This window comes from Enterobacter sp. JBIWA003 (genome assembly GCF_019968825.1).
Taxonomy (GTDB): Bacteria; Pseudomonadota; Gammaproteobacteria; order Enterobacterales; family Enterobacteriaceae; genus Enterobacter; species Enterobacter quasiroggenkampii.
Genome location: NZ_CP074170.1, coordinates 2,511,357 through 2,569,027, shown reverse-complemented (window position 1 = coordinate 2,569,027; position 57,671 = coordinate 2,511,357). Strand labels below are relative to the sequence as shown.

At 58.8% G+C, this 57,671-nt stretch carries 52 protein-coding genes (2 of these 52 cut by a window edge); 24 read left to right on the top strand and 28 right to left on the bottom strand.

The window, feature by feature from the left end:
* The 10 genes from KGP25_RS12355 to KGP25_RS12310 all read right to left on the bottom strand — a co-directional run.
* On the bottom strand, window positions 1–1,084 hold the 5' portion of the coding sequence (locus KGP25_RS12355; protein ID WP_223539025.1) for an ABC transporter ATP-binding protein. The gene continues 524 nt to the left of window position 1, outside the view; the window shows 1,084 of its 1,608 coding nt (coding positions 1–1,084); the start codon lies at window positions 1,082–1,084; the stop codon falls past the left edge of the window.
* The gene (locus KGP25_RS12350; protein ID WP_025910991.1) at window positions 1,081–1,932 is read right to left on the bottom strand and encodes an ABC transporter permease; all 852 of its coding nucleotides are present in this window, start codon (window positions 1,930–1,932) and stop codon (window positions 1,081–1,083) included. Before KGP25_RS12350 ends, KGP25_RS12355 begins: the two co-directional genes overlap by 4 nt.
* Window positions 1,929–2,873, bottom strand: a complete 945-nt coding sequence (locus tag KGP25_RS12345; protein WP_223539024.1) for an ABC transporter permease — start codon at window positions 2,871–2,873, stop codon at window positions 1,929–1,931. Before KGP25_RS12345 ends, KGP25_RS12350 begins: the two co-directional genes overlap by 4 nt.
* Window positions 2,874–2,883: 10 nt before the next feature.
* Window positions 2,884–4,503 carry a TIGR04028 family ABC transporter substrate-binding protein gene (locus tag KGP25_RS12340; protein WP_223539023.1) on the bottom strand — a complete coding sequence of 540 codons (1,620 nt, stop codon included), beginning with the start codon at window positions 4,501–4,503 and terminating at the stop codon, window positions 2,884–2,886.
* 150 nt (window positions 4,504–4,653) lie between these two features.
* Window positions 4,654–5,664: an alcohol dehydrogenase AdhP gene (gene adhP, locus KGP25_RS12335; RefSeq protein WP_008501719.1), complete on the bottom strand. Its 1,011-nt coding sequence runs from the start codon at window positions 5,662–5,664 to the stop codon at window positions 4,654–4,656.
* Window positions 5,665–5,860: 196 nt separating this feature from the next.
* Entirely contained in the window at window positions 5,861–7,573 is a 1,713-nt protein-coding gene (locus tag KGP25_RS12330; protein ID WP_223539022.1) for an ABC-F family ATP-binding cassette domain-containing protein, read from the bottom strand.
* 382 nt (window positions 7,574–7,955) lie between these two features.
* A complete protein-coding gene (locus KGP25_RS12325; protein WP_008501715.1) occupies window positions 7,956–9,653 on the bottom strand; it encodes an NAD-dependent malic enzyme in 1,698 nt (565 codons plus the stop codon).
* Window positions 9,654–9,829: 176 nt separating this feature from the next.
* Complete coding sequence (gene sra, locus KGP25_RS12320) at window positions 9,830–9,967, bottom strand: stationary-phase-induced ribosome-associated protein (protein ID WP_008501714.1); 138 nt, start codon at window positions 9,965–9,967, stop codon at window positions 9,830–9,832.
* A 95-nt stretch (window positions 9,968–10,062) separates the two neighbouring features.
* Window positions 10,063–10,278 carry a biofilm-dependent modulation protein gene (gene bdm / locus KGP25_RS12315; RefSeq protein WP_013096534.1) on the bottom strand — a complete coding sequence of 72 codons (216 nt, stop codon included), beginning with the start codon at window positions 10,276–10,278 and terminating at the stop codon, window positions 10,063–10,065.
* A gap of 232 nt (window positions 10,279–10,510) precedes the next feature.
* Entirely contained in the window at window positions 10,511–11,362 is an 852-nt protein-coding gene (locus tag KGP25_RS12310; RefSeq protein WP_048223329.1) for a Vmh family MBL fold metallo-hydrolase, read from the bottom strand.
* A 110-nt stretch (window positions 11,363–11,472) separates the two neighbouring features.
* On the opposite strand from KGP25_RS12310, the gene KGP25_RS12305 reads away from it, so the two are divergent.
* Entirely contained in the window at window positions 11,473–12,354 is an 882-nt protein-coding gene (locus KGP25_RS12305) for a LysR family transcriptional regulator (protein WP_223539021.1), read from the top strand.
* 75 nt (window positions 12,355–12,429) lie between these two features.
* Window positions 12,430–12,858 (top strand): OsmC family protein, encoded by a 429-nt coding sequence (locus KGP25_RS12300; RefSeq protein ID WP_008501708.1) that lies wholly within the window; start codon window positions 12,430–12,432, stop codon window positions 12,856–12,858.
* Between the two features lie 23 nt (window positions 12,859–12,881).
* On the opposite strand, the gene KGP25_RS12295 is transcribed toward KGP25_RS12300, so the two are convergent.
* Complete coding sequence (locus KGP25_RS12295) at window positions 12,882–13,787, bottom strand: LysR family transcriptional regulator (protein ID WP_045908779.1); 906 nt, start codon at window positions 13,785–13,787, stop codon at window positions 12,882–12,884.
* A 115-nt stretch (window positions 13,788–13,902) separates the two neighbouring features.
* Here KGP25_RS12295 and KGP25_RS12290 point away from each other — a divergent pair, with 115 nt between their 5' ends.
* Entirely contained in the window at window positions 13,903–14,652 is a 750-nt protein-coding gene (locus KGP25_RS12290; protein WP_223539020.1) for an SDR family oxidoreductase, read from the top strand.
* On the opposite strand, the gene KGP25_RS12285 is transcribed toward KGP25_RS12290, so the two are convergent.
* From KGP25_RS12285 to KGP25_RS12255, 7 genes are read right to left on the bottom strand one after another with little or no spacing between them, the layout of a single operon-like run.
* Entirely contained in the window at window positions 14,649–15,578 is a 930-nt protein-coding gene (locus KGP25_RS12285; RefSeq protein WP_223539019.1) for an ABC transporter ATP-binding protein, read from the bottom strand. The two genes, KGP25_RS12290 and KGP25_RS12285, sit on opposite strands and share 4 nt — an antisense overlap.
* Window positions 15,571–16,557 carry an ABC transporter ATP-binding protein gene (locus tag KGP25_RS12280; protein ID WP_196364529.1) on the bottom strand — a complete coding sequence of 329 codons (987 nt, stop codon included), beginning with the start codon at window positions 16,555–16,557 and terminating at the stop codon, window positions 15,571–15,573. The genes KGP25_RS12285 and KGP25_RS12280 overlap by 8 nt, the downstream gene beginning before the upstream one ends.
* Window positions 16,557–17,450, bottom strand: a complete 894-nt coding sequence (ddpC, locus tag KGP25_RS12275; protein WP_045908776.1) for a D,D-dipeptide ABC transporter permease — start codon at window positions 17,448–17,450, stop codon at window positions 16,557–16,559. The genes KGP25_RS12280 and ddpC overlap by 1 nt, the downstream gene beginning before the upstream one ends.
* Entirely contained in the window at window positions 17,447–18,469 is a 1,023-nt protein-coding gene (locus KGP25_RS12270; RefSeq protein WP_023327529.1) for an ABC transporter permease, read from the bottom strand. Before KGP25_RS12270 ends, ddpC begins: the two co-directional genes overlap by 4 nt.
* Window positions 18,470–18,492: 23 nt before the next feature.
* Window positions 18,493–20,025, bottom strand: coding sequence for an ABC transporter substrate-binding protein (locus KGP25_RS12265; protein ID WP_223539018.1), 1,533 nt, complete (start codon window positions 20,023–20,025; stop codon window positions 18,493–18,495).
* Window positions 20,026–20,040: 15 nt separating this feature from the next.
* Window positions 20,041–20,616, bottom strand: coding sequence for a D-alanyl-D-alanine dipeptidase (gene ddpX, locus KGP25_RS12260; protein WP_025911023.1), 576 nt, complete (start codon window positions 20,614–20,616; stop codon window positions 20,041–20,043).
* 12 nt (window positions 20,617–20,628) lie between these two features.
* Window positions 20,629–21,483: a MurR/RpiR family transcriptional regulator gene (locus tag KGP25_RS12255; RefSeq protein WP_045410261.1), complete on the bottom strand. Its 855-nt coding sequence runs from the start codon at window positions 21,481–21,483 to the stop codon at window positions 20,629–20,631.
* A 265-nt stretch (window positions 21,484–21,748) separates the two neighbouring features.
* On the opposite strand from KGP25_RS12255, the gene KGP25_RS12250 reads away from it, so the two are divergent.
* The 15 genes from KGP25_RS12250 to dsbG all read left to right on the top strand — a co-directional run bounded on the left by KGP25_RS12250 (window position 21,749) and on the right by dsbG (window position 38,457).
* Window positions 21,749–23,230 carry an alpha/beta hydrolase gene (locus KGP25_RS12250; protein ID WP_223539017.1) on the top strand — a complete coding sequence of 494 codons (1,482 nt, stop codon included), beginning with the start codon at window positions 21,749–21,751 and terminating at the stop codon, window positions 23,228–23,230.
* Window positions 23,231–23,325: 95 nt separating this feature from the next.
* Window positions 23,326–24,537, top strand: a complete 1,212-nt coding sequence (locus KGP25_RS12245) for a diguanylate phosphodiesterase (RefSeq protein WP_223539016.1) — start codon at window positions 23,326–23,328, stop codon at window positions 24,535–24,537.
* 88 nt (window positions 24,538–24,625) lie between these two features.
* Complete coding sequence (locus tag KGP25_RS12240; protein ID WP_111966627.1) at window positions 24,626–25,516, top strand: aminoimidazole riboside kinase; 891 nt, start codon at window positions 24,626–24,628, stop codon at window positions 25,514–25,516.
* A 172-nt stretch (window positions 25,517–25,688) separates the two neighbouring features.
* Window positions 25,689–27,206 (top strand): carbohydrate porin, encoded by a 1,518-nt coding sequence (locus tag KGP25_RS12235; protein WP_045908770.1) that lies wholly within the window; start codon window positions 25,689–25,691, stop codon window positions 27,204–27,206.
* 66 nt (window positions 27,207–27,272) lie between these two features.
* Window positions 27,273–28,643, top strand: a complete 1,371-nt coding sequence (locus KGP25_RS12230; protein ID WP_023619263.1) for a sucrose-specific PTS transporter subunit IIBC — start codon at window positions 27,273–27,275, stop codon at window positions 28,641–28,643.
* Complete coding sequence (locus KGP25_RS12225; protein ID WP_223539015.1) at window positions 28,643–30,049, top strand: sucrose-6-phosphate hydrolase; 1,407 nt, start codon at window positions 28,643–28,645, stop codon at window positions 30,047–30,049. The genes KGP25_RS12230 and KGP25_RS12225 overlap by 1 nt, the downstream gene beginning before the upstream one ends.
* Before the next feature lie 28 nt (window positions 30,050–30,077).
* A complete protein-coding gene (locus KGP25_RS12220; RefSeq protein WP_023344186.1) occupies window positions 30,078–31,094 on the top strand; it encodes a LacI family DNA-binding transcriptional regulator in 1,017 nt (338 codons plus the stop codon).
* 89 nt (window positions 31,095–31,183) lie between these two features.
* On the top strand, window positions 31,184–32,734 hold the full coding sequence (locus KGP25_RS12215; RefSeq protein ID WP_223539014.1) for a methyl-accepting chemotaxis protein: 1,551 nt from the start codon (window positions 31,184–31,186) through the stop codon (window positions 32,732–32,734).
* A 118-nt stretch (window positions 32,735–32,852) separates the two neighbouring features.
* A complete protein-coding gene (locus KGP25_RS12210) occupies window positions 32,853–33,371 on the top strand; it encodes an AAA family ATPase (RefSeq protein WP_069719191.1) in 519 nt (172 codons plus the stop codon).
* Between the two features lie 149 nt (window positions 33,372–33,520).
* Complete coding sequence (locus KGP25_RS12205) at window positions 33,521–33,940, top strand: hypothetical protein (protein ID WP_069719192.1); 420 nt, start codon at window positions 33,521–33,523, stop codon at window positions 33,938–33,940.
* Window positions 33,941–33,945: 5 nt separating this feature from the next.
* The gene (locus KGP25_RS12200) at window positions 33,946–34,506 is read left to right on the top strand and encodes an RNA polymerase sigma factor (protein WP_223540558.1); all 561 of its coding nucleotides are present in this window, start codon (window positions 33,946–33,948) and stop codon (window positions 34,504–34,506) included.
* An 87-nt stretch (window positions 34,507–34,593) separates the two neighbouring features.
* Window positions 34,594–34,965, top strand: a complete 372-nt coding sequence (locus tag KGP25_RS12195; protein ID WP_223539013.1) for a hypothetical protein — start codon at window positions 34,594–34,596, stop codon at window positions 34,963–34,965.
* A 48-nt stretch (window positions 34,966–35,013) separates the two neighbouring features.
* Window positions 35,014–37,038, top strand: coding sequence for a protein-disulfide reductase DsbD domain-containing protein (locus KGP25_RS12190; protein ID WP_223539012.1), 2,025 nt, complete (start codon window positions 35,014–35,016; stop codon window positions 37,036–37,038).
* Between the two features lie 7 nt (window positions 37,039–37,045).
* Window positions 37,046–37,657 carry a DsbA family protein gene (locus KGP25_RS12185; protein ID WP_045910632.1) on the top strand — a complete coding sequence of 204 codons (612 nt, stop codon included), beginning with the start codon at window positions 37,046–37,048 and terminating at the stop codon, window positions 37,655–37,657.
* A gap of 41 nt (window positions 37,658–37,698) precedes the next feature.
* Window positions 37,699–38,457, top strand: coding sequence for a thiol:disulfide interchange protein DsbG (gene dsbG, locus KGP25_RS12180; RefSeq protein WP_223539011.1), 759 nt, complete (start codon window positions 37,699–37,701; stop codon window positions 38,455–38,457).
* Between the two features lie 39 nt (window positions 38,458–38,496).
* On the opposite strand, the gene KGP25_RS12175 is transcribed toward dsbG, so the two are convergent.
* The 9 genes from KGP25_RS12175 to KGP25_RS12135 form a co-directional block, all read right to left on the bottom strand.
* On the bottom strand, window positions 38,497–39,789 hold the full coding sequence (locus KGP25_RS12175) for a glycoside hydrolase family 10 protein (RefSeq protein WP_223539010.1): 1,293 nt from the start codon (window positions 39,787–39,789) through the stop codon (window positions 38,497–38,499).
* Window positions 39,790–39,796: 7 nt separating this feature from the next.
* On the bottom strand, window positions 39,797–40,084 hold the full coding sequence (locus KGP25_RS12170; RefSeq protein WP_223539009.1) for a VF530 family protein: 288 nt from the start codon (window positions 40,082–40,084) through the stop codon (window positions 39,797–39,799).
* Between the two features lie 94 nt (window positions 40,085–40,178).
* Window positions 40,179–42,353, bottom strand: coding sequence for a glycoside hydrolase family 2 TIM barrel-domain containing protein (locus KGP25_RS12165; RefSeq protein WP_223539008.1), 2,175 nt, complete (start codon window positions 42,351–42,353; stop codon window positions 40,179–40,181).
* The gene (locus tag KGP25_RS12160) at window positions 42,350–45,016 is read right to left on the bottom strand and encodes a PAS domain-containing hybrid sensor histidine kinase/response regulator (protein WP_223539007.1); all 2,667 of its coding nucleotides are present in this window, start codon (window positions 45,014–45,016) and stop codon (window positions 42,350–42,352) included. The genes KGP25_RS12165 and KGP25_RS12160 overlap by 4 nt, the downstream gene beginning before the upstream one ends.
* 11 nt (window positions 45,017–45,027) lie before the next feature.
* Window positions 45,028–45,453, bottom strand: a complete 426-nt coding sequence (locus tag KGP25_RS12155; RefSeq protein WP_024909518.1) for a globin — start codon at window positions 45,451–45,453, stop codon at window positions 45,028–45,030.
* Window positions 45,450–46,844, bottom strand: coding sequence for a DUF3131 domain-containing protein (locus KGP25_RS12150; protein ID WP_223539006.1), 1,395 nt, complete (start codon window positions 46,842–46,844; stop codon window positions 45,450–45,452). Before KGP25_RS12150 ends, KGP25_RS12155 begins: the two co-directional genes overlap by 4 nt.
* Window positions 46,829–48,376 carry a DUF3131 domain-containing protein gene (locus KGP25_RS12145; protein WP_024909516.1) on the bottom strand — a complete coding sequence of 516 codons (1,548 nt, stop codon included), beginning with the start codon at window positions 48,374–48,376 and terminating at the stop codon, window positions 46,829–46,831. Before KGP25_RS12145 ends, KGP25_RS12150 begins: the two co-directional genes overlap by 16 nt.
* Window positions 48,373–49,692, bottom strand: coding sequence for a DUF3131 domain-containing protein (locus KGP25_RS12140; protein WP_223540531.1), 1,320 nt, complete (start codon window positions 49,690–49,692; stop codon window positions 48,373–48,375). Before KGP25_RS12140 ends, KGP25_RS12145 begins: the two co-directional genes overlap by 4 nt.
* Window positions 49,689–51,506 carry a cellulose synthase catalytic subunit gene (locus KGP25_RS12135; protein ID WP_045910593.1) on the bottom strand — a complete coding sequence of 606 codons (1,818 nt, stop codon included), beginning with the start codon at window positions 51,504–51,506 and terminating at the stop codon, window positions 49,689–49,691. The genes KGP25_RS12140 and KGP25_RS12135 overlap by 4 nt, the downstream gene beginning before the upstream one ends.
* Before the next feature lie 280 nt (window positions 51,507–51,786).
* Between KGP25_RS12135 and opgC the strand changes: the two genes are divergently transcribed.
* From opgC to KGP25_RS12110, 5 genes are read left to right on the top strand one after another with little or no spacing between them, the layout of a single operon-like run.
* The gene (gene opgC, locus KGP25_RS12130; protein WP_223540530.1) at window positions 51,787–53,004 is read left to right on the top strand and encodes an OpgC domain-containing protein; all 1,218 of its coding nucleotides are present in this window, start codon (window positions 51,787–51,789) and stop codon (window positions 53,002–53,004) included.
* An 11-nt stretch (window positions 53,005–53,015) separates the two neighbouring features.
* A complete protein-coding gene (locus tag KGP25_RS12125; RefSeq protein WP_045910591.1) occupies window positions 53,016–53,915 on the top strand; it encodes a hypothetical protein in 900 nt (299 codons plus the stop codon).
* 9 nt (window positions 53,916–53,924) lie between these two features.
* Window positions 53,925–55,139 (top strand): SpoIIE family protein phosphatase, encoded by a 1,215-nt coding sequence (locus KGP25_RS12120; protein WP_069719205.1) that lies wholly within the window; start codon window positions 53,925–53,927, stop codon window positions 55,137–55,139.
* Window positions 55,129–55,467, top strand: coding sequence for an STAS domain-containing protein (locus KGP25_RS12115; RefSeq protein ID WP_024908544.1), 339 nt, complete (start codon window positions 55,129–55,131; stop codon window positions 55,465–55,467). Before KGP25_RS12120 ends, KGP25_RS12115 begins: the two co-directional genes overlap by 11 nt.
* On the top strand, window positions 55,468–55,893 hold the full coding sequence (locus KGP25_RS12110) for an ATP-binding protein (protein ID WP_196364545.1): 426 nt from the start codon (window positions 55,468–55,470) through the stop codon (window positions 55,891–55,893).
* Between the two features lie 24 nt (window positions 55,894–55,917).
* Here KGP25_RS12110 and KGP25_RS12105 read toward each other — a convergent pair whose 3' ends face one another.
* Window positions 55,918–57,408: a UbiD family decarboxylase gene (locus tag KGP25_RS12105; RefSeq protein ID WP_196364546.1), complete on the bottom strand. Its 1,491-nt coding sequence runs from the start codon at window positions 57,406–57,408 to the stop codon at window positions 55,918–55,920.
* Window positions 57,409–57,521: 113 nt separating this feature from the next.
* Between KGP25_RS12105 and KGP25_RS12100 the strand changes: the two genes are divergently transcribed.
* Window positions 57,522–57,671: the beginning of a LysR substrate-binding domain-containing protein gene (locus KGP25_RS12100; RefSeq protein ID WP_048029920.1), read on the top strand. It continues 735 nt past the right edge of the window; the window shows 150 of its 885 coding nt (coding positions 1–150); the start codon lies at window positions 57,522–57,524; the stop codon falls past the right edge of the window.

The window sequence follows — 57,671 nt, the reverse complement described above, 5'->3', positions numbered from 1 at the left end:
ACTGGATCTTCTGGCGCAGCTGACGACGGGCCTCGCGGCTGAGCGCGGTGGCATCAATGTCATCAATAATGACCTGTCCGTTATCCGCCTGTTCAAAACCCAGCAAAATACGGGCGAGGGTGGTCTTCCCGGAGCCGGACTCACCGACCAGCGCATGGGTGCTGCCGCGTCTGACGTCAAACGTCACCCGATCCAACGCTTGAAGCTGATGACCTTTACCCAGCGAGAACCGTTTGCTGATGGCCCGGGCGCGAATGGCCGGTGACGAGAGCGGAAGACCTGATACCGGGGCGATGGTCAGGCGCTGGCCCTGGAGATCGCTCAGTAGCTGACGGGTATAGGCGTGCTGCGGCGTGCGGACAATGTCGGCGGTGTCGCCGTGCTCCTGAACCTCACCGTTGCGAAACACCAGCAGCCTGTCCGCGCGCTGGGCAGCCAGGGCCAGATCGTGGGTCACAAACAGAACCGCAGTACCCGATTCCCGACGCAGGATATCCAGCAGATCGAGAATGCGTTTTTGCACCGTCACGTCCAGCGCGCTGGTGGGCTCATCGGCAATGATCACGTCCGGGCGCAGGGCAATGGCGATGGCAATCAGCACGCGCTGTTTCATCCCGCCAGAGAGCTGATGCGGATACTGCGTCATGCGCTGTTCGGGGTGGCTCAGGCCGACCTTTCTCAGCAGGGCGAGCACCTGCTCGTCACGCTGGAGAGCCGTTACCTTTTGGTGCAACTGAATAATTTCCCCGACCTGCACGCCGATCGTCTTGACCGGGTTGAGGGAATTACCCGGATCCTGCGGAACCAGGCTGATTCGCGCCCCGCGAAGGGTATCGAGACGCTTCGCTGACCACCGGCTAATCTCCTCGCCGTTGAGCACGATTTTTCCCGCATCGCGCCGGGCGTTATCCGCCAGCAGGCCAATGATTGCCTGTGCCGTGGTCGTTTTGCCGGATCCGGATTCGCCGACAAAGGCCAGCATTTCCCCTCGCCTGAGGGTAAAGCTGACGTTATGTACCACCTCGCGCCACTGGCGCGCGGTACGGTAGCTGATGGTCAGGTTTTCTACCGAGAGTACGGTCATTTCAGGCCTCCGCTGAACTGCTGGCTGATACGGTTGGTGGCAAGCACCACGGCGATGACGACCACGCCGGGGAAGGTGGTTAGCCACCATGCGGTAGAGAGATAGTTACGGCCTTCGGCGATCAATAAACCCCATTCCGGTACGGGCGGCGGGGTGCCGTAGCCGAGAAAGCTCAGCGTGGAGAGGGCCAGAATGGCCTGACCAAACTGCAGCGTAGCAAAGGCGAGGACGGCGGTTAAGGCATTGGGCAGTATGTGTCGCCACAGCACCGCCAGGAACGTCCCGCCGCTGCCGAACGCTGCCTCGACATAATCCGTATGGCGGATGCGCACCACTTCACCGCGCGCGAGGCGGGCGAAGCTGGCAATGGAGGCCACGCCGACGGCAATCGCGGCGTTAACGGTGCCAAACCCGAGCAGAATAATGACCGTCAGCGAGAGCAGCAGAGACGGAATGGACAACAGCACGTCGACAAAACGCATCAGGAAAGACTCGACGCGTCCGGCGAACGCCCCGGCGATGACCCCCAGGCCGGTGCCTGCCACCAGCCCCATCGTGACGGCAGCGAGCGCCGCGCTCAGGGAGTGGGACGCACCATACACAATACGGGTGTAAACATCGCGGCCAAGCTGATCGGTGCCGAGCCAGTGGCCCGCCTGCGGCGCCAGACGTTGCGCTCCGGCGATGCCCTCAATCGGGCTGTAGTGGGTTAACAGGCCGGGCGCCACGGCGGCAAAAAGCGCAATAATAATGACCGCCCATGCCAGCCACAGTCCGGGCTGCCACGCGACGCCCTGCCAGCCCGGAACGCGTTTTCGCGCAGCGGCAGCGTAATCAACCAGGCTCATGATGCACCTCCGGTAACGGTTTGCAGACGGGGATCCAGCAGCGGCATCAGCAGATCCACCAGCAGATTGATCAGGACAAAACCGAGGGCGGATATCATGACCACCGCCTGAAGCACGGCGATGTCCTGGTTGTTCACCGCCTGCTGGGTCAGCTGCCCGAGCCCGCTGCGGCCAAAAACGGTTTCGGTGATCAGCGCCCCGGCAATCAGCTCGCCCAGCAGCAGCCCGGCAATGTTCAGGACCGGCAGCAGGGCGTTGCCGGTGACGTGACGCCACAGCACAGCGGTTTCACTCAGCCCTTTAGCCCTGGCCACGGCGACAAACGGCTGCGTCGCCACCTGGTCGAGGCTGCGCATCAGGATTTGTGCCAGCGGGGCGGAGATCGGGATCGCGACGGTCACGATCGGCAGGATCAGCCCCTGCAGCGGCGTCGGGTTAATCACCGGGATCAGCCGCAGCTGGAAAGAAAAGAGCTGGATGAGGGCAATCCCCAGCCAGAACGTCGGTAAGGAGATAAACAGGACCGGCAGAGACTGGAGGGTATTACTTAGCCAGCGCAGACCCGGCAGGCGCGACGCAAAGGCCAGCGCAAACGCCAGCAGGACCGCGAGTAAAAAAGCGGGCAGGGCGAGGCTCAGGGTATCCGGCAGATTGCTGGCAATCAGCTCGCTGACCGGCACCCCGGCCTGTAACGAGTAGCCGAAATCCCCGCGCAGCATCGCCAGCAGCGTGTGGCCGTATTGCTGCCAAAGCGGGCTGTCCGCGCCGTAGGCCACGCGCATCTCCTCGATTTGCGCCGGGCTTAAGCCCAGGTCCGGGTTCTGAAATTTAATCAGCACCGCGTCGCCCGGCAGCACCTGGAGCAACACGAACGAGAGGGTAAAGGCGGTCCACAAGACCAGCAGCCCGTGCCCAAAACGTTGAAGAAGTGCGTGGCGCATCGTCAGCTCCTCAGTGTTTCTCTATCCACGCGCCGTAGAACGACGGGCGGCCGACTGCTTCAAAATTGACGCCTTTCAGCCACGGCGCACCGGCAAAGACCTGCGGCTCTTCGAAAATCGGAATGACGTAGGCGTTATCCAGCAGGTAACGCTGGGCATCGCCGGTCAGCTGCAGGCGTTTTTGTGGATCAACCTCTGAGGAGATATTCACCAGCAGCGCATTCAGCTTGTCGTCACGGAAGCTTTTGACCTTGTCGCTGGAGCCGCCTTTTTGCAGCAGGGCGTCGCGGTTAGCGGGGTAGAACATGCTTTTCACCACGTCCGGATCGGCGCGGCCCACTTCGGAGACGGTTAACGGGGTTTTCAGCGGATCAAGGTTATCCAGCGTGCGGCTGCCTGCGTCGCCGGCTTTCACGTTCAGCGCCACGCCCACCTGACGCCACTGCTGGGCAACCAGCTGCAGCACCTCTTTATTTTGTGGCTGCGGCAGGGATTCATACACCGTCAGCGCCAGCCGCTGTCCATCCTTGGTGCGGATCCCGTCGCTGCCTGCTTTCCAGCCTGCCTCGTCCAGCAGCTGGTTGGCTTTTGCCGGGTCAAAGGACAATTTGTCGCTGAGATCGACAAAGCCAGCGGCGGAATCGGCAATTACCGACTTCGCCTGCGGATAGTTAGCCGAGAAGAGGGTCTCAACCACCTGTTTTGCATTGGTGGCATGCAGCAGCGCCTGGCGCACGCGAATATCGGAGACCAGCGGGTTATCCGGACGGAAGCTAATGCTGTCGTTCACCCCGCGGGTCGGGGCGGCGTAGATTTTATAGCCCTGATCGGTCGCCTGCTTTTCGTCATACGCCTGCACCTGGCGAATAAAGTCGGCCTGACCAGCCAGCAGGGCGCCGACGCGCACGCTGTCTTCCTGAGTCACGATAAACTTGATGCCATCAAGATTGGCTGGCCCCTGTTGCGCCAGATTTTTGGGCCCCCACTGGTAGTCCTTACGTGCTTCCAGCGTCACTTCGCGACCCAGCTTCTCGTCCTTCACCACAAACGGGCCTGAGCCAATGATATGCCGGGCGTCACCCAGCTCTTCAAAATTGCGCTCGAGCGTGCTGAGCGAGACCAGGCCCGACCCGATGGTGGCGGTGCCCTGCAGGAATCCCGGTGACGGTTTTTTGAAGTAGAACTTCACGGTCAGCGGGTCGACCACTTCGCTGCGATCGTAGTTATTGATCACTTCTGACACCGGCAGGCGCTGCGCCTTGTTGCCCAAACCGTAGGTATCAAAGTTTTTCGCCACGGCGTTAGCATCCAGCGGCGTGCCGTCGGAGAAGGTGATCCCCGGGCGAATTTTGAAGGTGTATTCGGTTTTATCGGCGTTGGTGGTCCAGCTTTCGGCCACCCACGGTTCGACCTGCAGCGTCTTTGGGTTCTGCCACGTCAGTTTGTCGGTAATCTGGTTCAGAATGCCCCCGTTCGGGTAGAAGCCGCCGGCAGGCGGATAGAGGTTGGTGTGCGCCTGTTGCTCCAGATAAATCAGCGTGCCGCCTTTAACAGGCGCATCCGCGGACCAGGCGGCGGTGGTCGTCAGAATCAGCGCCGTCAACAGCGGCAGACGAAATGGGGTTTGCATGGTGAATTCCTTTGTTATCTTCTTGTTAGCGTCGGATTCATCATCGGGCGCAGGGGAAAACAAGGGAACAAAGGAATTAAGATAAGGATTGCCGGAAAATGGCTATAAAAAAACCGCCCCTGTCAGGAGCGGTAATTGAACGGTGGGTGATTATGAACGCAGGTCAATCACCATACGGCCACGGATCTGGCCCTGTTCCATCTCTTTGAAGATGGCGTTGATGTCCTCGATCGGGCGCATCGTGACTTTCGGCACGACTTTACCTTCAGCGGCGAACTGGAACGCTTCCTGCAGATCCTGACGGGTACCGACCAGCGAACCCACCACCTGAATGCCGTCCAGCACCAGGCGAGGAATGTCGAGGCTCATCGCTTCCGGCGGCAGACCAACGGCGACCACGCGGCCACCGGCACGCACGGCATCCACCGCCGAGTTGAAGGCGGCTTTTGCGACGGCAGTGACGACTGCGGCATGCGCGCCGCCGGTTTTTTCCTGCACAATTTTAGCGGCATCTTCGCTGCGGGAGTTGATGGTGAGATCCGCACCCATGCTGGCCGCCAGCTTCAGCTGTTCGTCGTTAACGTCAAGGGCGATGACTTTGGCGTTAAAGACGTTTTTGGCGTACTGCAGCGCGAGGTTACCCAACCCGCCGAGACCGTAAATCGCAATCCACTGGCCCGGTTTAATACCCGATACCTTCACTGCTTTGTAGGTGGTGACACCCGCGCAGGTAATGCTGCTGGCCGCCGCCGAATCCAGACCGTCCGGCACTTTTACCGCGTAATCCGCGGTGACGATGCACTCTTCCGCCATGCCGCCGTCAACGGAGTAACCGGCGTTTTTCACGTCACGGCACAGGGTTTCGTTGCCGGAATTACAGTATTCGCAGTGCCCGCAGCCTTCAAAGAACCAGGCCACGCTTGCGCGGTCGCCGACTTTCAGCGACTTCACGCCAGGGCCGACTTCTTTAACGATACCAATCCCTTCATGGCCCAGGATGACCCCGGTTTTATCGCCGAAATCACCGTTCTTCACGTGGAGGTCGGTATGGCATACGCCACAGCACTCCATCTTCAGCAGGGCTTCCCCATGCTTTAGCGGGCGTAAGGTTTTTTCGGTAACGTTGACCTGGTGATCCTGAGTGACAACAGCAGCCTTCATGTGTATCTCCTTGTTCATGATAAGAATCTGCATAGCAGGTGTAGTACCTCTTAAGGATTAATACATTAGCCTGGTAATGCAAGGCTGCAGCAACATAATGTCATCATTTGATTCGATTTCAGATTAAGAATACGGCGTTCCTCTAATAATTAAGGGGGAAAATTCTGGCCCGGCGAGGCGCTCGCCGGGCGCAGACTTACAGCTGGGCTTCTATCTCCTCTATCTCTTTACGCCATTGCGCCTGCAGCTGCGGCTTTTGATGCTTCGGCTTACGCGCCAGATCGTTTTCCAGCAGCGTTTCCAGCGCGACCAGGCGTTCAAGCAGATCGTCATACGGCGAGGGGCGATCCGTCGGCGCCGCGATGTCAGGCGCAGTGGATGTGACCAGCCCCGCGCGTTCACGCAGCCGCTCAAACACCGCTTCTGCATCGTGCCACTCGCTCAGTTTTCCCTCTTCAATCAGCCAGAAACGGTTGCAGCTTTGGCTAATTAACTGACGGTCATGGCTGACCAGCAGGACGCCGCCTTCGAACTGCTGAAGGGTGTGCGCCAGCGCCTCTTTGCCTTCCATGTCCAGGTGGTTGGTAGGCTCATCCAGCATCAGCAGGCTATAGCGGGCAAGCGTCAGGCCAACGAACAGCAGGCGCGAGCGTTCGCCTCCGCTGAGCGTGCTGACCGTTTGTCCGTGACGCGCCCACGGGAAACCGGCGCTTATCAGGGCCATTTTGCGGTTCTGCGGATCCGGAGCGAAAGGCTCCAGCGCGTCGAGCAGCGTGGCGTTGTCGGGCAGCTGATTCAGCGTCTGGTCGTAATAGCCCGGCGACACGCGCGGGTGCAGCTTCAACCCGTCGTGGGTCAGTTCATCGGTAAACTGTCGCCAGATAAGCTTCATCAGCGACGATTTACCGCAGCCGTTACGACCGACAATCGCCACGCGATCGCCGCTTTTTAACCGCGCAACGTCGACGCTGAACAACGCAGGCAGGCCCGGAGCAGGGGGCACGTCAAGGTTTTCCATCTCCAGTAAACGGTCGGCCCGCAGCGCGTCGCCGCGAAGGGTTAGCGTCCACGGGCTACCTGCCGTGAGTTCCGTCTGGCTCTCCCTGAGCCGTTCGACCTGCTTTTCCATCTGTTTGGCTTTTCGGGCCAGGTCTTCGTTGTCGTAAACCTTGCCCCAGGTCGCCAGCCGCTTCGCGCTGGCGGTCACGCGGTCGATCTCCTTTTGCTCCGCCTTGTGGCGCTGCGCATCGCTCTCATCTTTTGCTTCAAGCGCCTTGCGTGCTGCCGTACAGGGAAGGGCAAAGTAGTGCAGCGTTTTATCGCGCAGGATCCAGCTGCCGTTGGTGACGGCATCCAGTAGCTGTCTGTCATGCGAGACCAGCACAAAGCTGCCCGACCAGTTCTGTAGGAAGTGTTCCAGCCAGAGCATGGTCGGCAGGTCCAGGTGGTTGCTGGGTTCATCCAGCAGGAGCAGGTCCGGCTCGTGAATCAGTGCCCGGGCCAGCAGCAGGCGGGTGTGCTGTCCGCCGCTCAGCGTGGCGGATTGCAGCATCGTATCCTGCGGCGTGAAGCCCATGCTTGCCAGCAGCGTTTCGGCTTTCCAGCGCAGGCTTTCCCGTTCAGTTGAGGGCAACTGGGCCAGGACGGCATCCAGCATGGTCAGCGGAAAAATAGCGCCCGGGAGATGTTGCTCCACGCGTGCCATCAGGCAGTGCCCGGCCAGCGAGACCGTTCCGGCGGCGGGGGAGTCAGTGCCGTCCAGCACCTTCAGCAGCGTACTTTTACCGCAGCCGTTGTCGCCCAGCAGGCCAATGCGATCGCCTTTTTTCAGCGTAAAGGAGAGTGAGTCGAAGAGCGTGCTAAACGCCGTATCAACGCGTAAAGATTGTGCAGTGAGTAAAGTGCTCATTGTTGCTTACCCAAGAGTTACAGGCATGTTTATGCCTCGTCAAACATCGCTGACGATAACTCAGTAAGCCCGAGAGAAGGGATTTCAGGGGTTGGTGTCTTCGCTCAAGCAGAAGTTATCGCAGCACGATACCGATAACGCTTGAGCTGGTGCGATCACCAAATGTATGTGAAACATTGAAAATTTCACGATACAGCATAATTGGCCTCCTTATATATTCAGTGGGTTAATGGATGAAAGGAGTGTAGCGGGGGAAAAGGGGTTTGGCTAGTGGGTATTCGATGGTGCGGTTTGTTGCCCTCACCCTGACCCTCTCCCACAGGGAGAGGGAAAACAGCCAGCCCGTAGGCCCGGTAAGCGAAGCGCCACCGGGCGGAGCGGATTAAATCGACGTACGGCGATAGCTGCGGTATTCAGGCTTCCAGAAGTTGTCGTCGATGGCCTGCTGCAGCGCGTCGGCAGAGGTTTTCACCGCCACGCCCTGCTGCTGCGCCATTTTACCCACCGCAAACGCGATAGCGCGCGACACCTTGTGAATATCCTTCAGCTCAGGCAGAACCAGACCTTCGCCGTCGTTGACCAGCGGCGAGTGGCCCGCCAGGGTTTCGCTCGCCGACATCAGCATTTCGTCGGTGATTCGGGACGCGCCGGAGGCAATCACCCCCAGACCAATGCCCGGGAAGATATAGGAGTTGTTGCACTGGGCAATCGGATAGGTTTTATCCTTCCACACCACCGGATCGAACGGGCTGCCGGTCGCAACCAGCGCGTTACCTTCGGTCCAGGCGATGATGTCCTGCGGCGTCGCCTCCACGCGGGAAGTCGGGTTAGACAGCGGCATCACGATAGGGCGCTCGCAGTGCTTGTGCATCTCGCGAATAATCTCTTCAGTGAAGAGACCGGTTTGCCCGGAAACGCCGATCAGAATATCCGGCTTCACGTTGCGCACGACGTCCAGCAGGGAAAGGACTTCGTTGTCGGTATCCCAGTTTTTCAGGTTTTCGCGTTTCTGCACCAGCTTCGTCTGGAATGGCAGAAGGTTCGGCATGCCGTCGGTCAGCAGGCCGAAACGGTCCACCATAAAGACGCGGGAGCGGGCCAGCTCTTCGCTTAAGCCTTCGCGCTGCGTCTGGGCGATAATCTGCTCGGCAATACCGCAGCCTGCGGAGCCTGCGCCAAGGAAGACGATTTTCTGGTAGCTCAGCTGGCTTCCCGCTGCACGGCTGGCGGCGATAAGCGTACCCACCGTGACGGCTGCGGTGCCCTGGATATCGTCGTTAAAGGAGCAGATCTCATCGCGATAGCGGTTCAGCAGCGGCATCGCGTTTTTCTGCGCAAAGTCTTCAAACTGCAGCAGCACGTCCGGCCAGCGGTGCTTCACGGCCTGGATGAAGTCGTCGACAAACTGATAGTACTCGTCGTCGGTAATACGCGGATGACGCCAGCCCATATAGAGCGGGTCGTTGAGCAGCTGCTGGTTGTTGGTGCCGACGTCCAGCACTACCGGCAGGGTATACGCCGGGCTGATGCCGCCGCAGGCGGTGTAGAGTGAGAGCTTACCGATTGGGATCCCCATCCCGCCAATGCCCTGGTCGCCGAGGCCGAGAATACGTTCGCCGTCAGTCACCACAATCACTTTGATATTGTGGTTAGGCACGTTCTGCAGAATATCGTCCATGTTGTGACGGTTCTGATAAGAGATGAATACCCCGCGGGAGCGACGGTAGATCTCTGAGAAACGCTCGCAGGCGGCACCCACCGTCGGGGTGTAGATCACCGGCATCATCTCTTCAAGATGGTTTTGTACCAGGCGATAGAAGAGGGTTTCGTTGGTGTCCTGAATGTTGCGCAGGTAGATGTGTTTGTCGATTTCAGTTTTGAAACCCTGGTACTGGATCCACGCGCGCTCTGCCTGTTCTTCAATGGTTTCAACCACTTCAGGCAGTAAACCCAGCAGGTTAAAGCTGCTGCGCTCTTCCATGCTGAAGGCGCTGCCTTTGTTGAGCAGGGGGAATTCGAGTAAAACCGGTCCGGCATATGGGATGTATAAGGAACGATGTTTTTTCAGTTTGTTGTCCATGTCACTCACTCTTTTTATGAAGATCCGTCCCTGACACTGCTGTTTGTCATCTTTCTGGCCTGTGCGATGGGGTGCGGTCCGGCGGTATTATAAAGGAGCTAAATATTAATTACCGCAACACATAAACAAAAACACCATCGGGATTGCCGATGGTGTTCTGGATCTCAGTCTGGAACTTACTTGCCCGCGTGGCGTTTTCTGCCGGTGGCGTGAGTGACTTGCGTTTCGTGGTCGCCTTCAATCACCACTTTGCGCTGATTAGAAAGCTTGTAATTCAGTCCCAGAATATGGCGTGCCTGACGGTTCGATTTCATATTAACTCCTCAATCCTGTTGATAGTTTTAAGGACCAGTTTGCTTACGCAAACGAAATGTAACCCCTTAGGTTGCAGATCCAGCTTAGCAGGTTTTTACAAGGGTGCGTTTTGCCCGCTGACGACGTAGTTAATGGTCTGCTGGTAGATGTCACTGAGGATGTCATTATCTGTGGATTCCACCCACTTGGTCAGTTCCATCAAAATGTCATCTTCAGTCACAGCACCGTGCTCGGCGTGAAGACCCTGTGCAATCGCGTTAACGAGTTCAGGTTGTGCTGCTGCGGTATTTGCCGGGTAATAAGTAAACATGCTGCCTCCGTGTCGTTGTCTGTTTAATGGTACGGCTCGCAAAAAAATTAATTCATAAACAGAATGGCAAATATTTTCCCGGTTGTGGCTCAGATTCATCTTAGAAATAAAAATGACATAAGTGTATGCTTTTGTGTGGTTTTGAAATGTGGGGGTAAATCGACGTGGCGTTGAGAGAATATTATGACGGTGCTCCTGCTATCACGAAAATATAGCAGGAGCAGAGTTTACATTACCACTTCATTTCGCCGGTATTCACCTTAGCGCTTAATTCCAGCGAGCTCTCTTCAGCCAGGTTCGGATACTGTTTTTTCAGGGTGCTGATGACGCCTGCAGAATCTTTATGAACGGATAAGGCCTTTTCAAAGCGCTGGAGATAGTCACGGGTAAAATCAATCGCCCCCGTCCCGGCTGGTGGGGTGCCCAGATAGTGACCCGGGATGACGCGCTCGGGTTTGTGCGCCGCCATATTCACCAGCGTTTCCTGCCACTGCTTACGGCTTTCCGCTGTCTGGGTGTCTGCCGTCCAGACGTGAATTCCCCAGGCTACCCCGGTGCCGCCGAGGATGGTTTTCGCTGACGGGATCCACACATAGGCCGCGTAGCTGTCAGGCTGTTCGATATCGATCTTTTCTCCGTCCACCATAAACGTGGTGGAGGCGAGCACCTGCGGGACGACCAGCTCGGTTGGCGCGCCGTCTTTCATCTGCGGACCCCAGAAGGCGAGCTTGGCGTCTTTGGTAGCCTTGATGTGGTCAACCACATGCTGCGTGGCCACCACTTTGGCGTTCGGGAAGGCTTTGACCAGCGGCTGCAGGCCAAAATAGAAATCCGGATCGCCGGAGGTGATCACAATCTTGTTCAGGGTTTTACCGCTTTGACGAATTTTCTCTACCAGCGCTTCGCCATCCTTCACGCTAAACTGCGCGTCAAACAGCACCGCTTCTTTCGGGCCGGAAACCAGCGTGGAGGAGACCGCGAAAATGCCTTTCTCCTGAGGGTTATAGGTATCAATGCTCAACGGTGCGGCAAAAACAGCCGGAGTGAAAAGCGTGGAAAGCAGGGCTATGTGGGTGAATTTCATGCTGTTGTCTCTGTTGTTCAGGAATGTCTCTATTGTACGGATATTCGCATTTGCCAGAATTCCTGAAACAGGACATGCTTAGTTTCATAAATCGAGCAGATGGAGTTGATATGGATCGCGTTATTGCCGCCCAGGTTTACAACCGGATATGCGAGCTGGGAAGTTTGAGCGCGGCGGCCCGCGCGCTGGGTATTTCCCGACCGATGGTGAGCCGCTACCTTGAACAGATGGAAAAGTGGGCGGGGACGCGTCTGGTAAACCGCTCCACGCGCAAGCTGACGCTGACTGCGGCAGGGGAAAAGGTGCTGCAAAAAACGCGGACGCTCTCGCAGATCTCTCAGGAAATTGAAGGCCAGTCTGAAAAAGATCTGCCGTCCGGCACCCTGCGGGTGGCCTGCGCGCACTTTACCGCGATGCACCTGATTGCGCCGGTGCTGCCCGGTCTGCTCTCGCGCTACCCGCAGCTGCGCATTGAGCTGGACGTGAACAACCACCCGGTCAGCCTGGTGGGAGAGCGCATTGATGTCGCCGTACGTATTACCGATAACCCTGAACCCGGCATGATTGCCCGCCGGCTGGGGGAGTGCCGCTCGGTGCTTTGCGCCTCGCCGGAGTATCTGGCACAGCACGGTATTCCCGTCTTTCCCGAAGAACTAGCCCGGCATAACTGCCTGCACTACAGCTTTTTTGCCGGGCAGTCCTGGCACTTCCTGACGCCGGAAGGTGAAAGCCTGAGCGTGGCCGTCAGCGGCAACCTGAGCGCCAGCATCTCTTCGCTGTTGATGGACGCGGCTATTAAGCACTGTGGTATTGCCATGCTGCCGGAGCGCGAGGCGCGTGCCGCGCTGGATCAGGGATTCCTGGTACCGATACTGGAGGCGCTGGAGCCGAAACCGCTTGCCATCCATGGCATTTATCAGTCACGGGAATACCAGCCTGCCGCGCTGCGCGTGTTCCTCGACGCGCTGGCGCACCATTTACTCAGTGACTAAGACTCGTCTGTCTTGCCCGCAAAATCCGGACAGCCTTCTATACTTAACCCTTTGTAAGCCAAAAGGAGAGCAAGAATGACTATTCATAAGCACGGTTCGGCACACTGGTCTGGCGACATTAAGCGCGGTAAAGGGACGGTTTCCACCGAGAGCGGCGTTCTCAATCAGCAGCCTTATGGTTTCAATACCCGCTTTGAGGGTGAAAAGGGGACCAACCCGGAAGAACTGATCGGCGCGGCACATGCGGCCTGTTTTTCGATGGCGCTGTCGCTGATGCTCGGGGAAGCGGGCTATACCGCTGACGCTATTGATACCACCGCGGACGTCTCTCTGGATAAAACCGACGGCGGCTTTGCGATTACGAAGGTTGCCCTGAAAAGCAAGGTGACCGTCCCGGGCATCGCCCCACAGCAGTTCGACGGTATCATTCAGAAAGCGAAAGCGGGATGCCCGGTTTCGCAGCTTCTGAAAGCCGAGATTACCCTGGACTACACGCTAAATTAACTCCCTGCCGGGTTTGCGCCCGGCTATCCCTTCAGTGCGGCGGGAAACACCTCCGCCAGCCACGCAATAAACACCTTAAGACGGTGCGTCAGATGCCGGTTCTGAGGGTAAACCACATGAAACGGATAGGCGGCAGGGCGCCAGTCGCTCAGGATCGCCGTCAGCGTACCCGCCTGTAAATACGCATTTGCCGAATACTCAAACGTCTGAACGATCCCCAATCCCGCTGCGGCAGCCGCCAGATGGGCATTACTTTCGTTTACGCCGAGAAAATGCGGAATATTGATTTCCAGCGTCTCGCCGTTCTCTCTGAAGCGAAACGGAAATGCCCGCCCGGTGACGGGCGAGAGGTAGCTAATGAGCTTGTGGCCGTTGCACAGCTCCTGCGGATAGGCCGGAACGCCATGGTGTTTCAGGTAACCCGGCGTCGCGCAGGTGACCATTTCGGCGTTGCCAATATGGCGGGCGATGAGGGTCGAGTCGTTCAGCGGGCCGCCGCGGATGACGCAGTCTACGTTACCGCTGATAAGATCCACCGGACGATCGGCTACCCCAAGGTCGATGCGGATTTCCGGATAACGCTGCATAAAATCCGGCAGCAGGGGAATAAGCACGTCCCGAGCGGTGGAGCCGCCCACGTCAACCCGCAAATGCCCTTTGGGCGTCGCGCGGGAAACGCGAAACGCGGTGTCGATATCTTCGATATCTATCAAGACCCTGAGCGCTTTTTCATAGTAATCCGCCCCTTCCGGCGTCGCGACCACCCGGCGAGTCGTCCGGTGCAGGAGACGTATCTCAAGATGCGACTCAAGCGCTTTCACCAGCTTGCTCAGGGTGGCAATGGGCATGTTCAGCGAGTCCGCCGCGCGGGTAAAGCTGCCGGTTTCCACCACCCGGGTAAAAGCGCGCATCGCCATTAGCTGGTCCATTCGGCTCCCCTGATTATTTCTGTGTGTGAATAGTCATTTTCATTTTTGCCGGTTTTTCACTAATCCGGCAAGGGCTAAAGTTTGTCCAACGCAAACCCAACAAAAGGTAAATGACATGAACACGACTCTCTCAGGAAAAATCGCACTGGTCACCGGCGGCAGCACCGGCATCGGTCTTGCCACGGCGCAGGAGCTTGCTGCACAGGGCGCGAAGGTGTACGTCACCGGACGACGTCAGGCCGAGCTGGACGCGGCGGTGGCTGAAATCGCTTCAACGGCAGTGGGCATTCGCGCTGACGTGTCAAAACTGGCGGACCTGGACGAGGTCTATGCCCGGATAGCCAAAGAAGAAGGCCGCCTCGATATTCTGTTCGCCAATGCGGGTGGCGGCGATATGCTGCCGCTGGGCGCGATAACCGAAGAGCAATTTGACCGGATTTTCGGCACCAACGTCCGCGGGGTGCTGTTTACGGTACAGAAGGCGCTGCCGCTGCTGTCCGCCGGATCCTCGATTATTCTGACCGGCTCGACGGTGTCCATTAAAGGGACGGCAAACTTTAGCGTCTACAGCGCCAGCAAGGCCGCCGTGCGCAACTTTGCCCGCTCCTGGGCGCTGGATTTGCAGGGCCGTGGGATCCGCGTCAACGTGGTAAGCCCGGGGCCGATCAAAACCCCTGGCCTCGGCGATCTGGTGCCGGAAGAACATCGTCAGGGGCTGTACGACGCGCTGGCCGCACAGGTGCCGCTCGGCCGTTTAGGCGCGCCGGGTGAGGTGGGTAAAGCGGTGGCGTTTCTGGCCTCCGACGCGGCCAGCTTTATTAACGCCACCGAGCTGTTCGTGGACGGTGGGATGGCGCAAATTTAACCCAGACTGCGCCAGCAGCGGACATCACGGCCCTCGCGAGAGGGCTGTAACGGCTGAGGACGTTCGCACCCCTGCGCGGCCATCGGGCATCGGTCACGGAAAAAACAGCCTTCGGGCAGATGACGGTTGCCGGGAAGCTCCGTTTTGCGTAAGGCCAGCGTCTCATCCAGCGGTTCACCGGTGCGGGGAACCGAATCGAGCAGCAGAGGAGTGTAAGGATGGCGCGGCTCCCCTAGCACCTGAGCGGCGCTGCCCAGCTCCACAATCTGCCCAAGGTACATCACCGCCACGCGGTCGCTCATGTGCCTGACCACCGAGACGTTATGTGAGATCAACACGTAGGTAAGATTTCGCTGCTGTTGCAGGGTCACCAGCAGGTTGAGGATCTGCGCCTGCACGGAGATATCCAGTGCGCTGGTGGGTTCATCGAGCACGATGATATCCGGATCGGACGAGAGCGCCCGGGCGATGGCAATGCGCTGGCGCTGCCCGCCGGAGAAGGCGTGCGGAAGCCGGTCGAGATACTCCGGGCGAATGCCCACCTGTAGCGCCAGGTTTTCAGCCAGCTGACGGCGTTCGCGCTCGCTGCTGCGCTTTTGTACCCACACCGGCTCGGTGATAATGCGCCAGACCGGCAGGCGCGGGTCGAGCGAAGAGAGCGGATCCTGAAACACCATCTGCATGCCGCCCGCATGGTGCGCCCGCTGGCAGGTGCCGATGCTGGGTTTAAGCATGCCCATCAGCAGTTGGGCCAGCGTGCTTTTCCCGCAGCCGGACTCCCCGACAATGCCAAGCGTCTCTCCCCGACGGATTTTAAGGTCGAGCCCGTTGAGCGCGTGGACCTGTTCCGTCACGCGGCCCAGCCAGTTTTTACGTGCCGCAAAATTCACGTGCACGCTATCCAGTTCCAGCAGTACATCAGACATGGGCTTTCTCCCGTTGTGGATACCAGCAGGCAGCCTGTTGGCCTTCTGCGCCATGGGGCTGTAAGCGCGGTGTTTCGCTGCATTTCGTCCCGGCGGCAAAGCAGCGCTCGCGGAACGCGCATCCCTGCGGAAGCTGGCTGAGGTTGGGGACCGTGCCGGGGATGGCGGGAAGCGGGGCGCGCGGCTGGCCGTTTTCCGGCGCGCACTGCAGCAGGCCAATGGAATAGGGATGTACAGGCTGGTGGATCAGCGTTTGCGTGGCACCGCTCTCGATCACGCTGCCCGCATACATCACGTACATTCTGTCGCAGAGCTGGGACACCACAGCCATATCGTGGCTGATAAACAGCACCGAAGTGCCGCTGGCCCGCGCCTTGTGCTTCAGCAGGCGCAGCACCTGCAGCTGGACGGTGACGTCCAGCGCGGTGGTCGGTTCGTCGGCGATAATCAGCTCCGGCTCGCAGGAGAAGGCAAGGGCGATCATCACCCGCTGGCGCATCCCGCCGGACAGCTCAAACGGATAGCGCGCCATGACCGCTTTCGCATCCGGGATTTGCATCTCTTCCAGCAGGGTAATCGCCTTCTGCTGCGCCTCATGCCGGGAAAGCGGCTGATGCTGGCGGATCACCTCGACCATCTGTTTGCCAATTCGCCGCGTCGGGTTGAGGGCGGTCATGGGCTCCTGAAAAATCATCGCGACCTTTGCGCCGCGCCACTGGCGAAGCTGTTTCTCGGACGCCGTCAGGACATTTTCCCCGAGTAATTTCACCTGACCATGATGAATACGGTAGCTGCCTTCCGGCAGCAGCCGCATGGCGAGCATGGCGGTCACCGATTTACCCGAACCGGATTCGCCCACCACGCCGACAATTTCACCCCTGCCGATCTCCAGCGAGACGTGGTTCAGCGCGTGGACCTCGCCGCGGAAAATCGGGAAGCTCAGATGCAGGTCTTCAATCTTGAGTACCGGATCGGTCATCACTGTTTACCTCCCGATTTCGGATCCAGCAGATCGCGGATACCGTCGCCAAACAGGTTAAAGCCCACGGCGGTTATCAAAATCGCCGCACCGGGAAACGCGCAGTACCACCACTGGTCCAGAACGTAGTTACGGCCGACGGCCACCATCGCGCCCCATTCGGCGGTCGGCTGCTGCGCCCCCAGGCCAATAAACCCCAGCGTGGCGGCCATCAGGATGGCGCTGCCGATGTCCAGCGACGCCTGCACGATCAGCGGCGGCAGGGCGTTGCGCAGGATGTGCCAGCGGATCAAATGCCAGCGGGAGGCGCCAAAGGTGCGGGCGGCCTGCACGTAGGTAAACTGGCGTACCACCAGGGTTTGGCCGCGTGCCAGGCGGACGTAAAACGGAATGCGGACAATCGCAATCGCCAGCATGGCGTTAAACAGGCTCGGCCCGAGCGCGGCGGCCAGCGCCATGGTCAGCACCAGGGAAGGTATCGAGAGCATAATGTCCATCACCCGCATGATGACGGCGTCGCCGCGCCCGCCCAGCACGCCGGACAGACAGCCCAGCAGCGAACCGATGCCGCCCGCGATCACCACCACCGCCAGTCCGGCGGTAATGGACTGCTGGCTGCCCGCCAGCACGCGGCTGAACAGATCGCGGCCCACCTCGTCGGTACCAAACCAGTGCTGCGCAGACGGCGCCTGCAGGCGCGCGGTCAGATCCAGCGCGTTCGGGTCGTGCGGCACGATCCACGGTGCGGCCACCATAATGAAAAGCATCACAAGCATAATGACGCCACCAACGATCGTGAGCGGGCTTTGACGCAGCATCCAGAACAGCTTTGCCCAGTTGATGCGTTGTCTGACGGGTTTAACCGGGACGGGCGTTTCCTGCGTTAACATCATTCGGCACCTCCGCGCCCAATTCGCGGGTCAATCCACAGGTAAAGCAGATCGACCACCAGATTAACCAGCACGTAGGCCAGCGAAACAACGACGGCAAAGCCCATCACGGCAGGGAAATCGAGCGCCTGAATGGATGTCACCACCCAGGCCCCCATGCCCGGCCAGGCAAAGACGGTTTCGGTCAGCACGGCGCCGTACAGCAGATCGCCCAGCGCCAGCCCGAGCACGGTAATCGATGGGATCATCGCATTCGGCAGGGCGTAGCGCAGGACGATATACCAGCCGGGCAGGCCGCTGGCGCGGGCGGTGCGAATGTAATCTTCGCTAAGCTGCTCCAGCATCGCGGACCTGACCTGACGCGCCACGATGCCCAGGTGAACAAACGCCAGCGTCAGCGAGGGCAAAATCAGGTGCTGCAGCGCATTGAAAAAGACCTCTCCGTTACCTTCCAGCAGGGCATCCAGCAGATAAAAGCCGGTGACGTGGGCAGGTGGGTCGAGCCAGTCGTCCAGCCTGCCGCCGCCCGGCAGGATCTGCAGGTGCCCATAGAACAGCACAATGACGCCCAGCCCAAGCCAGAAGGCCGGGGTTGAGATCCCGGTCATCGCCATTAAACGCACCAGGTGATCCAGCCAGCGGTTGCGGTACACCGCTGACAAAATTCCCAGCGGCACGCCGATGACCAGCGCCAGCAGCAAGGAACAAAAGGCCAGCTCCAGCGTGGCGGGGAAAAAAGCCTTCAGGTCTTCCGCAACAGGACGTCCGGTCCGGATGGAGGTGCCTAAATCACCGTGGGCCAGGGCGTCCACGTAGCGGCCAAACTGAACGTACAGCGGCTGATCCAGCCCCAGCTGCTGGCGGATGTTCTGCACGATGTCGTCGCTGGCGCGGTCCCCGGCCAGGAGACGGGCCGGATCGCCGGGGATCAGGTGCGAAATAATAAAAGTGATAATACAGACACCGGCCACCACCAGGAGTAACCCCCAGCAGCGCTGGCGCACGATGCTCCAGAACGTCATACCCTTTCCCCCGGCGAGAACCGTTATTTACTCATAGTGGCGATGTTGAACACCTGCTCGAGCATCGGATTAAAGGTGAAGCCTTTGACCTCTTTGTTCATCGCCAGTTGGTAGTTCTTCTGGAACAGATAAACGTAGGCCGCCTCGTCGATGACTACCTTTTGCGCCTGCTGGTAATCTTTGGTGCGTTCCGCCTGGTCGGTGGTTTTCAGCGCGGCCTGCAGCAGGGAATCGACCTCTTTGTTCTCATAGAACGAGCGGTTGCCCGGCAGCCCTTTCTTGTCCGATTCGAACCAGTAGTTCATGAACATGTACGGGTCGGCAAAATCCGGACTCCAGTTGCCGATGGCAATGTCGTAATCGCCTTTGCCGACGCGGTCACGCATGGTGGCGTTGGCCAGTTTTTCCAGCTTGACGTTAATGCCGATCTTGCCAAGGCTGGCCTGCGTTGAGAGCGCGATAGGCTCCCAGTTCGGATCGTTGTCAGAGTAGAGGAAGGTCAGGCTGGCGGGCTTGTCTTTAACCTTCTCCAGGGCCGCTTTGGCTTTGGCCTCGTCGAGGCTGTACTGCATTGCCGTGTCATCAAATCCCCACATGCCTTCCGGGATCGGGCCGCGCATCTGCTTGCCGTTGCCGCTCAGAATGCCTTTCACCATCCCCTGATAGTCCGTCGCCCAGGAGACCGCGCGGCGTAAATCGACCTGATTGAGCGGCGCTTTGCTGTTGTTGAGGTAGAGATAGGTCACGCGCAGGGACGGGTATTCGGCGACGGCGACTTTCCCTTCCTGCTTCAGGGCCGAGAGCTGATCGACCGGCAGGGAGTCGGCAATGTCCAGGTCACCGCGGGAAAGCTGCAGACGGCGCGACGCGCTCTCACCGATAATTTTCACCGAGACGCGCTTGAAGTGCGGCTTGTCGCCCGACCAGTGCGGGTTTGGCACCAGCACCAGCTGCTGGCCTTTCTGCCAGCTCTTCAGCATAAACGGCCCGGAGCCGGCAGTGTTTTGCGCCAAATAGCCGCGCGCGTCGTCCGCGGCATTGGCCTTCAGCACCGCCGGGTTAATGATGGAGGCGCCGTCGTTCGCCAGCGTGTAGAGGAAAGGCGCGAACGGCTGGCTGAGGGTGAATTTCACCGTATGGTCATCAACGGCATCAATTTTCAGATCTTTTGGGAAGGCTTCAGACGGCCCCTGGCTGAGCTTCAGCAGGCGTTCAAAGGAGAGTTTGACCGCCTCGGCGGTGACCGGCGTGCCGTCGGAGAATTTGGCGTTATCCGCCAGGGTGAAGGTCCACTCTTTCTGGTCGTCGGAGGCTTTCCAGCCCGTCGACAGATCGCCTTCCACCTCGGTTGAGCCTGGCTTGTACTTGACCAGACGCTGGTAGGACGGATAGGTGACGGTCCAGTCGTTGTTATCAATGGTGATGGCCGGATCGAGCGTTTGCGGATCGGCGGCTTTCCCGATGACCAGCATGTCTTTCGGGACGGCAGCCAGCGCCAGCGGTGCACTCAGGGCCAGCGTGGCGGCAATGACGGTCGAGAGAAGCGATGTTTTCATGGCAGTGCTCCAGGTTTAAAGAGGGGTGTGCGTCAGGGGAAAACAGGCAAAACGGTCATCAAGCAGCGGGTAGCTGGCGGCGTTCGGCAGTTCGAAGTGCCACCATTCGCTGCCGATCCCGACAAAACCGCCGCCGAACATGATGGCGTTCAACAGCAGACGGTTGCGCTGGGCGTGGGGCGGCACGGAAGGGTGATACGGATGCGAGCGGTCATGCATTTCGTCAAAACCGGCGCCCATATCCAGCACGGCGTTATGTTCGTCCATCAGGGTGACGTCGATGGCCGTGCCGCGACTGTGGTTGGAGCCAATCGCCACGTCGACAACATATTCCGGGTTCGGGCAGGCCTCCCACAGCTGGGCCTGCGCCTGCTGTGGCCGATAGGCGTCGTAAACCACCAGCTTCAGTCCGGCCAGCGTGGCAATGCTGATGGCTTTTGCCAGCGCGGTGGCCGCGTCGGTATGCAGCAGGCACAGCGCCTCCTGGTAAATCGGGCGGCCGGTAATATTGTCGGCGGTGGCGTACTTCAGATCGATATGCAGCGTGGGGAACGTCTTCGCCACATCAATCAGTTCACTCTCTACGGGCATAGCTCCGCTCCTTTAGCGTTCGAATTGACCAAACTCTTGTTGTAATTGTCGGTTTACTGCCAGGCGCGCCGGGAGCGCATCACCCAGCGCTTCCACCACACCCGACAGCAGCAGGTTGAACAGACAGCTCACGGGGGCAAGTGAATCCCAGAAATGACCGGTATCGGTTTTCACCTGCAGTAAATCAATCGGATAATCCCGCGCCCACGGGCACCAGATATCGGTGATTAAGGCCAGCGGAATGCCTTTCTCGCTCGCGACGCGGCAGTACTGTCGGGCCATCGTGGAGTAGGTACGCGTATCGGTCAGCACGACATAAGGGTGCGCAAACCCGGAGTTCAGGGATTCCACCCAGCTGCCGGATGCCCCTTCGGAGTAGCTCACCCGCGGGCGGAGGTATTCAAGGTGGCTGAAGAAGGCGTTGGCGATCCCGCGCGTGGACTGGATCCCCAGCACAAAGACCGCGTCCGCGTGGGCCAGATGGTGCACCACCTGACGAAAAGCGTCCGTTTGCGCCAGCTGATACACCTGCGTAATGGCGTCCACTTCCAGCGACAGGGCGTGCTGAAGGCGGTTGGGCAGGGGGCGCTGCTGCTGCCAGGAGTCGAGGCGCTCGTTCATGCCCCAGGGCTGATACGGATCGCGCAGGCTCTTTTTGGCATCCTCCAGGTTGCGATACCCCAGCTTGCGCAGAAAGCGTCCGACGGTGATCCCGCTGGTCCCGCTCGCCAGCCCGACGCTCTCCGCCGTTTCAAACGGGATTTGCGCGGCGTGCGCCAGCAGCCAGCTCCCGACCCGCTTCTCGCTGGGGGTCAGCTGGCTGAACGTCGCTTCGATACGGCTCAACATCTCAGGTTTCGTCGTCATACCGCCTCGCTGTTAACAGGCTGTCAATGGCCGAAATTGTGTTACCTGATTAACAATGCATGACGCGTGCCATGTTCACAGGCGGGCGAAAACCCGCTGCGCAGTAAACTTCATGCAATATTTGGTTAACCAATGATCAACATTTGTGCAGCGTAGTTCACTTTTGGTGCACTGGCTGACCTGACAGGTATGAATTTGGTGAATACGTCAGCCTGTTCACATTTTTGATAAGATAGAAGCACTGAGAACATAAAAGGGATCCCTTATGGCGAATTTGCCCTGGCGAGTCAGCGCGCGCCTGATCGCGCTTGCAAAGAAAACAGGAATGGTCGTGGGGATCGTCCTGGTCGTCCTGCTGGCGGTGCGGGTGTATCTCTCGCAGCAGGGGCCGGAACTGCACCTGTGGCACACCTGGCGGGCAGATGAGATGTCCGTTCGCGAGCTGGATAACGCCGATTTTGCCGGGTACCTCGCCCGGGAAAAGGCGATTTTCGCCGATCTGGATAACGCGGTGACGGCGAAAACAGCGGGGGAGGAACAAACCCCGTTAAACCGCTATTACCGCCAGAGCCTGGTGTGGCCCGGTCAGTTTGCTCCCGATGCCAACCGCTCCTTTGTGCTGATGCCAGCCGGCAAGCCCCGCGGCGCGGTGGTGCTGCTGCACGGGCTGACGGATTCGCCATACAGCGTCAGGCGCCTTGCCGTGAACTATCAGCAGCACGGCTTTGTGGCCGTGGTCCCGCGTCTTCCCGGACACGGCACCGCGCCCGGTGCGCTGACGGACGTGGACTGGGAAATGTGGCTGGCGGCCACGCGCCTTGCCGTACGGGAAGCCACGCGCCTGGCGGGTGATGCTGTGCCTCTGCATCTGGTGGGCTACTCCAACGGCGGGGCGCTGGCGATGAAATATGCCCTCGATGCGCTGGACGCGCCTGCGCTGCGTAAACCGCAGCAGGTGATCCTGCTCTCACCGATGATTGGCGTGACGGCCTTTGCGCGGTTCGCCGGTTTCGCCGGGCTACCGGCGCTGCTGCCGCCGTTTGCCAAAGCGGCCTGGCTGAATATCTCCCCGGAATATAATCCGTATAAATACAATTCGTTCCCGGTGAACGCCGCCCGCCAGTCGTGGCTGCTGACGAAGGCCCTGCAGGAGCAGATTGGCCGCGCGGCGCGGGAAAACAGGCTGGCAAATTTGCCGCCGGTGCTGGCGTTCCAGTCGGTGATGGACTCTACGGTCAGTACCCGCGCGGTGGTCAGCGGCCTGTTTGACCAGCTTCCGGCAAACGGCAGCGAACTGGTGATGTTCGATATCAACCAGGCGGCGAGCTTCCGTCCGCTCTTCAAACCGTCGTCCTGGACGGCCACCACGGCGCTGCTGCCGGTCGCGCAGAGACGTTACGGTGTCACGATTATCACCAATGCCAGCGAGCACAGTTTCTCGACGGTGGCGAAAATAACCCCGGCAGGCAGAACGCAGGAGACGGTGGTGCCGCTTGCCCAGTCCTGGCCGCAGGATGTCTATTCCCTGTCGCACGTTGCGGTGCCGTTCCCGCCGGATGACGATCTCTATGGTCGCGAACCTGGGGTGAAAAATCGCTACGGTATCAGCCTGGGGACGATTGCGCTCTGGGGAGAAACGTCCGTATTAAGCGTCGGAAAAGAGGCGCTGATGCGGGTCACCTCGAATCCGTTTTACGACTTTATGCAGGAGAGGATTAACAGCCGGATTGGGGACGAGAAAAAGTAACGTTCCCCTGTAGCGTGAATATGTTAGGTCGCATTGATTAAGTATGTTAAATAGTAGCTTCAAGGCACCTCTCTTTCTCATTGGAACCCCTTTTTGTGCTGACGACTCTGATCTACCGAAGCCAGTTGAATTTATCCCGCCCGTCCACCGAACTGCGGGAGCTGGTGGAGCGCGCCAGGGGCCGCAACACAAAACTGGCTATTACCGGCGTACTCCTGGCTAATGGGAATGAGGTTCTGCAGATCCTCGAAGGGTCGGAAGAGAGTGTGGTCAAACTTTTCCATACCATCCGTGAGGACAAGCGGCACAGCGGGGTGGTAGAACTGCTGCGGGACTATGGTCCGCGCAGACGCTTCGAAAACGTCGGCATGCTGCTGTTTGATCTGCAAACGCAGTCGCCGAAAGAGGTGCTGCAGTCGGTGCTGCGCTACAGCAAGCTGGACAGCTATCTGACCTCCGACGATCGGGTGTTCAAATTTATTCAGACCTTTATAACTGGTAAACGTCCGGTCCCGTCGGGGGCACGCTACACCGCGGACAAATGGACGCTCTCGACCGAAACGCTACCCTTTGGCGCACACCTGGGCCTGATTGCCGGGCAAACCTGCCAGTTTGCGCTGCAGCCTATTGTCGAGCCCTCGGAAGGGAAGATCAGCTCCCTTGAGGCGCTTATCCGCGGCAACGACGGCGGCAGCCCGGAGCATTTCTTCAGCACCGTCGACCCGGACAACATCTACGAAGTCGATCTCCAGACAAAAGCCTATGCCTTTGCGCTGGCGGAAAAGCTGGGCATTGGCAGCCATAAAATCGCGGTAAACCTGCTGCCCATGTCGCTGGTGAATGTCCCTGGCGCAGTGGAATTTCTGGTCGATCAGATTAAAAAACATGGCCTTCAGCCCGAGCAGGTGGTCATTGAAGTCACTGAAAACGAGATGATCTCCGGGTTCAACCAGTTTAACAGTGCCATCAAGCAGCTTCGCGGTGAGGGGATTGGCCTGGCGATCGATGATTTTGGCTCGGGCTATGCCGGACTTTCGCTGCTGACCCGGTTCCAGCCGGATAAAATTAAAATCGACCGGGAAATTGTCAGCAATATCCACCTGAGCGGCCCGAAACAGGCGATTGTGCGCTCCATCATCAGCTGCTGCTCCGATCTTGAAATCACCCTGGTGGCGGAAGGTATCGAGAAAATTGAGGAGTGGTGCTGGCTCGAATCTGCCGGGATCCGACGCTTTCAGGGATTCCTGTTTGCCCGGCCGCAGCTGAATGGCGTCGGCGATATCCACTGGCCGCATCTGGCGCGTTAAGTCAAATTTCCCTCCCGTTATTTCCCCTTTGCCCGGCCTGTGCTTAAATAGCTAAAACGGTTTAACATAGTTTAGCTACGAGGATCACATGAAGAAAATCTGGGTACTTGGCGATGCGGTAGTGGATTTGCTGCCCGATGGAGAAGGTCGATTACTGCAGTGTCCTGGCGGCGCGCCGGCGAACGTCGCGGTCGGTATTGCCCGACTGGGCGGCCAGAGCGCCTTTATCGGCAGGGTTGGCGACGATCCTTTCGGGCGCTTTATGGCGAAAACGCTCGCTGACGAGCGGGTTGACGTGACGTGGATGCGCCTTGACCCGGCGCACCGCACCTCAACGGTGGTGGTCGATTTGGACGACCACGGCGAGCGATCGTTTACCTTCATGGTGCGCCCGAGCGCCGATCTGTTTCTCGAACCCGCCGACCTGCCGTCGTTCAGCGCCGGGGAGTGGCTGCACGTCTGCTCCATCGCCTTAAGCGCCGAGCCGAGCCGTACTGCGACATTTCAGGCGATGGCCGCCATCCGGGAGGCGGGCGGTTACGTCAGTTTCGATCCCAATATTCGCCCGGATCTCTGGCCGGATGAGAACGCACTTCACCGCTGTCTTGAACAGGCGCTGCAAAGCGCTGACGTGGTGAAACTCTCGGTAGAAGAGTTGGCCTTTTTCACCGGCAGCGCGGCGGTAAACGTTGGTCTGGAGGTGCTGATGCAGCGCTGCCCGGCGCGTCTGGTGCTGGTTACCCAGGGAAAAGCGGGCGTAACCGCGTGGCATGAAGGTACCGTAAAACACTACCCGGCAACGCCTGTGCAGTGCGTCGATACGACCGGTGCGGGCGATGCCTTTGTGGCGGGGCTGCTCTACGGGCTGGCCGCCGGACAGGACCTGACGCCGGTTATCGCGCTCGCCCAGCGCTGCGGCGCGCTGGCCACCACGGCCAAAGGGGCGATGACCGCGTTGCCCTGGCAGCATGACCTGTAATTTCTCCTCTCCTGGCCGCCATCCGGCGGCCTGAATTGTCGCCTCGATCACACTTACTAAATCGGTTTAGCAAAAAAGATTGCCGATCCAAAATTCACAGGTTTAGTATCAGCAACCTAAACCGGTTTAGCAATTTAGCACGTTTAATGACTTCTTTTAGGGATGCGACAAAATGTATAAAAAACGCAGACTTGCCGTGATGATAGGCATGCTGGCCGGAAGTACCTCTGTTTTTGCCCAGACGGATATGTCCAGTATTGAAGCGCGCCTTGCCGCGATGGAGCAGCGCCTTCAGGACGCGGAGACGCGCGCGCAGGTGGCTGAGAAACGCGCCGCGGCAGCAGAACAAAAAACGCAGCAGCTGGTTGCCGCTCAGCAGCAGGCGCAAACGACGACCCAGGAGGTGGCGCAGCGCACCACCGCGCTGGAGAAAAAGGCGGATCAGACCGGCGGGTTTGAGTTCCACGGCTATGCCCGCTCTGGCCTGCTGATGAACGATGCGGCCTCCAGCAGCAAAAGCGGCCCTTACCTGACGCCAGCCGGTGAAACCGGCGGTGCGGTGGGGCGTTTGGGTAACGAAGCCGACACCTACGTCGAGCTGAACCTGGAGCACAAGCAAACCCTGGATAACGGGGCAACCACGCGCTTCAAGGCGATGCTGGCCGACGGTCAGAGAACCTATAACGACTGGTCAGCTGATACCAGCGACCTCAATATTCGCCAGGCCTTCGCAGAGCTGGGCAATCTGCCTGATTTTACCGGCGCGCTGAAGGGCAGCACCTTCTGGGCGGGTAAACGCTTCGACCGCGACAACTTTGACATTCACTGGCTGGATTCCGATGTGGTGTTCCTGGCCGGTACCGGCGGCGGCGTTTATGACGTGAAATGGAACGATTCGCTGCGCAGCAACTTCTCCATTTATGGCCGCAACTTCGGCAGCGTGGAGCAGACCGACAACAACGTTCAGAACTATATCCTCAGCATGAACCACTTCGCCGGCCCGTTCCAGCTGATGGTGAGCGGCCTGCGGGCGAAGGATAACGACGACCGTAAAGACACTAACGGCGATCTCATCAAAACGGATGCCGCCAATCACGGCGTTCATGCTCTGGTGGGCTTGCATAATGACAGCTTCTACGGCCTGCGCGAAGGGACCGCCAAAACGGCGCTGCTGTATGGTCACGGGCTGGGTGCGGAGGTGAAAAGCATCGGCTCCGATGGCGCCTTGCTGTCAGAGGCGGATACCTGGCGCTTCGCAAGTTACGGTGTCACGCCGATCGGCGGTGGCTGGAGCGTTGCGCCCGCCGTTCTGGCACAGAGCAGTAAAGATCGCTACGTCAAGGGCGATAGCTATGAGTGGGTAACGCTCAACACCCGCCTGATCAAAGAGGTCACCCAGAATTTCGCGCTGGCGTTTGAGGGCAGCTATCAGTACATGGATTTAAACCCGGAAGGCTATAAGGATCGCAACGCCGTGAACGGCAGTTTCTACAAGCTGACCTTTGCGCCAACCTTAAAAGCGAGCAAAATCGGCGATTTCTTCAGCCGTCCCGAACTGCGCCTGTTTGCCACCTGGATGGACTGGAGCAGCAAACTGGATCATTACGCCAGCGATGATGCCTTTGGCAGCAGCGGCTTCAACGCCGGCGGGGAATGGAACTTTGGGGTCCAGATGGAAACCTGGTTTTAACCCATCACGCTCCCGCCTGGCGGGAGCGTTTCGCACATCATAAAAAGAAGTCAGGCAGAGGTATCTATGGATTTTAATCAAATCGCCCGCGAGCTTATTCCGCTGCTCGGTGGCAAGGAAAATATCGCCAGCGCGGCGCACTGCGCAACGCGTCTTCGTCTGGTGCTGGTCGATGACGCGCTGGCGGATCAGCAGGCTATCGGCAAGGTTGACGGCGTGAAAGGCTGCTTCCGTAACGCCGGGCAGATGCAGGTGATTTTTGGCACGGGCGTGGTCAACAAGGTGTACGCCGCCTTTATTCAGGCGGCGGGGATTAGCGAATCCAGTAAATCTGAGGCTGCGGATCTGGCGGCGCGCAAGCTGAACCCGTTCCAGCGCATTGCCCGTCTGCTCTCCAACATCTTTGTGCCGATCATTCCCGCGATTGTGGCGTCCGGTCTGCTGATGGGCCTGCTCGGCATGGTGAAAACCTACGGCTGGGTCAATGCGGATAACGCCATCTACATCATGCTGGACATGTGCAGCTCGGCGGCGTTTATCATTCTGCCTATTCTGATTGGCTTTACCGCTGCGCGCGAATTTGGCGGTAACCCGTACCTCGGCGCGACGCTGGGCGGCATTCTGACCCACCCGGCGCTGACCAACGCCTGGGGCGTGGCGTCGGGCTTCCACACCATGAACTTCTTCGGCCTTGAGATCGCGATGATTGGCTATCAGGGCACGGTATTCCCGGTGCTGCTGGCCGTCTGGTTTATGAGCATCGTGGAGAAAAACCTGCGCCGCGCGATCCCGGATGCGTTAGACCTGATCCTGACGCCGTTCCTCACCGTCGTCATCTCCGGCTTTATCGCCTTGCTGATTATCGGCCCGGCGGGGCGCGCTCTGGGCGACGGTATCTCCTTTATTCTGAGCACGCTGATCGCCCACGCGGGCTGGCTCGCCGGGCTGCTGTTCGGCGGACTGTATTCGGTGATTGTGATCACCGGTATTCACCACAGCTTCCACGCGATTGAAGCCGGGCTGCTGGGCAACCCGTCGATTGGCGTTAACTTCCTGCTGCCGATCTGGGCCATGGCGAACGTGGCGCAGGGCGGTGCCTGCCTGGCGGTGTGGTTTAAAACCAAAGACGCCAAAATCAAAGCCATTACCCTGCCGTCGGCGTTCTCTGCAATGCTGGGCATCACCGAAGCGGCCATTTTTGGTATCAACCTGCGCTTCGTTAAGCCGTTTATCGCTGCGCTGATTGGCGGCGCGGTGGGCGGGGCATGGGTGGTCTCCGTGCATGTGTACATGACCGCCGTCGGGCTGACCGCCATTCCGGGCATGGCCATCGTGCAGGCCAGCTCGCTGCTGAACTATATTATCGGCATGGTGATTGCCTTCGGTGTGGCGTTTACCGTCTCACTGCTGCTGAAATATAAAACGGATTCTGAATAATGACGTTACCTTCCCGCTGGCCTGCGATCCTGCAGGCCGTTATGACAGGTCAGCCGCGGGCGCTGGCGGACAGCCATTATCCGCAATGGCACGCCGCGCCGGTGACGGGGCTGATGAACGACCCGAACGGGTTTATCTGGTTCGCTGGCCGCTATCACCTGTTCTATCAGTGGAACCCGCTGGACTGCGAGCATCGCTTTAAGTGCTGGGGGCACTGGAGCTCTCCGGACCTGGTGCACTGGCGGCATGAGCCCCTGGCGCTGATGCCCGACGAAGCGTATGACCGCAACGGCTGCTACTCCGGTAGCGCCATCGATAACGAGGGCATTTTGACCCTGTGCTACACCGGCAACGTTAAGTTCGATGACGGCAGCCGTACCGCATGGCAGTGCCTGGCCGTGGAGCAGCCGGACGGGACCTTCAGGAAGCTGGGGCCGGTGCTGGCGCTGCCGGAAGGCTACACCGGCCACGTGCGCGACCCGAAGGTGTGGCAGCACGAGGGGATGTGGTACATGGTGCTCGGCGCTCAGGATGTGCAGAAGCGCGGCAAGGTGCTGCTGTTTACATCAGCCGATTTGCACGCCTGGACATCCTGCGGGGAGATCGCCGGTCACGGGGTTAACGGCCTGACGGACGCGGGTTATATGTGGGAGTGTCCGGACCTGTTCGCCCTCGACGGGACACATGTCCTGATCTGCTGCCCGCAGGGGCTGGCGCGCGAGCCGCATCGCTACCTCAATACCTATCCGGCCACCTGGATGAGCGGGGCTTTTGATTACGCCAGCGCCGCATTCGATCACGGCGAGCTTCACGAGCTGGACGCGGGGTTTGAGTTTTACGCCCCGCAAACCACGCTGGCGGAAGATGGACGCCGCATCCTGATTGGCTGGATGGGCGTACCGGACGGGGAAGAGATGCTTCAGCCCACGCGGGCGCACGGCTGGATGCACCAGATGACCTGCCCGCGAGAATTGCGCTTCCGCGACGGCAGGCTCTGGCAGACCCCGGCGCGCGAGCTGGCGGCGCTGCGTGAAGATGAGCAGCACTGGCAGGGGCGCGCCAGCGACGCGCCCGAACTGGACGCGATGCGTCTGGAGTTTGAGCTGGACGCATCGCAGTTGAACGTCGATTTTGCCGGCGCGCTGCGTCTCAAGGTCGATGAGCAGGGCGTGCGCCTGGAACGCGCGAGCCTGAAAACCGGTGAAACACTGACCCGCTACTGGCAGGGTGACGTCCGTCACTTACGCGTTCTGTGCGACCGATCCAGCGTCGAAATCTTCATTAACCAGGGCGAAGGGGTGATGAGCAGCCGCTATTTTCCTGACCATCCGGCCCGGGTGCGATTCGAAGGTGCGTCCGATATCACATTACGCTACTGGTCGCTGCGCGCCTGCATGATAGAATGAGGGTTTTGGCAGCCGGATCTAAGTCGTTGTGAGAAAAACAAAACGCGTCACCATTAAAGACATTGCGGAGCTGGCGGGTGTGTCAAAAGCCACCGCCAGCCTGGTCCTGAACGGTCGCAGCAAAGAGCTACGCGTGGCGGAAGAGACGCGCGAGCGCGTGCTGGCAATTGCAAAAGAGCACCACTATCAGCCCAGCATTCACGCCCGCTCGTTGCGCGATAACCGCAGCCACACCATTGGTCTGGTGGTTCCTGAGATCACCAACTACGGTTTTGCCGTCTTTTCTCACGAGCTGGAAACGCTGTGCCGCGAGGCGGGCGTTCAGCTGCTGATCTCCTGCAGCGATGAAAACCCGGGGCAGGAGACGGTGGTGGTGAACAACATGGTGGCGCGTCAGGTGGACGGGCTGATTGTGGCCTCCAGTATGCTCAACGACGCGGACTACCATAAGCTGAGCGAGCAGCTGCCGGTGGTTCTGTTTGACCGCCACATCAACGACAGCGCGCTGCCGCTGGTGATCACCGATTCCATTACCCCGACGACCGAACTGGTGGCGGACATTGCGCGCCAGCATCCTGATGAGTTCTACTTTCTCGGCGGGCAGCCCCGTCTGTCGCCCACGCGCGACCGCCTGGAAGGCTTTAAGCAAGGGCTGCGTGAGGCCGGTGTGGCGCTGCGCCCCGAGTGGATCATTCATGGCAACTATCATCCGAGCTCCGGATACGAGATGTTTGCTGAACTCTGCGCCCGCCTGGGGCGTCCGCCGAAAGCGCTCTTCGCCGCCGCCTGCGGGCTGCTGGAAGGGGTGCTGCGCTATATGGGCCAGCATAACCTGCTGCAAAGCGATATCAGGTTAGCCAGTTTTGACGATCACTATCTCTACGATTCGCTGACGATCCCGGTGGATACCATTCGTCAGGATAACCGCCAACTGGCGTGGCACTGCTTTGATTTGATTAGCAAATTAATCGAGGGGGAGACGCCGCAGCCGTTGCAGCGCAAGCTCAATGCCACCCTGCAGCGACGCTATAAGTCAGCGAAATAGCCCGGTTCGATACTTCAATAACTTTAATTAATTTAAGTTTTGGAATGGCCGATAACCATAAGGAATAATTCTCCTTGAGGTATTGGTTTATGTCGTTGAAAAAGTCGTCCCTGATTGTCCTGTTCTCGCTGCTTTTCTTCTTTGTTGTCAGCACCGTCACCAGCGTTGGCCTCATCATTAAAAGTAATAATTCGCTGGATAACGTCAACAAAGAGATCCAGGTTGTGCTGTCCATTATTGACCCTATTAACCACAGCCGTACGCTGCGCGTGCGGGTGATGGAGTATGTGAAGATGGTGGAAGCGGGCAACGCGGCGGACGGCGCTGCAAAGCTTACCGCCGTGAAAGAGGCGCTGACCAAAGCGGATCACGCCTTTGCGGCCTTTATGGCGTCGCCGCGCCTGAGCGATGAAGCGCCGCTGGTCACTGCCTATCAGGATGCCTGGCAAAACTACCGCAACCAGGGGCTGGCGCCGCTGATCGACGCCGCCGAGGCGCACGATGTTGCCAAATTCAACGCGCTGATCCCGGAAGTCTCCCGCCTCGACCGCCAGTACGAGATCGTTCTCGACCAGGTGCTTTCCGTCCACCAGAAATACGCCAAAAGCCTGAACGAGGATGCGAGCAGTAACTTCGTCTCTGGCCTGGCGATCATTGCCGCTATCGCCAGCCTGTTTGTGGTGGTGATTGTCGCCGTCAGCCTGCTGATGAAGCGCTTTGTCTTTGCGCCAGTTAACCTGGCGCGCGAGCACTGCAGCCAGATTGCGGCAGGCAAGCTGGACATTCCGGTGCCGGTGAAGGGGAGTACAGGCAACGAAATCGACCATCTGATGGGCTCGATGGAGCAGATGCGTCAGGCGCTGCTGGCGACCATCGCCCAGGTGCGCGATGCGAGCCATACCGTAACGCACGCAGCCCAGGAGATTGCCTCCGGGAATATCGACCTGGCGTCACGCACCGAGCAGCAGGCTTCGGCGTTAACCCAGACGGCGGCCAGCATGGAAGAGCTGAGTGCGACGGTGGCGAACAATACCGATAATGTATATCAGGCCGGAAAACTGGTGCAGGACGCGGTGAAAAATGCCCACACCGGTGAAGCGGTAACCCGTGAAGTCATCGACACGATGAATACCATTGCGGCGAACTCGAAGCGCATTGAAGACATCACCAGCATGATTAACAGCATCGCCTTCCAGACCAACATCCTGGCGCTGAACGCGGCGGTTGAAGCGGCGCGCGCCGGTACGCAGGGACGCGGTTTTGCGGTCGTGGCCAGCGAAGTGCGCACCCTGGCGCAGAAAAGCGCGGTGGCGGCGAAAGACATCGAAAGCCTGATCGCGCAGTCGGTTTCCAGCGTGAAAAACGGTGCGGAGCTGGTCAGCCGCTCGGGCGAGGTGATTGATTCGATCATTTCGTCGGTGAATAAAGTGAATACGCTGATGGAGCAGATCTCCGTCGCCTCTGAAGAGCAGAGCCGCGGGATCAGCCAGGTTGGGCAGGCGGTGACCGAGATGGACGGCGTGACCCAGCAGAACGCCGCGCTGGTGCAGCAGTCCGCGGCGGCAGCGGCTTCGCTGGAAGAGCAGGCGCAGCAGCTTTCACGGAGTATTTCGAGTTTTAGTTTGCCGGTGCAGGCTTGATTTTATGAGGGGAGGCTCCGCAAGGAGCCTTTTTTGTACCTGGCGTAACCGTAACTGTATAATTCAGAAGGTCTCTACAGGCAGCACAAATCTAATATAACTCTCACCAGGGGAAATTATGTTAATTATTTTTAGTGGGCTACCCGGCAGCGGTAAAAGCACCGTTGCAAAAATAGTTGCTCAAAGGCTGGGAGCGGTCTACCTGCGGGTTGATACCGTTGAGCAGGCCATTCGTTCAGTTTCTGAACCCGGTCAGAAAACGGGTCCGGAGGGCTATTTTGCCCTCTATGGTTTAGCGAGTGAAAATCTTAAGCTGGGCTCCACCGTTGTGACCGATTCCGTTAATGATATTCACCTTGTGCGAGATGCTTTCCGCAATATTGCTCTGTCGTTGAATGTCCCTTTCCTGGAAGTTGAAATTGTCTGCTCAGACGAAAAAGAACATCGTTATCGCGTAGAGAACAGAATATCTGATATCCCGGGACTCACGCCTCCTGACTGGGAACGCGTAAAAAAACGTGAGTATGAACCCTGGGAGAGAGAACATCTCATCTTGGACACCGCTTTGTTATCAGCGGAAGAGTGTGCAGATAAAATCCTGGAAATAAGGAATAAGATTGCGCTTAACCGGCCTTAAACCATGAACAAGCGCCTGTAATGGCTTTCACGGGGCGTGTGAAAATACGCTCCCCGCAAAATTATTCATTCCCCCCAGCAATATTTCACTCCCTCATCCGTCTACCTCATCACAAGCCATAATCAGTTACTGTAAACGAGGTAAACACCATGAGAGATTTTGAAATGCACGGCAGAGGCCACGGGCGCGGATTTGGTCGCCACCGTATGGGCAAGGGCTTAGTCATCGGCGCGGTGATTTTCATCGTGCTCGGCCTGCTGGTGATGTCCCTGTGGAACGCCTTGCTCCCGGCGATCCTCGGCGTGAAGGCCATCGGATTCTGGCAGGCGCTGGGGATCCTGGTGCTGAGCCGCATTCTGTTTGGCGGGCTGGGTTTCCGCCCCGGGATGTTTGGCGCGCACCGCCGGATGCACGAGCGCTGGATGAACATGACGCCCGAACAGCGTGAGGCGTTTATTCAGCAGCGCCGTGAAGGGTTCGGTCGCCATGGTCGCGGCCACTGCGGCTGGCATGGCCATCGTGACGATAAGCGCGGTGAAGCCACGCCAAAAGCGCCGGAAGCAGAGTGAGCGAGATGAAAGCCGGGGAGGCGGGCGGATCCATGCTGATGTCGGCGCTCAACGCCTGCCGCGCCCGGCTGAAAGCCTTCATTCGCGGACGGACCTCCGTGCGCGATGATGCCGACGACATTTTGCAGGAAGTGACGTATCAGCTGATGAAAGTGGAGCAGCCGGTCGAAAACGTCGCCGCCTGGCTGTTCCGCGCGGCGCGTAACGAGATGACCGACCGGGCGCGTAAAAAGCGCGAGGTTTCGCTCTCCGGCTATTTTACGGGCGAAGACGAGGAGGGTTTCCCGGAGGACGAGCTGGCCGAAACCCTGTTCGGCGTGCCGCACACGCCGGAAGAGGAGTATCTCAAAACGCTGCTGTGGGAAGAGCTGGGGCAGGCACTGTCTGAACTTCCGCCGCCGCAGCGGGAGGCGTTTGAAAAGACCGAGCTCCACGGCTACAGCATTAAAATGCTGGCAGAGGAGACCGGCGCCAGCGAACAGGCGCTGTTATCCCGCAAGCACAAGGCGGTGCTGTTTCTGCGCACGCGGCTGCGGGACGTCTATGACGAGCTGACGGGCGAATAGCGGCGACAGACAAAACCTTACACTTCCGGCACTTGTAGATTCATCACTATCGTTTATGATCGGGGCGTCTTGTCACTCTGGAATGTTATGCGCAACCGTCAGCTCCTCGGAAAATGGCTTTTGATTATCACCTGTCTCGCGATGGCGCTTTGCCTCGTGCAGCGTGCGGTGATGCTCAACCATTTTTTACAGGGACTGGATCCGCAGATTTCACTGAGTGCAGATGCCCCGGCTCAATCCAGCAACACTGAACAACCCGGCCCGTCGCCGTGTCAGCTCGGCGCACACTCGCTGCTTTGCGCGCAGCCGCTGTTCTTCGACGGTGCGTTACCGGCCATTATTATCTTCTTCGCGCTGCTGCAGCTGTTGACGCAAGGGCGGGCAATGGCTCCGGCGGAACAGCCCGTTCAGGCACCACCTCCCCGAATACACCTTAAAAACTGCGTTTTCCGTGAATGAAAAACATCGTCACCACACGATAATTTTTCACTGTTCACGGAGTACAACATGGTTAACCTCTTCAGGGGATTCGTCTTCCTGTGGCTGTCCTGCATCGGCATTGTCCATGCGGCGGACACCGGCTGGCTGGTCTCCCCACAAAACGATCACGCCCGCATCCGCTTTCAGGCGGAGAGGGAACAAACGCACATTAAGGGCCTGCTCACCGTCGAGCTAAAGCCCGGCTGGAAAACCTACTGGCGATCGCCGGGCGAGGGCGGCGTGGCCCCGAAAATCAGCTGGCCGGACGGCGTAACGGACAGCTGGTCCTGGCCGGTACCGTCGCGCTTCGATATCTCCGGCATGACCACGCAGGGCTATCACGATAAGGTGACGATCCCGATTACGCTCGATGGAGCGAAGGGCGACACGCTCGACGGGACGCTGACGCTCTCTACGTGCAGCAACGTCTGCCTGCTGACGGACTACCCGCTGCACCTCGATTTTACCCAGCCGGTGGATGAGGGCTTCCGTAGCGCCTTCGGGCAAGCGATGCGCGCCGTTCCGGGCACGTCTGGCGTATCCACGGATCTCTCTGCCTGGCTCTCTGGCGACAAGCTGGTGATTACCGGCACGACGGACGGGAAGTGGGACAATCCGGGGATCTACTTTGACCCGCTGGAGGGTGACATTCTGCCCGGCGAGCCGGTCATTAAACATGACGGCACTGCGCTTCGGGTGACGGTACCCGTGACCGACGAATGGGGCGATAAACCCGCTTCGCTGGAAGGCAAAAGGCTGTCGTTTGTGCTGACCAACGGCGATCGGGCGCAGCAAACCACCATGACCGTTGGGACAACGCCCGAAGAGACCTCCGTGCCGGACGGGACGGGAAAAATGGTGCTCTTTGCCCTGCTGGGCGGGCTGATCCTGAACCTGATGCCCTGCGTGCTGCCGGTGATGGGCATGAAGCTTAACAGCATCTTGCTGGCGGGATCGAACAGCCGCGCCATCAGGCTGCGCTTTCTGGCCACCAGCGCCGGGATCCTCACCTCTTTTATGCTGCTGGCCGGGATGGTCACCGCGCTGAAGCTGGCCGGAGCGTCGCTGGGGTGGGGCATTCAGTTCCAGAACCCGTGGTTTATCGGCCTGATGGTTGCCGTGACCTTCCTGTTTGCGCTGAACCTGTTTGGAACGTTTGAGATGCTGCTGCCTTCTGCCGCCGCCGGACGGCTGGCGACGGCAGGGGGATCGGGGATCGGAGGCAGCTTCTGCGAAGGGATGTTCGCCACCCTGCTGGCGACGCCGTGCTCCGCACCGTTCCTCGGTACCGCGGTCGCCTTTGCCCTTGGCGCGCCGCTGCACGCCCTGTGGCTGATCTTCCTGATGCTCGGCGTGGGCATGAGTCTGCCGTGGCTGTTCGTTGCCCTGGTACCGAAAACGGCCATGCTGCTGCCGAAACCCGGCCGCTGGATGAACACGCTCAAGGTCATCCTCGGCATGATGATGCTGGCCTCCAGCCTCTGGCTGGCGACGCTGTTGAGCGTGCATCTGGGCGAGGCGGTCAGCCAGATCGTGATGCTGGCGCTGACTGCCTCTGCGCTGGTGCTGTTCGCACTGAAGGGGCAAAAATCTTCGCCGCTGTTCTGGCTGGTGGTCATCGCGCTGTCGGCGTTCGGCGGGTATCAAGTGCGCGGTCTGCTTAACGCGCCGTCTGATGCTCCGGCACAAAGCGTTGCGCAAACCGTCCCGTGGCAGCCGCTCAGTGAAGAGGCCATTGAGCAGGCGCTGGCGCAGGGGAAGCGAGTGTTTGTGGATATCTCGGCGGACTGGTGCGTGACCTGCAAAGTTAACGAGCACCGCGTACTCAGTCAGCCGGACGTGATTGCCGCGCTGCGCCAGCCGGACGTGGTGGCCCTGCGCGGAGACTGGAGCCAGCCGTCCGCGTTTATCGCGGATTTTCTGGCGAAGCGAAACCGCTACGCCATTCCGTTTAACGCAGTGTATGGCCCCGGCCTGCCTGATGGCGAGATCCTCTCGCCGCTGCTGGACAAGCGCACCCTGGTCACCACCCTGAACAACGCAAAAGGCTAACTGTGTCATGAAAAAATTCCTTATTACGCTGCTGCTCCTGCTGGCCCCGGTTCAGGTGTTTGCTGCCCAGCCGCTGACGCCGGACCAGGAGCAGCGCGCGCAGAAGATGATCGCTGATTTCCTGTTTAACGATCCAAACTCCCCGCGCATCGGCGCGAAAAACCCAAAGCTCACCCTGGTGGTGTTTACCGACTACAACTGCCCGTACTGTAAAAAATTCGATCCGTACCTGGAGAAGATTGTCGAAAAACATCCGGACGTGGCGGTGGTCTTTAAGTTTTTACCTTTCCGCTCGGAAAGTTCGCTGACCGCCGCACGAGACGCGTTAACCGTCTGGCGTGCGCATCCTGAGCAGTTTATGAAGCTGAACCACACCCTGATGGCGAAAAAGGGGTACCACGATGACGCCAGCATTCAGGAGGCACAAAAGCGGGCGGGCGTGAGCGTGACGACGCCGGACGAGGAGAGTTTTCTGACGATCAGGCGCAGCCTCATTGTGGCGGAAAAAATGGGGATCCAGGGCACGCCCGCCACGCTTATCGGCGAGGGGCTGCTTCCCGGCTGGGTACCGTTCGAACAATTCGACGAAATGGTCAGTGAAGCACTGAAAAACCGCTAACCTGAAGGGGGCGAAAAGCCCCCGACAAACCGGAGAGGGAAATGAAAAAATTACTGTTACTTTCGGCGCTGGCGACGTCAGGGCTGGTACAGGCGGCTGAAGCCATACCGGATGTGGTGAAGCACTTCAGCGAGCAGCAAAACATCAAAATCATCAAGAAGCTGGATGCGCCGGGCGGGGCGCCAGCCTGGCTGGGGCAGTATCAGGATATGGGCGTGACGCTCTTTCTCACGCCGGACGGCAAGCACGTGATCTCGGGATATCTTTATGATGAAAAAGGGAAGAACCTCAGCGAGGGCTATTTCCAGAAAGAGATCTACGCCCCGATGGGACGCGAGATGTGGAAAAACCTCAACGCGGCGCATCCCCTGAAGGAAGGGGCGGATAGCGCCCCGCGTAAGGTCTTTGTCTTTGCCGATCCGTTCTGTCCGTACTGCAAGCAGTTCTGGTCCGAGGCGCAGCCGTGGGTGAAGGCCGGTAAGGTGCAGCTCAATACGCTGCTGGTGGCGTTCCTCAACCCCAACAGCGGACGCAACGCCGCCGCCATTCTGAATGCGAAAGATCCGGTTGCGGCCTGGCGCGAATACGAGCTCTCCGGCGGCAAAAAATTGCCCAAGCCTGAAGGCGAGGCTTCCCGCGAAACGGTAGAGATCCTACAGAAACATCAGGCGCTGATGGACAGCCTGGGCGCTAACGCCACGCCGGCTATTTATTATCTGAATGCGGAAAACGAGCTGCAGCAGGTGGTGGGGATGCCGGATGCGCAGCAGCTCGAGGCGATGTTCGGGCCGAAGCCGTAAAAAAACAGGCAGAAACGGGCGTTTCTGCCTGATCGTTACTTAGCTACCCCAGCGTCCACGGAGGTAGTTTACCGCCTGCTGGGTCTGCGGCTGGTTCAGGTAATCTTCCCGGAACAGGATGGTGCCGTTGACGTTGGGCAGCGAATCGTTGAGATCGAGCTGCTTTTTCAACTCCGGCACGCCGCCCTGAACCGTCCAGTCCGGCTCGTTTTTCGACGGTTCGCCCACCTTGTAGAACGCAATGCCGATATACAGGCGCGTGTGGGTCGGCTTCACGACGTCGGCCCACCATCTGGTCAGCACGTCGTAGCGCGCGGCATCACGCGCGAAGGGCCAGTAAATCTGCGGCGCGATGTAGTCCAGCAGGCCCTGCTGCACCCACTGACGCGTATCGGCGAAGGATTCATCATAGGCTGCGGCGCCCCGTGTGTCGGAGCCTGCCGGGTCAAAGGAGCGGTTACGCCATACCCCCGCCGGGCTGACGCCAAACTCAACGTCGGGCTTTGTCTGCTTGATTGCGCGGGAGACCTGGACGATCAGCTGCTGCGTGTTGTGCCTTCGCCAGTCGGCTTTTGAGGCAAAACCCTGGCCGTACTGCCGCCAGGTCTGCGAATCATTCAGCGCGGAGCCCGGCGATTCGGCATAGAAGTAATCATCAAACTGCACGCCGTCTACCGGGTAGTTCGCCACCACTTCGGTCACCACTTTGGTTATCCAGTCCCGCACCTCGGGAATGCCCGGATCAAGCACAAAGCGGTCGCCTGAGATGCGCACCCACTCCGGATGCTGGACATAAACGCTGGACGGCGTCTGGTATGACGTCCGGTTCAGGGCGGCGATGGTGGACGGTTTGGTGTTGGTCGACACGCGATAGGGGTTAAACCAGGCATGGACCTTCATGCCGCGCTTGTGCGCTTCATCAAGCATAAACTGCAGCGGATCGTACCCCGGATACTCACCGATGTTGCCGGTCAGCATATCTGACCACGGTAAAATTTTGGATGACCAGAGCGCCGTGCTGTCCGGCTTCACCTGGAAAAAGACCGTGTTGATGCCGAGGTGCTTAAGGTTGTCGAGCTTTGCGATCAGCGCTTGCTTTTGCATCGCGATGCGCTGGTCCGCGCTGCGGCCATTCACCGAGGCCACCGGGGGCCAGTCGAGACGCGAGACGGTCGCCAGCCAGATGCCGCGCATCGGCTGGTTTGCCTGCGGCGTCGGTTTGCTGACGGTGGGGAGAGGGGTAACCAGCGATTTCGGTGGTTTTGAGGAGCAACTCACAAGTAAAAGCGCGCAGGCAGCCAGCGCACCGTTCCGTTTTACGTGTCGCGTCATTTGCGTATTAGCTCTTGATAATCCGACTGTTGGCCCAGGGATTAAAGGCGGGCGCCGCCTGCGCTTTATTTCCCTCATCGTTGAGAGAGTCCAGATACAGGGCTTCCACTTCCGCGCGCGCCCATGGGGTGCGGCGCAGAAATTTCAGGCTCGATTTAACGCTGGGGTCTTTTCTGAAACAGTTAATTTTGATGCGGTCGCCCAACTCACTCCAGCCATATTTCGCCACCAGGGCGTTGACCATCATCTCCAGCGTTACGCCATGCAAAGGATCTTTGGAAATATGTGCAGTCATAGGCGTCCGGATGTCTCGATTTTTAGGGGATTGGGGTAAACGCTGAAAGGGTACAAGAAAGCAGGGGAAGCGGCAATTTTCCTTTTCCCCTCGCTCACTTTATGACGGACTCCGTGCGCTGATTTTCGCCGACAATTTTTCCCGCACTGTTTTTTATCGTAAACCGAATCGACACGCCATCCTGGCCCGCGGGCGTAGCCGTGACCGCTTTTACCATCGTTCCCGAGTCTGCTGCGATCGTCATCGTCGTCGTGCCTTTTGCCAGCACCTTATCGCGCTGGGTGATGCGCCAGGTCAGACGGCATTCGCGGCACGGTTTCCAGGTGTCGTTGATGACCCACAGACGCACGGTCGCCGCCGCCCCGGATTGCCACTGCGCGGTGACCGGTTCAATGGATGGCAGAACAGGCTGGTACGCACGTTGTAGCGCGTAAAACCCGGCCTTAGGTTTACGCAGGTAGTCCACCACGCCCCAGTTGATGGAGGGCCAGGTTTCCACGAACATGAAGTGGAACAGGGCCGTCACCGGCTGGTAGCGCTGTCGGCGATAGCTTTCTGCCGCCGTGGCCACCAGCTGAGACTGGTACGCCTGAGTATTGCGAATCATCGCCTGAATGTTCTTCCCGCGCGGAATACCGGCAAACTTAAAGGTCTGGAAGGGCTGAAAATTATGGTATTTCCAGACGGTCCAGCCGGGATCGTCAGCGGCGGTCGTTTTTGGCCAGAGCGAGGCCGCCGGGATGATGGTTTTTAGTGTCGATAAGCGGGGAAGCGCCTGCGCGCCGAACTCGGTAATGATCCCCGTTTTAGCCGGTGCAAGCAGGTCGCGCACGGTGCCGAAGTACCAGCCCGCCCAGTAATGCTCTTCAACGGCGGAAAAGCGATGCACGATGCGCGAAGTATCTTCGGCAAGCGTATCCGCTACCTGCTGCGTGAGATCGCGATTCAGATCTTTATTCCAGTCCGGGAAGCGTTTTTCCATCCACGGCGAGTTCCACGGCGGTTCGTTATGCCCGCCCCAGACGATGATGGCGGGCGAATTGCCAAACTGTTTGATCATCTCCCGCGTCTGGCGAACCGCATTTTTCGTAAAGGCGTCACGGCTGTCGTAGCCCCACTGCAGCGGGACGTCCTGCCAGATCATCATCCCCATCTCATCGGCCACGTCATACAATGCACGTCCGGCAACGTGTCCGTGCACGCGTATGGCGTTGGCGTTCATGGCCTCCACCAGACGAAGATCGCGACGGTATTTTTCTCGCGTCATGGTGCTGAGCCACGGGGAACCGATGTAATTACTGCCCTTAATGAAAAGGCGTTTGTCGTTAATGAGCCAGCCCTTATTGTCGGGCTGCTCGACGATCTTACGCAGCCCGGTGCGGGTGACCGCCGTATCCATCAGGCCGTTTTCATCGCGTAATGCCACGCGAATGGTATACAGGTGCGGTTTCCCCGTGCCGACGGGCCACCACAGTTTTGCCTTCGGCATGGGCAGCGTCACCTGCACGGAATGGGCGCCGCTTTCGAGGGTAACCGGAAAATCAGCCTGATAGCGCTTGCCGCTGAAATTGGCGGGCGTGGCGGTGAGCCGCAGGGTCGCCGGGCCCGGATCGAGCGCGCGATAGCGAATCTCCGCCTTTAACGCCGGGCGAGTCAGCCCCTGCGTCCAGTCGGGCCGCAGGATGGTCTCATCAAGGGTAGCGCCCCGGCTAAGATGCAGCCTGACCGGTGCCCAGATGCCGCCTGAGTTAGCGTCCTGTCCTTGCGGCGACCAGGCCCCACCGGGACGGGTGTCATGCTGGTTAAGGATCCCTTTCATGAGCGTTTTATGCAGCGGCCAGACCTTAGTGGGATCTTCGTAAGGGCTGTCGACCCTGACCACGAGTTGGTTGTGACGTTGTAACGCCGAACGGGCATCCAGCGAAAAGCGCTGAAAATAGCCCTCATGCTTGCCCAGCGGCTGGCCGTTCAGCGTCACCTCTGCAAGATAATCGACGCCGTCAAACACCAGAGTACTCATTACGTCGGGGGGCTGCACGGGCAGGGAAAACGCGTGCTTATACCACAGCGCGCCCTGGTGATCGTATCCGGCGCTGTACCAGTTGGCAGGAACCTGAAGCGGGCGCCAGCCTGATGCGGCAGGATGTGCGCTGTCATTGGCATCCTGAACCTGCCATTCTCCTGCCAGTGACCAGCTGACCGGCACGGAGTTCGCCACCGTGTGGGTGGTCAACAGGGCAAAGAGCAGCGCGCAGTTGCGAGTCATCATGCGTTTACCCCGCGTGCGGTGAGCCACGCCATCAGGCGCAGCGATTCCTGGCGAAGGTTGTCATTCAGGGCCGCAAGCTGTTGCCCATCCAGCGCATGCGCGTCGCTTTCCAGCACCTGAAGCTGCTGTGCGAGCGTGCTGAAGTCCAGGGTGACGGCCTCTCCGCGCAGCTTGTGGGCCGCGCGGCGCAGCGCCTCGCGGTCGTTGCTGTCGATCGCCTGGGTAATGGTCTTGATTGCTTCATTTAGCCCTTCGCCAAACAGGGCCAGCAGCTCCTGCACCAGGGCGGGATCGTCAGCGCACTGCTTCAGCAGGCGTGCTTCATCCGGAAAGTCGGAGAAATCTTCATGGCGCTGGAGTACGCGAGCAATCTCCTCAGCGAGACGCTCCTGGCTGATGGGTTTGGCAATGTAGCCGTCGAAACCCATGTTAAGACAGCGCTCTTTGTCCCCTTGCATGGCGTGTGCGGTCATGGCGACGGTGGGCTGAGACGGGCCGGGGCGGGACCGTTCTTCTTCACGCAGCAGACGAATGGCGGTTTCACCGTCCATCTCTGGCATCTGAAGGTCGATCAGCAAAACGTCCCACGTATCCTCGCGCCAGCGTTCCAGCAGCGCGACGCCATTATCGACGATCTGACAGGTGTGGCCGAGCCGCTCGAGCAGGCGCGCGGCGACCTTCTGGTTGACCAGATTATCTTCAGCCAGCAGGATCCGCAGTCCCGTAGCTCCTGGCGAGGCGACAGGCGCGGGGGTGCTTTCACCCACGGGCGCCGGCGAACGTTCAAACGCGGCGGCAATCGCCTGATGTAATTCATCCTGGGCGATAGGCTTATGCAGATAGGTCTTGATCCCGATCCGCTTCAGCATATTGATATCAAAATGTCGGCTCATGGAGCTCAGCATAATGATATGGCTCTCAGCAACCTGCGGCAGAACCGAAAGCTCAAGGGCCAGCGACACGCCGTCCATATCCGGCATCTGCGCGTCCAGCAGGATCAGCGGCCAAGCCGTTCCCGTTTTAACCCGGTTGATGGCCTCGCTGGCGTTGTTAACACAGGTGGGTTTCAGCCCCATCTGGCTGAGCATCGCTGCGAGCAGCCGCAGGTTGGTCGCGTTATCATCAACCACCAGCACGGGTTCCCCGTTAAAGCGCTGGCTATGTGGGCGCTCTCCGGGCGCAAGGGTCTGCGCCGCCAGCGGCAGCGAGAACGAAAATTCGCTGCCTTTTCCCGGCTCGCTGGAGACCGTTAATTCGCCCCCCATCGCAGCAACCAGTCTCGCAGAGATGGTTAGCCCGAGCCCCGTACCGCCATAGCGGCGGGTGGTTGAGTTGTCCGCCTGGCTGAAGGCTTCAAAAATAGCCTTCTGCTTATCTGCCGGTATGCCAATGCCGCTGTCGCGCACGCGAAAACGCCATCTGTCCGCGCTATCGTCGGGCTCAACAATCAGGATCACTTCTCCCTGATGGGTAAACTTCAGCGCGTTACCCAGCAGATTGGTCAGGATCTGGCGCAGACGCGCGCCGTCGACCAGCAGCACGTCGGGGACGCCGGGCGCAATATCAACCAGCAGCTCAATGCCTTTTTCGCTCGCCCCCGGCATGTGTGGGCGAATAAGCGACTGAATAAAGGTGCGCACAGGCACGGGGTCCGCCTCCAGCTCCACTTTGCCGGCTTCAATTCGGGAAAAATCGAGAATGTCGTTGATGATATGCAGCAGAGACTGGGCAGAGCTCATCACCAGGGTCAGATAATCGCGCTGATCGGCACTGAGAGACGTATCCAGGCACAGCTGGGTCATGCCAATAATGCCGTTCATCGGGGTACGAATTTCATGGCTCATATTCGCCAGGAACGCGCTTTTCGCCTCATTGGCTTTTTGTGCCTCAATGGCCGAGGCGAACGCCTGAATTTCAGCCTCTTTGCGCCGCGTAATATCCTGCAGCGTGCCAATCACGCGCTCGGCGTTTCCCTCAATGGAGAGGGTGACCACCTGGCCGGAGAGCAGCATCCAGCGCAGTCCTTCGGTAGGGTGATGCACGCGAATTTCACATTCAAAGACCGGACGGTGATCCTGCTTCGAAGCGTGCAGCGCCTTGCGTAGCGCTGCGCGATCGTCCTCGTGGACCTGATTGAGGAGAAAACGTACCGGATATCGCCACTGTGTGCGCGACTGGCCCAGCATGGCAAGCAGGGTGTCATTCACCTGGAGCGTGTCGCCAGAAACCTGCCAGTCCCAGATCCCGATATGGATGGATTCCGCCGTCAGCAGAAAGTCGTCATGCAGCTGATGGCGCGCGCGCTGCGCTTCATCCAGCTCCGTGATATCGCTGTGCAGGCTGACAATGCCGCCGTCCGCAAGCCGCTGGTGCTGGACGAAGATCCGCCGCTGGCCCGCCTGCCGCACTTCGCAATGTTTATCCTGCCGACAGTTGCGCACGATCGACTCGCGCAGCGTCTGGCGCAGGCCGGGGTCGACGTTGTAAACGGCATCGATAAAGCGTTCCGCCAGCGCCTCAAGTGTCGTCCCCACCTTCAGCCACGGGGTTATGACCGGATAAAACAGGGCCACGTTGTGATTCCAGGCCTGAAGGCGTTCCTCGCGGTCATAAATCATGACGGCGGCCGGCAGTGCGTTAAGATCGTACGTGAACGAACTCATCGTGATCCTCCCTACGCGCGGTAGTGCAGTTCTGCCTGTCGGCGCAGGTATTCCAGCCCGGGCGCGATCGCCATGGCCCAGGCCGTCAGGATCTCATCGTCGCACTGCGGATCGCGCTCGCTCACCGCGTTCAACATCGCTTCGCGCCACAGGGCAAAGAATCGCGGGGGGAGGTGGAGGCCGTCGTCGCTTTGCTCCCGCGCCAGGCGCTCGAGAAAATCAGGCACGATTAACGCGCCGTCTACCGCAAGCATGGCGAAGAAACTTTTAAACAGGGTCTGCTGACCTTCACGATCCGGAAGACGAGAAAAATGCGCTTCCGTTTCGGGTGACATATGGACGAAGGCGTCATAGAACGTCTGAAAAAACGCGGTTTTTTCATTATTCGGAAAGACGCGGTTCAGGCTGGATTCAAACAGATCGCGATAAAACTTCACGGCGTCCTCCTTATGGTGCTTTCGCCCGGCAGACAGTGGCCGACAGGCGTGTATTCCTCTGCCAGACGGCGTGAAAAATAGCTCTCTTTCTTCGACCGACGCACATCAAACAGCGGCCCGGCGTTGTGTTTAAAGAAAAGGGCTTCCAGAACCGTGGCATTGGTTGAGAGGGTTAAGGCAGCGTTGGTATCGCCCGTGGCTTCCTGACGGCCTTCGTACCAGCCTTTCTGCGGATCGTTAAGGTGTTTTGTGACCGTCATCAGCACGTCGGTGTACGGAGTGTCCCAAAGAGCCCACAGGGCAAAAACCGCCTTGGTCGATACCTGTGCGAAACGGGTGTAGTCCCGGCCATCGTCGCCGACAGAGTTCCAGGCATAGCCATTTCCCCAGACCGTATCCTGGATATGCCAGGGTGCCTGAGAGAGCGAGAAATCTGCCCTGGCCGTCAGGATTTTATCGGTCTCCCAGCGGCTCTTCTGGCTCAGCCAGACGTTTTCGGCCTGCTTGCGCAGGTGCTTTTGCCGATCGGCCGCAACGCCTTCGGGCTCCCAGCCAAACTCCAGACCCGGCAGCATATAGGGAAGGGTGGTAATCAGGGAGGGCTGCCACGTGGTGCGCGGATCCCGGGCATCAACGGCCAGACGCCGCTGGGCGATGATGACGTGGTGCGCCGGAGGCGTAAACGCTTTCTCCGGGGAAAACCCCCACAGCTGAAACGCCGTCGCGGCATATTCGCTCTCGCCCAGGCGCAGCTCCTCGCGCACCACCGGCTGGCCGTTTTGCAGGGAAGATGACCACAGTTCGCCTTCGCCGTCGATGACCGGGCAGAAATTCCAGCGCAGGATGATTTTATCGAGGTATTCGCTGTACTGCGGCTCCCGTTCTGCGGTGAGGCGCAGGGCGAGCATCAGACGCGCCATATCGCGCGCAGACCAGCCGTTTTTGCTGGGCTTGCCGCTAAAATCGACGGGCGTCGCCGTCTGGCTGGAATAGAGTCGGCCCGGCGTCCGGGCATCGGTCAGCATCAGGCGGTTAAGGGTGCCCATGATACGGGTTAAGCGAGCGTCATACTCGGCATCATCAATTAGCCCCAGCTCTTTTGCCGCCAGCAGGGCGATAAGCGTATCGCCCATTTGCCAGAGCGTGACGCGAGGCTGTTTGTCGCTCCCGTTGACCAGGCCCGTTTGCGGCTGGGTATTATTGACGAAATAGCGCCAGGCGATCGCCGCCCACGTCTGCTCCTCCGGCGTCAGGGCGGCAATACGCGCGCTGGAGTGCCACCCGCCATGGATGAGCCAGCGCCAGCCTGCGCCCTGATGGCCAAACAGGGCAAAGATGATCGCGCCTGCGAGGAGTAATCCCGCGAGCCCTCTGGCTAAGGTTTTAAGCATTGCGCAGTCACCGGAGGCAGTTTAACGGGCTCGTCCGCGCTGCATGACGCGCACTGACAGGCCTGACAGGCGGGTTTGGTACGCTGCGTGACGCCGGTCCGGTCGCACCAGCTTTTTACGGCCGGTGTACTGGTCAGGAACGGGCGACTGCGCAGCGCGTTGTTCTCTTCAAACTGATCGAGCAGCTTTTGATCCCACAGCGACGGCGCAAAATCCTTGCTCTTCGGGTTGTCGGTGTTGAAGGCCAGCAGTTTTCCCTCTTTTTTGAACAACAGGGCCTCCAGCATGATGCCGTTATTGTTCGCGGTGAACTCTTTGATCGGGCCGTCACCGTTTTCATACAGCCCTTCGTAGTAGCCTTTTCCCTCTTCGTTGGCATTCTCAATGGTATTCAGCAGGCGGTCGGTATAAGGGGAGTTCCACAGCACCCACATGCCCAGCGCCGCCTTCAGCGAAATCGCGGCAGCGTTAGGGACAAACTGGCCCTTATCGGTAATGGTGTTCCAGTTGTATCCGTCGCTGAAGACGGTGTCATAGACGAAGTAAGGCGCCTTATCGAGCTGGTGCTCGGAGCGCGCGGTCAGGACGCCGGTAATGGTATAGCGGTTCTCCTGAGCCTGATAAACGCGGTCAGCAAAGTTTTTCATCCACGTCAGGGAGTAGTCGCGCGGGGCGTTATCCCGGTCGGTCGGTTTATCAAAGCCGAACTCCAGCCCGTAGAGCAGGTAGGATTCCGTCACCACGTAGTTATGCTGTGACGTGTTGCGCGGGTCGCGTGTATCGTACGGGACCAGCACGCAGTAGATTTCGGCCAGCTCGTAAGGCTGCGGACGGCTGGCTTTACAGGTATTAAACCCCCACAGCTGGAACCCGGCCGCGCCGTACTCTTCATAGCCCAGCCGACCTTCCTGAACATATTTCGGCTGGCCGTTCTCCAGATAGGCCCCGTACAGCGTGCCGCAGGGGTCGATCGCGTGGCTGAAATCCCAGCCGAGCACCACGTTATCAATGCTGTTGCCGTATTCCGGATAACGCTCTTTGATGATTTTCAGCCAGACCAGCATTCGCCCGATATCCAGCGCCGAGAAGCCAATTTCGCCGGGCTTGTTGGTGTAGTCCACTTTCTGACCGCTGATGGTGTTATAGGCTTTGTTGGGCAGCTCGTTGCGGAACAGTACCAGGGTGTTTAACGTGGCGAGGAATTTCAGCATCCGGCGGTCAAATTCCGCTTTATCAATGATCCCCAGCTCGCGTGCCGCCGTCAGGGCGGCCAGATAGGAGGCGCTGTCCCACATGGTGGTGGAGGGATATTTGTTGACCGCATTCACCAGGCCCGTCGTGGGCTGATAGTTGGAGACGAAATACTGCCAGGCGTTTTTCGCGATGGTCATCTCCCGGGCGGTCAGCTCGCCGCTGCGCGGGGAGTAACCTGATGCAGGCAGCTCGGTATCCGCACGCACGGTCGATAAGGCCAGCCAGCAGATCGTTATTCCCGTGAGCAGGTGAAAAAGGATCGGGGATCGTGGCTTCATGGCGTTGCTCCTGCTGAGGGGGAAGTGTAGAGGCAGGCCAGACAGAGCATCTGGCCATGCGCGATGTAAGACAGACTTTCCAGCACAATGGCATTGGTATCGGCGTCTACGACGGCATTGACGCTGTTGTTGAGATTTAACCCGCGCTGCCAGCCTTTACCCGGCACCTGAAGGGCCAGAACCTGCTGGCGCAGCGCTTCGCTCCAGCTGTTGCGGAACAGGGCGTACCAGGCAAACGCGGTGCGGGTGGAGGTAATCGCCACTTTCTCCGGCACCTCGTCGCGCAGGTTACGCGCCTGAACCGGCTGCCTGTCCGGCAGATCGTTGACGTAATCCGGCGCCGGTTCGGCATAATCCGTGCTGACCGGCGGTTTTGGGCTGCGCAGGCTATGGCGCCGCTGCTGGATCTGCATAATCCGCCACGCAATTTCAGCGCTCTGCGCATCAAAGCCCAGCTCAAGACCGGTTAACAGATAGGGGAGACTGATCAGGGAGGTTTGCTTGCCCCATGGCGTGCGTAGCCCTTCATCCGGCACCATCACGCCATCCAGATCGATCATCTTTTGCCCTTCAGGCGGGTTGGTCACGGCGAGGCCTGCCGCGCTGTCAATCAGGCGCAGCGTATGGCTGGCATAGAGACGGTAGCCAAAGCTGTCCCGCTGTTCGTCATCAGTCAGCGTCCAGTGATGGAGCGGAACGGCCGCCTGACTTTGAACGTTATTTTCAATCAGTGCGCCGGTGTTCCAGAGGCTAAACAGATCGTGGATAGCCGCCGCGTGCTGAGGATAGCGCCACAGGAGGGTCTGAAGCGCCGTCAGCAGGCGGCTCAGCCCAATTGCCGAGGCGTCGGGTTTGCCGAGGATCTTCAGGGTGTCAGCATGGTAATACGCGGCAGGGAGGCCTTGCTTGTTGAGCGGTAACTGCCCCAGCGTGAACAGGGCCGTGCCGACCCTCTCGTCGAATTCATCGGCGGAAATAATGTTGAGCTGTTCTGCGGCAGCGGTCGCAAACAGGTAGCTCCCTACGCTCCAGAGACTCAGCCACGGTTCGCCGTCGCTGGCGTTCGCCAGACCGTTTGGCTGGGTATTATTCACGTAGTATTGCCAGGCGACCCGCGCCCAGATGGCTTCGTCATAGGACAGCGCGCGTTTCGCCGGCAGCGGCGGGAAGTCTTTACTGAGCGCGATGCCGCCGCTGCTTTCCACGCGCGTGGGCATCTGTTTCTCCACCCAGACCACAATGGCAAAGCCGATCAGGAAGCCGAGCAAAATGGTGAGGTAGCTGCGCGCGGGCAGCAGGGCATCACGTATCCTCATTGGGTGACCTCGTCCTCTTCAGCGGGCGTCCACATGGCCGCGAAAATCAGCGGCAGCATGGCGGCGATGTTCACCCCTCCCCAGAAAATATTGATGACGTAGCCGGAGGGGTCGTCCACCTGTCCTCGCGCCACCTGGATACCGCCCCAGATAAGCCCTGCGAGGGTCAGTACCACGATGGCAATCTGCGGCTTCACCAGGTAGAGAAAACGGCCCGTCTGCCGCTCTTTTGGCGTGACGTGAAATTTGATCTGCTCGCCCCGCAGCACCGTATTGAGCGCGCGCAGGTTCATGGAAAAGAAGGAGAGGTAAGAGGCCCTGCCGTCCCAGGCCGAGATCCCCCAGGTGCCAAACATAAAGGCCAGTTCGGAGAAAATAAAAAACGGAAGAAAATGCAGATAGAACGGCGTCGACCAGGCGGACACCGGCGGAATGCCGGTAAACAGATAGATAATGGGCGAAATCAAAAATACCGTGTTCCACACGCAGGCCATGTACGACCAGAAGGTGGTGGCATACATCAGCGTCTGGGGGAGGGAAAGCCTGAAGCGGCGACGGCTGAAGATGTTGTCATGGAACAAAATATCCAGCGAGCCGGCGGCGTACTTAAAACGCTGGATCATCCAGGTCAGCATATCCTGCGGAGAGAGCATCTTCGACTCAACCCGCGGATGCATAACCGAGCGCCAGCGTCGTGCGGCGTCACCGTGCAGCAGCACCGAGGTGTAAATATCTTCCGAGACGTGGAATTTGTAGGGGGTAAGCTCGGTGTCAAACGCCACGTGCGGACGCATTGCATTCTGCAGCGCGTCCCGGGTTTCGTCATCGCGGATGTCGCGGGTATGGCGATGGATCTCCTCTTCGACGGACCAGACATAGCTTCTCAGCGCGGCCTGCATGACTGCCTCACGACGGTGAATGGACGCCGCGCCGCAGCAGAAAGCCGCGTTCGCCCAGTTGCGCCGCCGCAGGATTACGTCATAGAACATGCGCGGATCGTTAAAAAACGGGTCGCGGCCTATCGTGACCGGGCCAACACACTTTTGAATCAGCCAGCCCAGACCGTAGCCCACTTTTCCGGCTTTTCGCTGGCCCCAGCGCGACAGGTTTTCTCCTTCCGGAAGGTCGAAGAACCACTGCGGCGTCTGCACCCAGGCCACGTCCGGGTCGCGGAAGTAGCCCAGCGTATGGCTGAGCAGGGTGGGAAATACGCGGGTATCGGCGTCGCAGATAACAATAAAATCGCCGTCGGTTTGCTCAAGGCCGTTGCGCAGGTTGCCGGCCTTAAAGCCGATGTTGGTCTGGCGAGTAATATAGTTAACGCCTTCCTCTTCACAGACGGCTTTCATCTCCGGGCGGCGACCGTCATCAAGCACGTGGATGCGGTAGTCAATCGGGAACGGGTACGCCATCTTCAGGGCATCGCGAATGGATAGCCTGACCAGCTCGGTGTCTTCCGAGTAGGTGGCAATGAACAAATCCACTTTTACAGGACGAGGTTCTACGGCCTCCTCAGGCGACAGACATTCGTTAATTTCGCCGGGCGGCGGACTCTGAGGAGGATCCTGTTCTTTCCACAAATTGATGGTAAACAGCACGGTGCCAATCCACGCCAGGGTTTCGGCGAGGACCAGCGGAATGGCATACCATAATGCGTCAGTATTCAATGAGGCGGTCCAGCGCCAGTAAATATAATTGGCACCCAGAATAAGCGCCGCGACCGCTAACACCTGCCAGGTCATCATTACCCAACGCGGTGTTGTTAACGGCTCCGGAGGACGACGATGTTCAAAACGGGAAAAATAAAAATCCATAGTTCCGGCGTTCCTGATTCCGTGAAAATGCAGACCCATTCTGCTGCGCAGACAGTTGCCCAAAAGCGAAAGAAAATAGCGATTAAACAAGATTTAAGATAAGTGTAGAACGCCGAATAAAAGTGTCCAGCGTCGTTTTTATTAATATGTAGCAGTGGTTAATTTGGATTTAATTCTGCTTAATACGTTTCATCTGCCGGTGATAAATTGCAGTTACTATTCCTTTAGACTATCTACTTTATTTAGACCTTAATTTTCGTTTTCAGGCAAAGGACACCCTATGAGCCATGTTGCGCCGTCGGTAGCGCAAGAAGATGACGCTAAATCAACAGCATGGCGTTATGCCGTAGCAGGTGCCAGGGATCTGAGAATTGACTTTATGCGCGGCATAGCCCTCGTCATGATGGTCGTGGCGCATACGGAGGTCATGTCGGTATTTAATATATTCTCCTGGGAGCGTTTTGGGCTAACAACCGGTGCAGAAGGCTTTGTCATTCTCTCGGGGTTTATGCTTGGCATGCTGAATCGCGCGCGTCTGCAAAAAGTGGTTTTACTCACGGTTTCCTGGGGGCTTTATCTCAGGGCGTGGAAAATATATCGCGTAAATATCATTATCATAGTGTCATTTATTCTCCTGGCCTATATCCCACATATTAATGTGTTCGAGGTCACCCATTTTACCGACCGTTTTTCGGGTCAAAGCTGGTCGCTTTATCCTGTTACGCCGCAAATTAAAGAGACCTGGTTCAACATTATTCTCTATTTGCAGATCGGCCCCCATCAGACGCAGATTCTGGGGCTGTATATCTTCTTGCTGCTACTCAGCCCGCTATTTTTGGGGATGCTGCAGAAAGGGAAAGTCTGGTGGCTGCTGGGGCTGTCGCTGCTGGTGTACAGCCTGTGGCAGCGGTGGCCGCTTCGGCTGACGCCGTCGGAGTTCGAGTTTGCCTTCCCGCTGCTGGCCTGGCAGTTCATCTTTGTGCTGGGGATGGCCAGCGGCTGGTATAAAGCCGAACTGCTCTCTTTCGCCCGGACGCCTCCGGGGAAAGGGGTGGTAGTGGCGCTGGTCATGGTGTCGCTGGTGCTGGGATTTGTCGCCCAGAACCATACCAACCCGTTTATGCCGCCCGCGCTACTTATGCACGTCATCCCGCCTGACAGCTTCAATACGTTTTATCACACCTGGGCGGCGAAGAATGGGCTGGGCCCGGTGAGGGTGCTAAACGATATCGCTCTGATGGTTACCGTCTACCTGGTGCTGACGTATTGCTGGAGGCCGCTCAACCGCCTGCTGGGATGGTTCCTGATCCCGCTAGGCCAGCACTCGCTCTATACCTTTATTTTGCATGTGTACGTGGTGCTGCTGGTGAGCCAGTTCATCACCTTCGACTTATGGCGTCACGCCTGGATAGAGAACACGTTAGTGCATGCGGCGGCACTGGGTATTTTGTGGCTGATGGCAAAATACGACGTCGGCGCACGCTGGATACCTAACTAAGGATGGCGGTTATGCGCGAAAAATGGCTTCTGGCGGGCGTGCTGCTCGCTGCGATCCCCGCCGCAGAGGCGGCACAAAATAGTGATAAAGAAACCCTGCGCGATAAGAACGGTGAACCCGTTCAGGCAGGCGTTTTCACCAGCCGGTGGGGGCGTTTGTTCTCGGGAAATGACAAGAAATTTTCTGGGGCTCTGAGCTTCAGTTCGGGGCTGAAAGAGCAGCTGGTGAGCGTGCCTAATAGCTCTGACAGCGCCGCGCAGGAGAAAAAAATTAACCAGACGCTCAACCTTAGTCTGCAGTATTCCCCGTACAGCTTCTGGTTTGCCAACATTACCTCCCGGTTGCCGGTCAGAGATACCACCCGCTATACCGCCGATTTTCGCTACAGCTTCGGCTATGACGACTGGCATGCCAATACGTTCAGCCTGGTATACGGCAACTACGGTGAAAACCACTTCTGGACGTCTGGCAGCCGGAGACATACCTATTTCGAACAGGGCGCCTTTACGCTTGCCTATAAGTTTTCACTACCGAAACCGGTCGAAAACACGCTCCTGATTAATAAAGGGGATTCCATCATTTGCCAGGTCGGGTACAGCTGGGTGCCGCGCTACTACGACCTCAGCAGCGATGACATCCGCAAAAATAAAAACGTCATGCTTGGCGGCTGCGGCTACACCTTTAAACAACATTTCTTCGTTCGTGCGACAGCATTCTGGTTCCCGGACAGCAGCCAGCAGCAGCCCTGGAACGGCGATTACAGCTACAGCTTTGGCTACGCGGGCTATACGCCGGGATCGTTCTCTGTCCAGTACGCAAACTATGCGGGGACGCGCTATCCGGGGCACGGCAACGGTAACGCAAAATTCAGGGAAGGGACCGTGAGCCTCATCTGGTTCTTACCGCTATAGGAGGGATACATGTCGGCGCTGCACGTGTTAATCGTTGAAGATTCGCTGATTTATCGTCGGTTACTCTCCCGGATGCTCACCCAGTGGGGGTATCTCGTGAGCGAGGCGGAAAATGGTGTTGCTGCGCTGGAAATCTTGTCCAGCCAGCCGGTCAGCATGGTGATAAGCGACTGGGAAATGCCGGAAATGGACGGGCTGACGCTGTGTCAGACCATCCGCAACCGTCAGTTTGGCCGCTACGTGTATATCATCCTGTTGACGGCCCGCGAGAATGCCGGGGACGTGACGCAGGGTTTTGATGCCGGGGCGGATGATTTTTTGAGTAAGCCCGTTGAACAGGCTGAACTCCGGGCGCGGCTTCACGCCGGGGTTCGTATTTTGACGCTGGAAGCGACCCTCGCGGCGCACAACAAACGCCTGAGTGAAGCCTTGCATCAGATTGAAAAAGATCTTGAACTGGCGGCACGCGTTCAGCACTCGGTGCTGCCTTCACACCGCTTACGCTACGGCGACTACTTCTCCGACTGGCTTTTCTTACCGTCAGCCTGGGTCTCGGGCGATGTGTTCAATATCTTTCCGCTGGATTCCCATCTGGGATTCTATTGCGTTGATGTCTCGGGTCACGGCGTGGGGGCCGCGATGATGTCCCTCGCGGTGGCTCGCCAGTTTTTACATGGCCGGGTGGTGGACCGCTTCCTGTTTACCGATGAGGGCGGCATTCAGTCACCCGCGGAGGTTGTCAGGATGTTGAACAGCCGCTTTTGCAGTGAAGAGAGCGACATCACCAGTTATTTCACGCTCATTTACGGCGTGATCGATCCAGAAAGCGGGCAGGGGTTGTTGTGCCAGGCAGGGCATCCTACTCCCGTCATTGTGAACGCAGACAGCGCCGTCACGTCCGTGGGCGATGGCGGCCCGCCGGTCGGGCTGATCCCAGACCTGAGCTGGGAGGATGTCGCGTTTACCCTCAATCCGGGGGATCGCTTATGCTTATTCAGTGACGGTATTACGGAATGCGAGAACGTCAGCGGCGAGCAGTTTGGCCCGCAGCGTCTCGAACGCTGGCTTCATGAGCATGCCCGGCTCCCGGTTGACCAGCTCCTGCCGCGGTTTGGTGACCACCTGACTGGCTGGCGCAATGCAAATCGTGATGAACCGATCGCCTTAACCGACGACGTGTCACTGCTCGTGATTGAACGTCAGGGAGAACAGAATGATTATTAACACCGAGCGACTACCGCATGCCAACATTCTCACGCCCGCGGTCCGGCGGCTGGATGCCTCCGTTGCCGCGACGTTTAAAGCGTCCGTGACGGAGGAAATTGGCAGCGATCGTAAAGCCTTAATCGTCGACTTTAGCAAAGTGGATTTTATCGACAGCAGCGGGCTGGGGATGCTGGTGTCGTTGTTCAAGCTGATGAACGGAAAAGGCGAAATGGCGCTGTGCTCCCTGAACCCCGGGATCATGAACATGTTCACCCTGACCCGAATGGATCGCATCTTCCGCATCTATCCGGATAAACATAGCGCGCTTGCGCAGCTGGGGCAGTAGATGCAGAGGCCGGAGCAGGCTGAGTTTCCGGCGGTGATCGCGTCCCTGACGCCGCTGTCCGGCTGGCTTGGCGACAGGTTGAGCGCGCTTCCCGTCGATGATGAGTGGCGTTTCGCCTTCGATCTCGCCGCCTGTGAAGTGGCGACGAACATCATCCGCTACGCGCTTCACGAGGATAACTCGCGCCTCTTTCGCGTCCAGTTCGATGTCCGTGGCAATGACGTCTGCGTTGTTTTTAGCGACGCGGGTGACGCGTTCCCGCACGAGCGGCTTGAGGCCGCCAGGCGAGACCGCTTCTGCGAAATGTCGCCGCTGCTGGAGAGCGGCAGGGGGCTGATGCTCATTTTGCTGAGCGTCGATCGTTTCACTGTGGAACGCGTGGCGGGTGAAAATATCGCCACGCTTGAGAAGAAAATCAGCGTATGACCCGCAGGTCATACGCGCGTGATTTTATTTCGTGTTGTCAGCAAACAGCTCCGGCGCCCATGGACGTGGATCCACCTCCATAAACGGCGCGCGCTCGAAGCGGTCCTTCAGCGCCCACGGCACCGTGCAGTCGAAGATCGTCTTGCAGGAAATGCCGTTGCCGCGAATCGAGGTGCTGTAATCCGGCGACTGGGACGGATCGAGCTGGTGGCCGCGGATCCCCGGAATATTGGTGATGCTGACATCACCCTGCATGCGCGTCGTCATCGCCCACAGGATGTCGTCGCTGTCGAAAATATTCACGTCTTCGTCGACCAGAATAATGTTCTTCAGCTCCGAATAGGTGGCTAAGGCGATGAGTGCCGCCTGGCCCTGGCGTCCTTCGTCTGACGGCTGGCGTTTTTTCACCTGCAATATCCCGAGGAACTTACCGCCGCCCGCAGTATGGGCATAGACGTTTTGCAGGAAGCCCGGAATTGCCTCTTCAACGGCATTACGGATGCTGGCCTCGGTCGGCAATCCGGCCAGCGTGGTATGTTCTTCCCCCGGCCCCACCAGTGTTTGCAGGATGGCGTGGTTTCGCATGGTCACGGCTTTCACTTTGATTACCGGCAGGGAGGGATTCGCCTCGCCGCAGTAGCCTGGGAACTCCGGCATCGCGTGGCCGGTGTTGGTATGCTGATCCTCTCTCACGCGCACGCCCGGAAGCAGTTCGCCCTCGATGATGATCTCCGCCCGCGCGATGGCTTTCTCTTTGATCGCCACGCCCTGCACCAGCTCAACCGGCTGCTGGCGCAGCGCCCCGGCGACGCCCAGCTCGTTATAGCCAAACGGCGTGGTCGGGGCCTCAAAGCACGCGCCGATATAGATGGCGGGATCGAGCCCCATGTTGATCGTCACCGGCAGCGGCTTTCCGGCATCTTCCGCCTTTTTGCGGAACACTTCGATGTGGCGCCCGGCGGCAAGGAACATGGAAAGCTCGTCGCGCTCCTGAACGCAGAGGCGGTGGATGGTGACATCCGTCAGCGAGCTGTCTTCCGGATCGCTTGCCAGCACCAGCCCCAGACAGAAGAACGGACCCGCATCAATCGGCGTGTTGGTTGGGGCCGGAAGCAGCTTGCGAAGGTCGAAGTCAGGATCGTCAGCGTAGAAAACCTGCTCCTGACAGGGAGCCTGCGAGGCCGGGACGACAACCGGCGCAACCGGCTTTTTGACTGCCTGGCCGACGTGTTTTGCCAGTTCAGAGGGCTCGCAGCCCAGAAGGAGCGCCGCGCGCTCGCGGCTGGCGTGCATGCCCACCAGGATGCGGGAGTGCGGATAGCCCTTAATGCTGTTGAACATCATGGCCGGGCCCGTACGGGTTGGACGTTTGACCGTGCCACCCGCGCCGATATGGCGATAGACGCCCGCCAGCTCCGCATTGGGATCGACCGGATGATCGGTTTCGATATACTGCCCTTCGTGGCGCTGCAGTAAGGCGATGGCGCTGCGGAGATCGTTAATCTTGTGTTCCATATTTTCCTCCCTCGGTTGAATACCTCCATTTTTATGGCAATGACCAATAGCATCAATCGCATCATTACTGTTAAATTGATAAGTAAATTCATATCAATTCAGGAAGTCGTCTCGTGCAGTTTCGTCAGATGCGCCACTTCATCGTCGTGGCCGAAGAGCTCCATATGCACCGGGCCGCCGAGCGTCTGAACATGGCGCAACCGGCGCTGAGCCAGCAGATAAAGGCGCTGGAAGAACGTTTAGGCGTCACGCTTTTCAGCCGG

Bases quoted from the DNA above. Each gene is read 5' to 3' on its own strand.
- KGP25_RS12285 (WP_223539019.1), bottom strand. From the start codon at position 15,578: ATGTCTGATGTACTGCTGGAACTGGATAGCGTGCACGTGAATTTTGCG.
- KGP25_RS12205 (WP_069719192.1), top strand. From the start codon at position 33,521: ATGAGAGATTTTGAAATGCACGGCAGAGGCCACGGGCGCGGATTTGGT.
- KGP25_RS12340 (WP_223539023.1), bottom strand. From the start codon at position 4,503: ATGCAAACCCCATTTCGTCTGCCGCTGTTGACGGCGCTGATTCTGACG.
- ddpC (WP_045908776.1), bottom strand. From the start codon at position 17,450: ATGATGTTAACGCAGGAAACGCCCGTCCCGGTTAAACCCGTCAGACAA.
- KGP25_RS12225 (WP_223539015.1), top strand. From the start codon at position 28,643: ATGACGTTACCTTCCCGCTGGCCTGCGATCCTGCAGGCCGTTATGACA.
- KGP25_RS12295 (WP_045908779.1), bottom strand. From the start codon at position 13,787: ATGGACCAGCTAATGGCGATGCGCGCTTTTACCCGGGTGGTGGAAACC.
- KGP25_RS12330 (WP_223539022.1), bottom strand. From the start codon at position 7,573: ATGAGCACTTTACTCACTGCACAATCTTTACGCGTTGATACGGCGTTT.
- KGP25_RS12265 (WP_223539018.1), bottom strand. From the start codon at position 20,025: ATGAAAACATCGCTTCTCTCGACCGTCATTGCCGCCACGCTGGCCCTG.
- ddpX (WP_025911023.1), bottom strand. From the start codon at position 20,616: ATGCCCGTAGAGAGTGAACTGATTGATGTGGCGAAGACGTTCCCCACG.
- KGP25_RS12125 (WP_045910591.1), top strand. From the start codon at position 53,016: ATGCGCGAAAAATGGCTTCTGGCGGGCGTGCTGCTCGCTGCGATCCCC.
- KGP25_RS12120 (WP_069719205.1), top strand. From the start codon at position 53,925: ATGTCGGCGCTGCACGTGTTAATCGTTGAAGATTCGCTGATTTATCGT.
- KGP25_RS12235 (WP_045908770.1), top strand. From the start codon at position 25,689: ATGTATAAAAAACGCAGACTTGCCGTGATGATAGGCATGCTGGCCGGA.
- KGP25_RS12215 (WP_223539014.1), top strand. From the start codon at position 31,184: ATGTCGTTGAAAAAGTCGTCCCTGATTGTCCTGTTCTCGCTGCTTTTC.
- KGP25_RS12210 (WP_069719191.1), top strand. From the start codon at position 32,853: ATGTTAATTATTTTTAGTGGGCTACCCGGCAGCGGTAAAAGCACCGTT.
- KGP25_RS12115 (WP_024908544.1), top strand. From the start codon at position 55,129: ATGATTATTAACACCGAGCGACTACCGCATGCCAACATTCTCACGCCC.
- KGP25_RS12170 (WP_223539009.1), bottom strand. From the start codon at position 40,084: ATGACTGCACATATTTCCAAAGATCCTTTGCATGGCGTAACGCTGGAG.
- KGP25_RS12350 (WP_025910991.1), bottom strand. From the start codon at position 1,932: ATGAGCCTGGTTGATTACGCTGCCGCTGCGCGAAAACGCGTTCCGGGC.
- KGP25_RS12140 (WP_223540531.1), bottom strand. From the start codon at position 49,692: ATGAGGATACGTGATGCCCTGCTGCCCGCGCGCAGCTACCTCACCATT.
- adhP (WP_008501719.1), bottom strand. From the start codon at position 5,664: ATGAAGGCTGCTGTTGTCACTCAGGATCACCAGGTCAACGTTACCGAA.
- KGP25_RS12325 (WP_008501715.1), bottom strand. From the start codon at position 9,653: ATGGACAACAAACTGAAAAAACATCGTTCCTTATACATCCCATATGCC.
- KGP25_RS12270 (WP_023327529.1), bottom strand. From the start codon at position 18,469: ATGACGTTCTGGAGCATCGTGCGCCAGCGCTGCTGGGGGTTACTCCTG.
- KGP25_RS12230 (WP_023619263.1), top strand. From the start codon at position 27,273: ATGGATTTTAATCAAATCGCCCGCGAGCTTATTCCGCTGCTCGGTGGC.
- KGP25_RS12160 (WP_223539007.1), bottom strand. From the start codon at position 45,016: ATGAGTTCGTTCACGTACGATCTTAACGCACTGCCGGCCGCCGTCATG.
- KGP25_RS12345 (WP_223539024.1), bottom strand. From the start codon at position 2,873: ATGCGCCACGCACTTCTTCAACGTTTTGGGCACGGGCTGCTGGTCTTG.
- KGP25_RS12175 (WP_223539010.1), bottom strand. From the start codon at position 39,789: ATGACGCGACACGTAAAACGGAACGGTGCGCTGGCTGCCTGCGCGCTT.
- sra (WP_008501714.1), bottom strand. From the start codon at position 9,967: ATGAAATCGAACCGTCAGGCACGCCATATTCTGGGACTGAATTACAAG.
- KGP25_RS12290 (WP_223539020.1), top strand. From the start codon at position 13,903: ATGAACACGACTCTCTCAGGAAAAATCGCACTGGTCACCGGCGGCAGC.
- KGP25_RS12255 (WP_045410261.1), bottom strand. From the start codon at position 21,483: ATGACGACGAAACCTGAGATGTTGAGCCGTATCGAAGCGACGTTCAGC.
- KGP25_RS12135 (WP_045910593.1), bottom strand. From the start codon at position 51,506: ATGGATTTTTATTTTTCCCGTTTTGAACATCGTCGTCCTCCGGAGCCG.
- KGP25_RS12150 (WP_223539006.1), bottom strand. From the start codon at position 46,844: ATGCTTAAAACCTTAGCCAGAGGGCTCGCGGGATTACTCCTCGCAGGC.
- KGP25_RS12165 (WP_223539008.1), bottom strand. From the start codon at position 42,353: ATGATGACTCGCAACTGCGCGCTGCTCTTTGCCCTGTTGACCACCCAC.
- KGP25_RS12200 (WP_223540558.1), top strand. From the start codon at position 33,946: ATGAAAGCCGGGGAGGCGGGCGGATCCATGCTGATGTCGGCGCTCAAC.
- KGP25_RS12195 (WP_223539013.1), top strand. From the start codon at position 34,594: ATGCGCAACCGTCAGCTCCTCGGAAAATGGCTTTTGATTATCACCTGT.
- KGP25_RS12240 (WP_111966627.1), top strand. From the start codon at position 24,626: ATGAAGAAAATCTGGGTACTTGGCGATGCGGTAGTGGATTTGCTGCCC.
- KGP25_RS12105 (WP_196364546.1), bottom strand. From the start codon at position 57,408: ATGGAACACAAGATTAACGATCTCCGCAGCGCCATCGCCTTACTGCAG.
- KGP25_RS12145 (WP_024909516.1), bottom strand. From the start codon at position 48,376: ATGAAGCCACGATCCCCGATCCTTTTTCACCTGCTCACGGGAATAACG.
- KGP25_RS12300 (WP_008501708.1), top strand. From the start codon at position 12,430: ATGACTATTCATAAGCACGGTTCGGCACACTGGTCTGGCGACATTAAG.
- KGP25_RS12310 (WP_048223329.1), bottom strand. From the start codon at position 11,362: ATGAAATTCACCCACATAGCCCTGCTTTCCACGCTTTTCACTCCGGCT.
- KGP25_RS12250 (WP_223539017.1), top strand. From the start codon at position 21,749: ATGGCGAATTTGCCCTGGCGAGTCAGCGCGCGCCTGATCGCGCTTGCA.
- opgC (WP_223540530.1), top strand. From the start codon at position 51,787: ATGAGCCATGTTGCGCCGTCGGTAGCGCAAGAAGATGACGCTAAATCA.
- KGP25_RS12185 (WP_045910632.1), top strand. From the start codon at position 37,046: ATGAAAAAATTCCTTATTACGCTGCTGCTCCTGCTGGCCCCGGTTCAG.
- bdm (WP_013096534.1), bottom strand. From the start codon at position 10,278: ATGTTTACTTATTACCCGGCAAATACCGCAGCAGCACAACCTGAACTC.
- dsbG (WP_223539011.1), top strand. From the start codon at position 37,699: ATGAAAAAATTACTGTTACTTTCGGCGCTGGCGACGTCAGGGCTGGTA.
- KGP25_RS12280 (WP_196364529.1), bottom strand. From the start codon at position 16,557: ATGACCGATCCGGTACTCAAGATTGAAGACCTGCATCTGAGCTTCCCG.
- KGP25_RS12110 (WP_196364545.1), top strand. From the start codon at position 55,468: ATGCAGAGGCCGGAGCAGGCTGAGTTTCCGGCGGTGATCGCGTCCCTG.
- KGP25_RS12190 (WP_223539012.1), top strand. From the start codon at position 35,014: ATGGTTAACCTCTTCAGGGGATTCGTCTTCCTGTGGCTGTCCTGCATC.
- KGP25_RS12305 (WP_223539021.1), top strand. From the start codon at position 11,473: ATGGATCGCGTTATTGCCGCCCAGGTTTACAACCGGATATGCGAGCTG.